The organism is Fluoribacter dumoffii NY 23, assembly GCF_000236165.1.
GTDB lineage: Bacteria > Pseudomonadota > Gammaproteobacteria > Legionellales > Legionellaceae > Legionella > Legionella dumoffii.
This window is the reverse complement of sequence record NZ_CM001373.1, coordinates 367,886-425,556: the sequence shown is the minus strand read 5'-3', so window position 1 is coordinate 425,556 and position 57,671 is coordinate 367,886. Positions and strand designations below refer to the sequence as shown.

The window sequence follows — 57,671 nt, the reverse complement described above, 5'->3', positions numbered from 1 at the left end:
ACAGACAATGCTTCCTTGAGGCCCGAAGCCAATACCACAATGAACCGCACGATAAAACCAAAGTCAATGACATTTTAAAAAAATACGGTGGTGAGGAAGATTTAAAATGGGTGGGTTCCAAAGTCTATCAAACACTATACTATGATAAAATTTACGCAAGACAACCCGTACCTGGCTTTACCTTTAACGAAGCCCCGAACAAAAATCTCGAAAAAGCAGCAGAACGTGGTGATATTGATGCCAAACATCTGCCAGAGCAAGGTTATCCCACCTGCAATCAATGGTGGAAAAAGCTCAAAACAGATTTGGTGCAAGTAGCCAATAACGCCAGTGTCTTTGACAGTCACCTGAATTACTACGCGGTTTTAGACCGGGTACGCACGTTCAAAAATAACCATCCTAAAGCTTGGGGTTCGCAGTTAAGCTCAGAAGACTACATTGCCAAGATGTTGCTTAATGACAGTCGTGACATGCAGGCTAACAGTATGAAAAACCTAATGGGAAATACCAATGGGGCTTTTGGTGGTGCCATTTCACATGGGTTAGTAAATATTGGGCAACTAACAAAATCATGGACATCAACGCCGTTAAAGCGTGAGGCCATTATGCAAACACTACCTGTCATGCAGGCCTTTTTGTATTTCTTCCTGATTATCTTGACTCCTGTGATTTTGGCTTTAAGTGGTTATAACCCTAAGGCGTTAGGCAGTATTTGCGGTCTGTTTATAATGGCGATTTTCCTGCAATACCTGTGGCAACTGGTGGGTTTTGTCGAGCGCAGTGTGCTTGATCCTTTAGGACAAAACGATGCCATTGCAGCCATGCGCAATATGGCGGTTTTATTCTATTTTATTGCACCCATGTTGCTATTAAAACTGTCTAGTCATTTTGGTGGGGAAGCAGGGGCAGCACTTGGTGCATTGGTTAATGACGCAGCGCAGCACAGTAACAAAGTTGCCAACTCAGGTGTGGATACCATCAAGCAAGGGGCAAAAATAGCCAGCATGGGGAAAGTAAAATGAAGCTAGTCTCCATGAATATGTCTGGCGTATTCAGAGCCACTGATTGCACCATCTTCATAAAGTTCGGTTGCCTTCCCCGCAACATAGTGTGGTTTATCTTTTTCATCGGAAGCAAAGACAACAATCGCTTGCAAAGCAAGAAGACTTATCTTGCCAAATATTTTCAATCCCTTCAAAACCACCGACTTTTTGTGGTTGTTCTTCCTAATCATAAGGAGTTTTTTCCGTGTTAAATAAACGATTCTATAAGTCCATTATAGGCATAAGCAAATTCATTCTGCCAGTAGTATTGCTTTTGTTATTAGCACCTCAATTGATGCGATTCAGTACTGAATTTAGCAGCATGAATGACTTTTTCAAAACCCATCAAATAGGTTTTTTACTCTGTCATGTGCTGTTTTATCTAGCTCTGTATTGGGCTTGGCCAAAACTGATTGCAAGCATGGTAAACCGACGCCCACATGAACTTGATGAGGTTCAAATTAAATTGGCTTTGCAAGCAAAATACTACCTGCTTGCGGCGCTAATCTTTTTTGAATTACTGGTTTGGTGGAGATAAATCATGAGCCAATATCCCGTTGAAAACCTTTTGCGTGAACCCACTGAATTCTATACCTTTCTGACCTGCACTTCACTGGCATGGCTGACTGTCGCCAAACCACACCTGTTTTTACTCACTCAAGACATGGGAGTCTATGCAGCACTTAGCCTTATGACATTGGGTCTAGTTAGAGGATACCAGGCCTTCCGCATCAAGCATTATCACCGCAGACTTATTGCTATGCCTTATTATGCTTTGTCCACCACGGAAGTGCCATTATCCAAGAAATGGTTGTTTCTTGGGAAAGGGTTTCGTTGGTTGCCTCATCATACGCAGCGATTACATCAAATTAAACAAATTAGAAATGAATTATTTATGCAACGAAATACGTGCTATCGCAAAGTACGTGATTATTGCAAAAACCACGAAAGTTCATTATTGACCCAACTGTTTAATACCCCATCAAGATTCAATCCATTCAAACCTGATCCACCTGTAGGTGGCAGCTCATACCTACATGGGTTAGGTGAAAAAGATAGTTCTGTCTATATCCCGCAAGAAGTTCGAGTTGGTCATACTTTTGTAGTGGGCACAACCCGAGTTGGCAAAACACGTCTAGCAAGCATCCTAATCAATCAGGATATTAGAAATGGTGATGCAGTGATTGTCGTTGACCCCAAAGGAGATTTAGATTTAGTTCGTGATATGTACTCAGCCTGCAAGGCTAGTGGCAAATTACATGATTTTAGAGTGGTGCATTTAGGTTTTCCCGAATTGTCTGCTCACTACAATCCGCTCAAAAACTATGATCAAGTCAGTGAGGTTGCTACACGTGTTACCGATGCCATTCAAGCTGAGGGCGAAGGAAAACAGTTTGCAGCCTTTGCCTGGAAATACGTGAACATTGTAGCGATCTGCCTTGAAGAAATGAAACAACTTATTTCTTATACTTCTATAGGATTTTACATCAATCGATTGGATCAACTACTAATGACCTACTCTGATGCCATACTCCCCACACATGATTCAAATTATCATGAAAAAATAGAAGAAATCATCGCTAATAATGATTGCCGTGTAGATAAATACGGCAATACACCACCGCCTATGAGCCGCTCAAAAGCGGTGGTGAAATATTTACAAGAGCATATCAGTAAAACCATCACTTCAGGCAACGTTGAAAGCCTTCATGATCAAGTACTCATTGATCTGTTTGATGCAGCCATCATGGATAAAAATTATTACGATAAAATCACGGCCAGTGTTGGCCCTGTATTATCAGAGATTAATAAGAGTAATGCCTCAAGGATCTTTTCATTTCATAAAAGCAATTGTGAAATCGAGTTGATGAGTGCAATAAAAAACAAACAAGTCATCTATATCGGGCTGGATAGCTTAACAAACCCTAATATCGCCCAAGCAGTCGGTAAAGCCTTTTTGTCAGATTTAGTATCCACTGCTGGAAAAATATATAAGGAAAGTAACGCAAATTACCGTCTCAATCTCCATTGCGATGAACTTTCAGAAATTATCCAAGACTCGTTTGTCAAAATTTTAAATAAAGCAGGTGGGGCTGGTTTTCAGGTCACCGCTTATGCTCAGACCAAACAAGATATGGAGGTGGCACTAGGCTCAAAAGCGAAAGCAGAAGTGACTGAAGGAAATCTAAACACCCTCATCATGTTACGTGTAAAAAATGAAGAAACAGCCAATTTATTAGTTAAAGTGTTACCAAAAATTGGAGTGGTCGAGCACACTCAAGTCTCCATGGTCAACGACACACCTCATGGCGAAGATGGCGTTTATTTTAACACCACCAATGAAGATCGAGTACAAACTACCGCAGTACCTATGATTGATGTGAATGACATTATCTCATTGCCCAAAGGACAGGCCTTTGTTTTAGTGAATGGCGGAGAGCTGTACAAAGTAAGAATACCCTTACCTGTAAACGATGGATTAGCCCCCAAGGATATCAAAAGCGCTATTCGTGCAATTAACCAATTGGATGATAACCTTGGAGATTAATATGAAAGCAAAAATTACTTTAAACCTTCGTACCCGTGAAGTGTATAAATTATTTGAGAGGAAAATTAGTGGGGATAGGCTTTTTATTGAGGCTATTTTGCATAAGATTAATATTGTTATTGGTAGATGTAGAAAAAAAGATCCGGTAGCTCTTAAAGTGTTTTACGAAATGGAAAAACAACTGAATGCATTGACTAAGACGTTTTCCTCTGAAATTAAAAGCTTTGAAGATCTTCTTACTAAGAAAAAAGAGTTCAAAGACAAACAAATTAATTTTGTCGTGCAGTTTTATCCAAAGATCATCGTATGCAATCCCATGAGTATAAAATTAGCTGAGTTGATTGAAGTTTATGACCAGCTAATCGCGACTTTGAAATTACTGCGACTTGCAGGTTGCTTTGATTCAGATGATATTTATTTCAGTAATATCAAGCAACATCAACAATCCACTAATCAAGCACTAAGCAAAATTTTGCTATATAATTTTAAGCAACCAATTGCATCCTTTTGTGCAAAAGATAAAAACGAGTTACCTACCCCACCATTAATCAGTTTTTAATCCCCTGAAATTTGGGGACAGCCTATGAATTGTGCTATTATTTGCTTCTATTAATTGAATAAAATTATAAATTGGTAGGTGGGGTAATTTTCCATGGCGCAACAGATATTGTATTTAGAATCATTGCCAGTTCATGCCTACCAAGATTTAAATTTCGCAATTTTCGTAAAAAATTTGAACGGATGTTATCTCTGGGGAAATGGTTTTTTTATTAGCAAATCAGCAGGATTTCAATCGCTTAGCGAAATTTATCATAAGCAAGACCATCATTTTGTATGGCACCATTATGCAGATCAACTTAGAAAGAATGATCAAATGTTATTTGAAAATGGGGAGGATTTAAGTGCTTATGAACAAATATTACGTCATGATGGAACTATTGTTAATATAATCAGTAAGAAGAGTCCTCTATTTGATAAAGGACTCAATATAATTGGCCTTGTTGGCTTTAGTATTGAATTACCTCAATCGAACATTATAAAGGCCTTAACTCCCAGGGAGTACGAAATATTATCGGTACTATCTGATGGTTATACTGATAAACAAATAGCAAAGAAATTAAGTATTTCTCCAAGAACTGTTGAAGCCCATATTAATAATTCGAAACAAAAATTAAGTGTTAAAACGCGTGCGGAATTAATAGCTCAATTTTCACGTGTGTATCCGTGATTTCACGAAGTTAAAATTATTTCACCACTCCTTAAAATAACTCTGCCTACAACACTAGGTTATAAATTTATTAATAAACAAATGGGAGTTAAAGAATATGAAATTAAACATTAGAACTTGTGTAGTCATGATGAGTTTATCATTAGCAAGTCATATAGCATTTGCAGAAAACACTATAACTTATCAAAATACGCGTGGTTCAACGCTAGAACTGAATTTTAATAAACAAAATTCTCTAACAGGGACCTTTACAACTTCTGTTGCCTCCAAGGAATGTCAGGATGTAATTGGCTTAGCAAGACCAATCATTGGTTATATTGATGGGACTGCCATAACTTTCAGTGTTAACTACCCAACATGTGGTTCCGTGGTTACACTGACAGGGCATATTAATTCAAATAAAGAGAAAATTGATACAATTGCAATTATTGCACATCAAATGTCTAGCTTTACTGAAGGCCCAGGATCTCAATTCATATCTCACGATACATTTATCAAAAGCAAAGGCTAAATATCAATATTTGCTGTACTTCCCTGTGTCACTGAGAATTAGTTTCAGTGACGCAAACAATTTATCTCCGTACAACTGTATATATAAATGATAAGGATAATAGATTTTATCGCCCAATTTCTCTCCTCTATACTAATTACCAACATTGGTGGTGCTTCAATTCAGATAGAAGTTGAGAAGGTATGGCAACAGATCATCTTAAATAAGGCTATGACCACTTTGAGCATCCCATAGGTTTTTATAAAAACCATTCAGAATAATTAACTCACTGTGGCTACCTAGCTCAATGATTTTACCTTGATCCATAACCACAATTTTGTCCATTGACAGGAGGGTTGAAAGCCTATGAGCAATGACTATAACTGTTCTATTTTTCATTGCGGAATTCAGAGACTGTTTGATTAGTTCTTCTGTAATGGAGTCTAGCGAACTGGTAGCCTCATCTAAGATTAAAATGGGCGCATTTTTTAAAATGGCTCTTGCAATCGCTATTCTCTGCCTTTGCCCGCCAGATAATTTAACACCTTTTTCTCCAACCAAGGTTTCATATCCGTGTGGCAGTTGGCTTATAAACTCATGAGCATGGGCTTGCTTGGCAGCTCTAATGATTTGGTCAAGATTGGCTTCTGTGCAACCATATTGAATATTTTCAAAGATAGAACGATGAAATAGAGAGGGATCTTGGGGTATGAAAGCAATATGTTCTCGCAGGCTTTGTCTATGAGTATCTTTAATACTTTGACCATCAATTAAGATATCACCTTTATCGATATCATATAATTTAGTCATAAGCTGTACGATGGTACTTTTTCCTGCGCCACTAAAGCCAACTAACCCAATTTTATTGCCGCCTTTTATCGTTAGACTAAAATCGGTAATAGTTTTTTTATCTTCAATATAGTTAAAATTTACATCCTTGAATTCAATTTTCCCCTCTTGAATTCTTAGTTTACTATCTATCGAGCTTAAAGGTTGTAAATGAGGAGTGAAAATGGTGTCGAGAGCGTTCTGACAAATACCTGCTTGTTCTCCAACTACCAATAAACTTTCAGTTAAATACCAAATTTGATCAATAACCGTTATGGATAAGATAAATACAAAAGCAAAATCACCAGCTGTAATTTGGCCTTTTGCACCAAGATAAACCAATAATAATATAGATGTGCTTTGTAAAACCCAGGCAAAAAAACCAAGCAATGAAGCATTAAGCATATTTTTAACCTGCATTTTAGTTTCTTTTTCTAAAGCCAGATTTGTATTGTGGGCTAAATATTTTGCTTCGTGATTTTCCCTTGCAAATAGCAGCACATTTAAAATATTGCTAAAACAATCAACGATGGCGCCAGAATATTTAGTTTTTGCCTCTGCATAATCTTTTGCATAGGGTCTAATGCTGGATGCACAATAATACGATAAATAGATAAAAACAGCTGATACAACAAGAAAAGTAGCGCTAAAGTACCAACTAACCGTTCCTACTATAAAAATTGATAATAAGATAGTTAAAGCTTGTCTTGAGATATTGAACCATGAATTGACAACATTTTGGATGTTATTGGTTAAATCTGAAATTTTAGCGCTGATCTCGCCACTCATTCTATCTTGAAAAAATGCATAGGATTGGTTTCTTAAGTGCTCCGTGGCAATAGTTACAATATCAGCTTTTATCCTTGGTAATGATTTGAGTACCAAATAGTTGTAAAATCTCCATAAAAGAGTGATTAAAAAACCGAGAATAATTAGTAATAAAGCGGGTGGTAGGCACTTCGAAACAAAGGAGTTTGCTCCAGATGTAGTTACCCGGTCTAGGATAACCTTAAGTACATAAGGTTGAATAACACTGTGTATAGCTGAATAGATACCTACCATACTCATTGCTAGAAACCACCACCGATATGGTGTGGAGACTTTCAGAAAAAAACTGAAAAATTTGTTGTTGTTTGCAATAGTAGGCAAAATGATTTCCTTAAATTTATAAATTTCTAAACTTTGAATGTATCTTACTGTAATTATTCAACATACCTCAATCTTGCAATGTCAATCTAGGGTATACTCTATTCTGTGAAGCAACGGGTAACAGCATATGTTTCTCTAACAAAGGTAATAAATGAAAAAACTTATATTTTTTAAGGGCTATCAACAAGACGATAAAAAACGCACTGCATTTAATGCGCTTGCAGTCAAAACCTTTGATTTATCTTTTGAAGAGTGGTACCAATCAGGCTATTGGCGCGACAAATACATTCCTTATACCTTATTTGATGGGGAACAAGCCGTTGCCAATGTTTCAGTAAATATAATAGATTTTAGCATCTTTGGCCATAAACAAAGAACCATCCAGCTTGGCACTGTAATGACAGATGACGCCTACAGAAATCAAGGCTTAAGTAGAATGCTCATGGAAAAAGTCTTTGAAGATTGGAAAGCAGATAATCATCTGATTTATCTTTTTGCTAATTCAACGGTATGGGGCTTCTATCCTAAACTCGGATTTAAATCAGTTAAAGAGTATCAATACCAGCGAACAACAACACCCTCAACGCAAGCTAGCTTTGTCAAATTGAATATGAATAAAAAAGAAAATAGGGAACAACTTTATGATTATGCCCAAAACACCGATCCATATGGCAAGATCTCCATGCAAGAAAACGCCGATCTGGTAATGTTTTATTGTATCACTGTATATAAAGACAATGTGTTCTACTTGCCTGAATTGGATGCCATTGCGATTGCTGAAATAAAAGGACGACAACTGCACCTATTGGACGTATATAGCAAAAAAGAGCACAATTTAGACGATATTATCCATGCATTGAGTGATGAAACCACAGATACTGTAAGACTTGGTTTTGTTCCAAAAGATTGTTCATCCTATGAGATAATACCTGTCGATGAACAAGCAAAGGATGAAATGCTTTTTGTTGAGGAAGACAAGACATCTTTATTCGATGAAAATCAGTTGATGTTTCCGCTGTTATCCCACGCATAAGTTAAAAAGGTTTGTTAATAAAACACACCTGACTAAGCACGAGTAACAAGGACCTTGAAGTTAAGCAATGATTCATTTTTTTATAGTGAGCTTTGAATTGGAATAATAGAATGAAACAAACCATTTTTGATGACATTGAACATCTAGAGAAAGAAGCCATTCTTTTGGGCCTGCGATGGGAAACCAATGCCCAAATTATGGCGCAAATTCGCAGTGAATGTTTGGAAATTGAAGAGCATCTGGAGGCGAAAGACAACAGAGAAGCCTTGCAGGATGAAATAGGTGATCTACTGCATGCGGTATTTTCGCTATGTACCTATTGTAACTTTGATACCGAGCTTACCTTGCGCAAAAGCCTTGATAAATTTGAACATCGTTTAAATGCAGTAAGGGCTATTGCTAAAGAACAGGGGTTGGAAAATCTACAGGGCAAATCATTTGATGAGTTAATGCGCTACTGGGAAATGGCAAAACAAAGAACCATGATCCCGGAAAGCGCAGGTGTTCGTGGCACAAAAAAAGCGCTCCAACTATGGGAAAAAGTAACGCAGAAAGAATTAATTTTAAATAATGTCTGGTGTGGTCAATGCAGTGGCGTATGCAGAATGATATCCCCCGTTGCTATAGAAAATAGTAGGACAATTACTCTTGAAGGCGAATGTGCAACATGTGGTGTCAAGGTTGCACGATACCTGGATGAAGCATGAAAAATAATGATGCAGCTATTCAATGGGCAGTGGATTATCTGGAATCTAATGATTGTAGGCTGGTTTCCGTTCAAAAAATAGTCGAACCAGCCCATTCAATAGTTGTACCGCGAGCTTATTCAAGAAACGGAGCTATTAGTTGCTGATGGCTTATCTCAAAAAGAAATAACTACGCTAAATGAAGCTTATGATTTCTGTGTAGAATTATGTGAACGACTGTCACAGTACAAGATCCCTGAAACCATCAATCATTGCGATTTTCAGGATAACAATATCCTAGTTTCCAAAAAAACAGGGGAGCTAAGCATTATTGACTGGGGAGAAACAGTGATTGGCCATCCATTTTTCTCTCTAAATACTTGTTTATGGAACCTGACTTATTTCTATAATATGAAGCCAGATGACTTTCAGTATCAAACATTACAGCGGCTCTGTGTTTCCTCTTGGTTAGATAGTTATGAAGAAAGCGATTTAATAACGGCCTTCAACATTACCAACGAACTTTTGGGTATTTTCGCAGCCATGAATTACAAATGCATGTATGATGCAACTACAAACCAATCAAATACCGTCCAAGAAGAGCATCCAGGTTCGATTGCGGGTTGTTTAAGAAGCTTCATCTGTGTCTCAAAGATGCAGCACAACCACTGAGGATCCATGCTGTTATAAAGTCAAAAATGTCGCGTTATTATACCCGCTATCCGGCTAGTAGTATGAAGGACATTCACCTTGTTCAAACCTCCGTAAAAAATTACGTGCGAAAAAGAAATGCAGATAGGTGTCATCACGTATATGGTCCGAGCAGTAGAAACAGACGATCTAGATCAGTAGCTCGGCATCAACAAATAAATTGGCAAATTAAGGTATATCGTATGACGAAGATTCAAAATTTGATTGGTGATTATCAGGCTTGGAGATGCTAGAACTAAACCTTCAAAGTTAATTGCAAAAATACGGCTGGACTTCTTCCGAAACTTCAATATTGCATTTTCTTTTCCATAATTTTAACATGTTTTTCTGCCTGCATTGGAAACTCAGTAATGTATTGAAAAAATGGTGTGCTCTTAATAATCATCAACCTTTCTGTAACTTTTGATAATATAATTTGTTAAATATACGTAAAAAAACAAAAATATTGTTATATAACGCAACCCATTGGGTTAAAATTTAAACAAAAATTTACGATATTTTGGAGTGAAAAATGCCAGCTGAACCGAAAAGTAAAAAAGAAAATAAAAGGGATGAACGATCAAAGGCTCTTGATAGTAATCCCTGCGGTATGTGCCGTGCGGCTGGTTTGCCTATTTGCAGAGGTCATGGCAGAGGAGCTGGTGGTGGTAATGAAGTCAAAGGTGAAAACTCCCCACAAGATAATGCCCCTGCTCCAAAATATGTACCTACAAATATAGAAGTTAAAGCATTATCCTCTTATTTAGAAGATAGTGCGGTTTGGAGCTCTGATGAAGATTTCCTTTATAATTTTAATAATGACTTAGCTGTATTTTCGATTAAATTGGATTCAGCTATGGGATTAATCTATTTTCAAGGTAATGAATCTCTCAGTGCTAACGATAAAAAGGATCTAAATGAGCTTTATGATAAGATTGAAGATGAGCTCAAAATGTTTACTGATGAAGTCAATGCACAAAATATAAGCATCTCAAGAAAAGGAAATGATCTGAAAATTAGTATTCCTGATCCAAATTTATATGATCAATTTGTTACTAGACTTCTTAATAAGAACCTAATTCCCAATAACAACTATAAGGCAGATCTTGACTTTAAGACTAATCCTGATGCTAAACAAAAGGTTGTTGCTGAGAACGAAGCTGTTGCTTCTTATAAATCACCAAATCCATTTGATATATCAAAAGGACCCAGGCCTACAAGCGAATTTAAAGAGTAACTAAACTAGACCAAATATCATTGGTAATTTTTACAATAACTATTTGTCACTTCTAATTTTATGGAAGTAAGTAAGATATACTTTATCTCTAAGGTTGGTTTGCACTTGTAAGAGGTAAAAACTAAAACGATCCTGTACAGAGATTTGTTTCATAATAAATATATCACGAGGTTCTTTTAAGTACACTATGACTAAACCTTCTATTCATGCTTTACAAAAAATATCAGAGCCTGCCCATATTCCGGCTACAGGGTATGCTTATGTTGAACCCAAAGAAGAAAGCGAACATGAATTTGTAAGAACCTCACTCTCTGTTGGCAAAAAGGACACACAATCTACCGATTCAGTAAATAATGATACCCAGTTTCCAGCATCCTCTCTGAGCAAAATTGTATTTACTTATTTAGTGTTACAATTGGTCAAGGAAAAACATATCGATTTGGATGAACCATTACATGATATTCTGCAATATGAACGATTTATGGAAAGGGGTACGTATCCTGAGAAGGTTAAACAATTAACAGCCAGACATGTATTGTCCCACACCACAGGCTTACCCAATTTTGGATCAGGATCAGATTTATCTTCTTCACTATCCTTTGATGATAAATCAGACCTAGGCAAGGGATACTCCTATTCAGGTGAAGCTATCCTTTACTTACAAAAAGTTATTGAGACCAGAATGAGTAAAGTTTTAGGTGAAAAAGTAGATTTAGAAGAGTTAGCTAAAAGGTATGTGTTTAAGCCTTTAGAATTGGATCACTCTACATTTTTACCGCAACCAGATAGTAGGGCCAATATTGTAGCCGTTCATACTGAGCTGGGAAAACCGACATCAATCTATGAGAGCATCCCAAACCTTAAGTATGATCTGGCATTGATGTCATCGTTGTCAAATCTCAACCAATCTGAAAACGGTACAATTTATTTATCTGAAAATCCCCGTGAGTACTATGTAAAAGGAATGAGTGAACCAGCACCCATTCCTCCAGAGATTGATCTAACAAACTTAGCAACGAAACTTAATAATCTATCATTCAAAAGCGATGTCTTGGCAATGACATCAAAAGCAGGTCATACCCCTCATCTTAATGCCGCAGGTACACTACTTACGACAGCCGATGATTTTTCAAAATTCATGGCCGCCTGGTTAAAGAATATGGACGATCCTACCTTCCAAGAAGCATTTGAGTTTGAAACGAGTTTCGCACTTTCAGATTTGACACCAGAAGAGTTCAAACTTCTAAGCAAAGCGGGTAACACCGCCAAATACCTAAAAAATGCAACAGATGATAATTATAAGCGTGTAAGTTTCAGCAAAGTGGAATTTGATGATTTAAAAGGCGCATTAGATGAGTCTACACAACCAGAAATCAAGGCCCTAAGTGAGAAACTTGTGCCAACAAGAACTTACAGCATCACGAATACTTGTGGGTTAGGTTGGCATATATATATAGATTCAGGTAAGGTAATCGCATATCAATATGGTGAAAACCTTAATACGAGATCTTTTATTGCGATCAATGTAACAGATAAAAAAGGTGCAGCATTTTTTACAAATTCTGAACATGGGATGAGTATTGCTACCCAAATATTGAGTTCTCCTGATTTAGCGCCAATTGGCGATATGCAAGAGCTTTTTGAACACATGCCTCAATATCCTCAAAGTGATGAAGGATACCAAAAAACAATTGAGGGGATGATTGCCGAAGATCAGGGCGAGATTGAAGAAGCCAGAAGGTGTTTCGTCGCAGCAACTAAGTCATCACCCAATGACAAATCCAAAAAACTGCGTTTAGAATGGTTTGATGAAGCACAGAAATACAAGAAAGAAAAGAAAGAATTCACCCCATCATTGGAAACATTTGAGGGAATATATAAGAACCCATTCAGCGAGAAACGAGAAATTTACATCAAAGAAGGCGGTTTAATATGCAAAGAATTCGATCGTGAAATAAAATTGGTGCGAGTCTCAGAGACTGACTTTTTACCTGAAAAGAATCAAGATTTCAAAATAAGCATTAAGGGAGATCAAGTGACCATTCATTTTCTTCATGGCCCTCCGAAATACTTATTTGAACAGTCTTTGCCAGAGTGCCATGAACACGCTTCATTTTTTGATGCTCTTTCAAAATTGCCAGGCCATCAGCCCACTCATGAAGTACAGACACAACATGCGTATGGAGTTGATGTGCCTGTTCATGAAACACAGGAAGGGGCTAAGTTAGAGTCTGCTCGGGATGTAACTCAACGATATCGAAGTGCTATAACCGAAGTTCGATCTGATAAGGTACAACCCTCTGAAACGGTTGAAGAAACAGTCAACAAAGATAGCTCACCTTCCCCCTTTCAATAAGTAGTATGATTATGTTATTTGCTTAACCATTATGTTAATTTCCAAACAATAATTGACCTTTGTGATAATAAACAATCCAATGCCGACTGTTTATTGAGCTTTTAAAAGTTGATGATGGGATTGACTCAGCAATGTATAGGTAAAGCCTTACTTCTCGCTCGTGAAAATAGAGCCAAATATAAATCATACAATCTAAATAGCTGCGTCACTGAGGATTTATCCGCAGTGACGCAGCCTAAGGGCTGCGAAATTTTTCAATAAATTCAACCCACTATTCATCATTGAGCAAGCGCGTGCAACGCGATTGCTCAAAATAATCATTCAAAAGCCCTTGTCCAACACAAATCGTTTTGCTAATGTAATATTAAGCATAACTGACGAGACCGGTGCGATTCCGGCGAAACCTTACAGGTCTTATGCAATAGCCACTCTCATTCTCTAATCTTGTGGTAGAACGATAAGTCGAGAACAAAACACCATCTGCACTTCGCAGAATCTATTGTAATGAAAAGCAATACAATTCTTTAAGAATTGAACCTCACAATACCCTCTCTGTATTGCCCGTGCGCAACAATAGTTCGTAGAGACTTTGTTGTATTTAAAACCATTAAACCTAAGGAGATCACCACCATAAAAAAGTAGTACCTATGTAATCAGGTCAATAGAAGTTTGTAGTTTAAAACTGATTTGCCCCTGAACTGAGCCTTGAGGCACTACGCCTGGTACTGCAATCTTGCAGGCCGCTCTACCAACACTAAACAAAATACCCGGGCAAAAAGTTCTAGAGGGTTACAGATGAGAAAAAGTCAGCTTAGACAACAAGTAGATCAGTATTGTAAACACAATCACACAGGGTCATTCCGCACGAAAAAACACCGTCATTTTGTATTATACAAAATGATTCGTGATTTATATCATATTGGCCATGTTCCCCCCAAATGGCATGCAGTTACTCATGATCATATGGTGCAACTTGTTGCTCATTGGCAAAAAGAGGGGATCAAACCCAAAACCATCATGAAATACATGACCCTCATTCGTAGATTTTTTCAAAGTATTGACCATACAATTGATAATATTAGTAACCAGCATTTGGGAATTAAAAGCGTTCAAATTCGCTCCAAGACAACTGTATTTCCAAATAATTATTCGGAAATACTAACAAATCCTATTGCAAAAATAGTGCTCGAATTTCAAATTTATTTTGGATTAACGCTTAGTGAAGCAATGCGTCTAAATCCTGCTATCCATATTCAGGAAAATTCACTTTGGATTACAAGAGATATTGCCACAAACAGCCATGACAGAAGGATTCCTGTTAGAAATGATAGGCAAGCTCAAGCCAATACCGTACTTCAAACACTATGCAAAGAAGAAAGTTTGATTTTAACTTTTGGATATCATTCTGTACGCGACGCGTACAGCCATGCAATAAAAAAAATAGGCCTGTCATCATCAAAGAGCTACCGCTGTTTTTATGCCAAGAGTATGTATCCAGAACTGTGTCAAATCTTGTCCCCTTACCTGGCGAAACAAACAATCATGCGTGAAATGGGGCTGCAATCCAGACGCACGCTTTGGAGTTATCTGCATGAGTAATACAAAATTGCGTTCGGCAAAATTTTCAATCAATGAATTGGTTAAAAAAGCATATGGCCATTCCTATGCCAGCCAATCAGACATGCGTCATATGCTCTTTCGATGTGTGAAAGATTTACATGAGCTTGGCTATAAAATTGGCCATATAAAAGGATTAAAAGCAAAACATATCTATGTACTCGTAGATCACTGGAAATCTGAAGGAAAAAACCCAGGAACAATTAAAAACTACATGGCCAAACTACGCAAAGCAGCCTGTCTGTTGGATAATCCCAAACTTATTAAGCCAGAAAATAGTGCATACAACATCAGCCAACGCTCTTATGTATCCTCAATCAACAAGGCGATTCATCATATTGATTTAAATAAGTGCACCGATCCTTACATTAGATTATCCCTTGAAGGCCAAATGCTCTTTGGCTTAAGGCGTGAAGAATCCATGAAATTCACACTAAGCGAAGCACACCATGGAGATAGCTTGATCATTAAACCCAGTTGGACAAAAGGAGGTATAGGCCGAACATTAAACATCACAAATGAAGCACAACGTCAATGGTTAACGAAGGTTTCTCAGTTAGTTCGTACAGGAGAATCTCTCATCCCATCAAATAGGACCTATAAGCAGCACTTAAGTCAGTATGAAGAGCAAGCTAAATCTATGGGAGTTAGTAAATTGCATGGATTAAGACATGCCTACGCCCAGAAACGATATAGAGAACTCACTAAATTATTTGATCCACAAAGCCAAGGAATGCCATGTCCATTTGAAGGTGGAATAAAATTCAACGCCATGAATCCAATAGAAAAAGCCATAGATAGAAAAGCACGTCAAATGATTAGCCTCGAATTAGGGCACTCTCGCCTGTCGATCACAAGAATTTATTGCGGCTGAAAATCAATCAAAACGTTTTTTAAATTTAAAAATAAAACACGTTTTGATTGATTTGCTTGTTATAATAGTTTAGAGTACTAAGTATAACACAACTGAAGAGCCAGTGAGAGTCTGGCGAAACCCAATTGGTCTTGTGAAAAGCCACTATCATTCCCTAATCTTGTGGCAGAACGTTAAGTCGGGAACCTCAGTTTCGATCACTGATCACCCACCAGGGTGAAACCACATTAAAATCTCTTGTTTTAAACCTTTTTATCCATTCGCAATTATTCTTTGCGAACGGCTGCTCTTTAAAAATTAGGCGAATCAACCAGACTTGTTGTAATCAAATATGGATAACTCATTTTTTAATCATCTGGGAAATACTTCCCTGATGGGATGGTTTTCCCAATTTTTGGAGGAAACCATGAAAAATGTGAATTTTACCATCTCAAGAAAGGAATACGTATTTTTTGATTTAGCTTGTTGCATCAATGAACTTAATACCTTGCGTCATGAGTTTTCGGCACAAGATATAGAGGAAATGAAACAGCTAAGCAAGAAATTGCATTCTCTTTTAGAGGATAAACATCCTCACCTTAATTTAGTTTAACCCTAAGTAGGAGTGCTTATTTCTGCTTAGGGAGTAGCACTCCTTTTGCAAGGAGTCTTAAAAATGGATACACCTCAAATTTATGTTGCATGTCTTGCAGCTTATAACAATGGCATACTACACGGAGAATGGATTGATGCAACTCAGGATGTAAACACCATTTATGATGAAATTCATAAAATGTTGGCTAACAGCCCCATTGAGGATGCAGAGGAATTTGCAATCCATGATTTTGAAGGATTTGGTGGTGCTCAAATTGGCGAGTATGACAGCATCAATGATGTTGCTGAGCTTGCCTCCTTCATTATGAAGCAAGGGGAATTAGGTGCTGAACTCTTTAGCTACTACTCAATTGAGGATGCTGAGAGGATGTTAGAGGAGAATTACCACGGTGCTTATGATAGTGAAGTTGATTTTGCCCGTGCGCTTTTTGATGACTGCTACAGCAGTGCAATACCGGAAGATTTGCTGTTTTATTTTGATTATGAGGCTTTTGCACGTGATCTATTTATAAACGATTATTTTTCGGTAGAAGCAGATAGTCAAACGCATATTTTTTCTAGCTACTAAGCCCCTTCTTTGGGGCTTAAATTTTACAATCATCTACCTGTTGTATACACATACATTACGGCCTAGTGGACTACAAGAATCTTATTTCATTGATAATCCAGAATTCTTTAATGCGGAAGGGGACATTTTCATTTTGGTTTGATAGGGGCTTTTTTTATAACTTGCGCTTAAATCATGGTTTAATTAAAATGCTTCATGCCCATTTATGGCTCAACAGGATAGCTAATGCTGACTAAACTAGAAAAGAAAATAGTATTTATCTTATTAAGTAACCTTGATAAGGATGACTTGTTCAAACTTTCTTTAGTAAGTAAAGATTATGAAAAGCTAGTACTAGATTATATTAATTATCAATGGCTTATTGGTTTAATAAAACAATATATTGAAATTGACCCCAAAGAACTTGTTAATATGTTAGTAGAACATCTACATGACCCGAAACTCATAGATAGTCTTATCGTTCGTTTAATGGATACTTATCCCACGACTAAGTCCCCTGGATTAACCTATCATGGTCTAACTTTAGTCGACAACTTAACTCCGATCGCACTAACAGGTCAGCATCGCTCCTCTGTCATGGTTTATCCATTCCCTGCTCCAAAAGTTGCTGCATTAATGCTTTATTTTGCCAAGGTTAAAGAGGAAGAATATATTGTTTTGGTTGAGAGTAAGCGTCGCACAGATAGTGTAACAAAAGGCCTATCAATACCAGGTGGAAACCTTAACGTTATTGCGCCACAAGGAGCGGAACACGGTGTTACCCGCCTGGACGATAAGATTCGTGATGAGGCCGAAGAACGAGTTATGAAAGGTAATGTGAGAGGCTATCAAGTTCTTCAAAAACAACAAAAACTTCTCCCACTAAAAAAAGAAAAATATCATCAAAGCCTAAAAGACTGCGCGCAAACTGAAGGTATCGAGGAAACTGGCATACAACTGCCAGAATCATTAAAAGATAAGGCTATGTTCGTCTGCCAGAAGGAATACCTTAGCCGCAGCCGCCGCATGCATCTTATCCTTCACTACTACGTTACCAACTGTGGGGAATATAGCTGCGAGAATGAATTACCCGCTTTACACCCTATGGATGACTTCGAAATCGAATCAGCACAGTGGATCAAAGTCAGCGATATTAATAGGTCTGCCCACGACGAAGATTTCGCCGGAATCTCATACCAATTACACTATCACGAAAAGCCCATAGCGAGGCCGCATCTTGATGGGCTAAATCAAATCCTGCGTTTTATGAGAGATAAAGACATACAACAATCATCGGATGGCCGCTTTTGCAATCTGGAGGCACTACGTCAAGCTGAAAAATCAGGAGAGTTCGATTATTTAAGTCAATTTCTAAAAACTCCGGATTGTGAGTTTACACCAGAAAATACCGCCAATCATCATGAACTATGCCTGGCTCTAAAAAAATCTGTAATCAGTAAACAAAATACTTCTGACAGTATAATCAAACAAGGGTTAACAGGATTTGGCCTTTTTGCCTTAGGTGCTGGAGCCGTCTTGTTGACACAATATCTGGCACCCCGAACAACACAAATAAATGGGCCATCATGACTACCATAAATCAAGACTATCTATCTATTATCAAACAAAGTCTGAGGGGATTGTTAGATACAAAATGTGATCCTGATTGGCAATTTTTCTTTCAATCAAATGCTGACTTCAAACGACTTATGACCAATGGCAATATCAGAACCTTATTAAGTTCCAAGAGACTGGATAATATTGAGTTTGCCATTCAACATATTTGCAAACATCAGGTTAAAGGCGACGTATTTGAAGCAGGATGTTGGCGGGGTGGCGCCCTTCTCTATGCTAAAGCATGCTTAAACATCTATGACAAGGAACGCGAGCGTACAGTTTATGGCGCGGATTTGTTTCCCCAATCCAAATCCTATGTCAGTAACCGTTTTCAATTACTGACTTTAAAACTATTGATGCGCTGCCTACCCATTTTCCCCCAATCCTTACAAAAGAAGCTGGTTAACTATATTCTTGAAGCATTCCCAAATGAAGAGTACAGTGAAACAACAAAATCCAAAATTCGTTATTTTTGTAAACAGTTAAGTTACATTCCACAAAAAGAAATAAATCCCACCAGTTATGACGATGTCATAGAGGCCTTCAAACGATACCATCTCTATGATCAAAGGGTAAAGCTGGTTCAAGGCTGGTTTGACCAGACATTTCCTGACCTGGAAAAACAAATTAAGGAATTATCATTGTTAAGAGTAGATGCAGACTTCTATCAATCTACCTTACATGCGCTAACTACCTTTTATCCAAAATTGGGTGAAGGCGGTATTTGTATCATCGATGACTATGGTGGTTTTGATGACTGTAAACGTGCCGTAGATGAATATCGCTCACAACACAACATCACCTCTACTATGCATTCGGTGGATGGCATCTGTTACTATTGGTTTCAATCAAACGACGGGAAAGAGTATGTTCTTAATCAACCCCGATAGCCGCTTTCCTGGCTCCACTTCAATAAAATCTATAAAACCCAATGATAGACAGTATTGAATGCTTTGGTTCCAATAAACCGGATTAACTAATTGCGAACTCAATACTGTTGTCCAGGGATTTGGACAATCAACGTGGCAACGGGCAGTAGCATTAAGAATGATAGGTAGTTTTGCGGGTGCAAAGGTATAGGCATCTAATACGGATTTAAACTTTTGGCTCACATCACTCATCAATGGGGAGTGAAAAGCACCAGAAACAGCAAGGGGTATCCATTTAGCCTCTTTGAAAAATTGTGAACAACCTGAAATTGCATCCTGAGTTCCCGCGACGACTGTTTGGTCTGGACTATTATAGTTAGCAACATACAGTGGCAATTGATTATTTTTAATTATATCTGCAACATCAGCAGCCTTTATTCCAATCACTGCAGCCATCGCGCCACCCTTCACGGATTGCATCAGCTCGCCTCTTTTTTTGACAATTTCCAAACCCGTTTCAAAGTCAAAGACTTGAGCTGCATACAATGCTGCGTACTCACCGAGACTATGTCCTAGAACCATCTCAGGCTGATAGTGCTCACGTAATATCAGCCAGGATAAGCAAGAAACACAATAAATCAATGGTTGCGTGACCTCTGTTTGATGAATATCATCACTGTCTACTCGCTTACGAATATCATATCCAAGTATGTCATTAGCAAGTTCCACTTTTTCTGGGAACTGTGCAAATAAGGACTTTCCCATCCCTTTGAATTGGGCACCTTGTCCAGGAAAAATAAATACACTCATAATCACCTAAACTTCAAAACACCAGATTTTTTCTGCATGCGAAATGCAATAAAATCTTGTTTGTTATCTATATTCAAATAAATATTACGCTGCTTCACTTGAGCAAATGTCAATCCAAGTTCACTATGATATTGATGACCTGGATACACTTTAATGGAGTCGTCAATGACCCGTTTTAAATGGGACAATGATTCATACATCATGCCAGGGCATCCACCACGAGTGTGACAAAAACCGCAACCTTCATTAAACAAAGTGTCCCCGGTAAATAGGTTATCTTCAATTTGATAACAAACACCACCCATGGTATGGCCAGGAGTATGGTGCACTAAAACCGTCATATGAGTACCTAAAGTAATGATTTGTTGCTGAGGTAAAATGCCTTGTAATCGATAGCAGTCAAAATCATAGTAATCAATTTCGCGCTGACTCATGTAAACTGGCACATCATATTCTTTTGCCAAAGTATTGGCTAAATGACTATGATCAAGGTGGTGATGGGTCAACAATATAGCAGACAATTGAACCCCCAACTCATCGAGTCGTTGTTTAAAGGATGTTTGTTCCCACGCTGGATCGATAAGTATTGCGCTATTACTATTTTGATCAACTATCAGCGGGCAATAGTTGATAAAACTAAAGCGTTTTGTTTTTAACAACTCAACCTGCAAAGCTCTCTCCTATCCATTGTAGCCCTGGAAAATAGTGAATCTGATAAAGATATTTATCAAAATGAATACTTTGCCCTTTTTTGATAGCAATGGTCTTAGGCTCTACATTGGCCATTTCAGCCAATGAAGCAGACAATTCCAGTTCTGGATGCTGCTTGGCGTATAGAAAGGGAGGCAGACTTAACTCACCTGTCATAGGATGGCGACTAAAGGCATCATAATATGCATACAGTTGGATATACTTTTTCGATATCTTATGGATGAGAAAATTATCAAAACACCACTGGTTAAATTGCATCTCATTGTCAAAATAGTGTGATAAGAGTTCACTCTTTTTAAATAATGAACTCACTACAAAGGACTTGGGTTCTTTCAGTTGTTTGATGATCTCACTATTTTTATAAAGCAACAAAGTACCATCTTGTTCAGCTAAAAAATCAAAAGTAAGTTTCTGCCAATTAAAATAAGATAAGCAATCCATTCTACTTTTAACAGAATGACTGTCACATAGGACTATCTTTTGCTTAAAGTGAAGATCGTTCACAAACTCGGGATAGGAATAGTGATTCACTTGAGTCACATCAGCTATCACTGTTATGCACTCCAATGGCGATTTCCATATTTTGGCTGCGCATTTGCACATTCCATTTTCCACCAGTCACCATATTATAATGATTGCCTAGCTTGTTTTTCAGCAGGTCATGTGCCTTTTCGAGTTCGTGCCACGGCAGTGCTGGAAACAGATGGTGTTCGATATGGTAACCAAAATTCAAAAAAAGATAACGCTGTAATAAGGTGGGAAACCAGGTACTGCGCGTGGTATTTATATGATCTTTCAGTTGTGGCCTATGGCTGGTTGGTTCCAGGCCAAGGTGTTGTGGTGTGGAGAGAGTCTCCCACATCAGTGCATAAAGAACTAGCGCGGGCAACAAGGAATAGAAATGAATATTGGCTGGCATTAACCAATAAACTAGTGCATAAGCGACAACTAATACACCCATGGAAAACAAGCAATGTTTCAGGATAAATAGGTTTAGTTTATTTTCACGCTTTAAAGTCAAAGGATATCGCCAATAAACAACATAGAGAAAAAACACATTCAATGGGATAAACGTCCGCCAACCAAAATGAAATATCCAGGGAAGCTTTTTCTTTTTCTTAGCATCCTTAAGCAAGGCAAACACCGGATCTTTATCAATATGACCAGTCCATTTATGGTGTTCTTCATGTATGAATTTCCAGGTATAAAACGGCATAAAACAAAAAATACTGTAAAAATGGCCAACCAGTGCGTTAATCATTTTACTTTTCGATAAGGTATTATGCCCACACTCATGTACCCATAAAAAGGCATGCAGCATTACTATAGCTAGTGCGAGTTGAGACACTACATACAAGGTCACTGAAGCACTTTGAATCCAATGCAAAGCAAGAAACAACAGTATGCCATCGACTATTAAAAATCCAAAGGCACTACCCAACCCTCTTGTAAAATTCAGCTGTTGACGAATTTCCTTGTACTCTTGGTTACCCATCATAATGAACACTCCAAATCAAATTCCTTAAGAAATAACGCTATGGGTTCATCCTGTAATAAACGCGTAGGCGGTATATCCAGGCCATAGATTTGTTTTATGGTTTGGGTTAAATGAATAGCGGATATTGAATCCAGACCATAACTTTGCAGCGAACGATTCTTTTGTAAAGACTCCGGTGAAATGTTTAAAGCTTCAGCAAGGATGTCAGTCAAAGAAGATGAAAAATGCTTTGATTCCCTTATCAGTGGTTTGGGACTTTCAGTTAATTTTACTCTTCTAACTGGTGCTTCTTTCAGGTAAGCTTTTTTCTGGGTTACGCATGCGATGATGACCACTTGTTCAACCCATTCAGGAGTGTCGCAAAACGAAACGCTAAATCCTGCTTTTTCCAAACAAGCCACCCATTGTTCTTTACCTAGCAGCGGACTGCCATTAATTCTACCATCTTGCTTTTGTTTGTTCCACTGCGGTAATAATCCAAAAGTTGCATCTAAAAATAAACTCGATGCAACGGCTTCATTAATGATCAAATGACCGCCAAGAGATAAGCTCTGATTAAGTCGAATAAGTGTCTGTGGCAAATCCTCACAAGTATGAAGAACATTGCTGGCAATGATAAGTTCATAAGCATTTTGTGCCTGGTCCGTATTGATATCAAATTGTTGCAAATGCAGATTGGCTGCTTCAGCAAATCGTTGTTTTGCCTGTTCGAGAAAATCAAGGTTAATATCGGTGAAGGTATAATCTAAATCCAGATAACCTTCTACTAGAATTTCTGCTGTAGTAGCACCTGTTCCAGCGCCAACTTCTAAAATAGGTAATCTGTGATTATTATCACAGATCTCATGCACAACCTTCGCAACCACTCGATTATAATATTGTGCCAAGGGATTAAATTGATAGACCCCTCTAACTAAATCCTCGCAACCATTTGGAAAAAGAACTTGTTGAGGACTTATTTGTCCAGAAAGGACTTTTGGTAATAACGATACACAACGCTCAAGTAAATTTAGGAAAGGCTGCAAATCAGGAGTATCTTTAAACTGTCGCCAGCGCCTGGTTAAGAGCTGATTATCATTCAATGCGGTTAAATCATAATTATGATTGTTTGCCACTTTCAGCAGATGCTCGACTAAATTCTGCAAATACTGGTGATATGATTGCACCACATGATGATGATTAAGACATGGTTGTCTATCTTGCGTAAAAATAACACCACAGCTTATCAAAGTTGACCAGATTAAATCTGCCGCATAGATTTCAAGTTGTTGTAATAGTTGATGAAAATAAATCACTTGCAGTAAAGGCTGCTGCGACTGTTCAGTGATAGGCATAAATGCTTTCATGCCTGCATCAACTAAAAAACAACTTACATTTGCTCTAGCGCCTGTCATTACTGATAGCAATGCCTCACATCCTTGTTGGCCATTAATGGGATGAATGCCAACTGAGCACATCGATTGATTCATCGCTTCATCTTTTTGCTGCCAAAATCCCCAATGGAGCAAGTTGACTTTGTCGGAGTCAAATTGCTGCACCAAGGCATCACTATAATAACAAGCAGCGCTGTAAGCTCCACGCTTTTCATTTTGACTATAGACTTGCGCCGATGAACTAATCAAAATCGATTGTACTTGTGGTAGCTTAGCAGCCTCTAAACAGTATTGTGTCCCCCAGACCTTGGCTCGTATTTGATCCAGGTAGTCCTCATACTTTAAGGCGGCGATGTCAGTTTCAAGATACGTTGATCCCAAATGAATAAGGTAATCTATTCGATGGTAGCGTTCGATAATTTTCTCAATCGTTTCTAGAAAAACAAACCTATCGGTGCAATCAGCAGCATAATGTATTACTCCCTCTCCTAAATCAGTAAAGGTTCTGCTGATACATATACATTGGGCAGGTTTTTGGGCTAACAAGTGTGGCAGTAACTGCTGCCCCACTTGTCCGCTACCCCCTACTAAAACAACAATTCTATTTTCAAGATTTACTTTCTGAGGTGAGAGGTTAACCGGAACCAATCGCCGTGTATATAATAGATAACCATCAAAATAATAGAGGCTAGCATCCTGACAATTTATCTTCATCGCATCTGCCAGTAAATCAAGATCAGCAACCGCTATACAGTGGCATCGACAGTTATTTATTTCTTTACTGAATGACTGTACTAAACCATACATGGCTGCCGCTGGAGCATTATCAATAGGTTTAGATCTTATTTGCATAACCCTGCTGGCAATGACATGTAAATCAATCGCCATATCCTTTAAATGAGTTTGAATGGATTGCAACAAATGCAGCAATGGTTTTTGTAATTGATTGTCTTGAGACTCTAATAAATTATCGCTCATTCGACTTAAACTACCAAAATAATAGATTCTCTGTGGTTTTTCTTGCAATGCATGGACTAAACGTATTGGATAGTCTTCATCTATCAGAATGAGGCTGACTTGGCTTAATGGAAGTTGATTTACTAACGCCGTCATTAATGCATGATGCGTCTCATATCCTATGATTAATATCGTTTCATGATCAGTGAACCTAAATGTCTGTAAGGTGCAAGTCTGCCATTCTTCCTTATAACATTCCAAAGGTTGATTGAATTCCGATTTAGAATAGGAGGCCATCTCATTGCCAATCCAATGGCGGTATTTCGCAAAAGGATATTCGGATAATATGAGCGGAAAGCATTCAATACCCTGATATAATGTAGACCATGGAATATCCTTGCCATTCATATAAGAAGAAGCAATCTTCCCTAAATAATTTCCAAGCTCGTTGGTTTCTACATTGAGAAAAGGCTGATAACTCACATTATCGGAGTCCGTTGTCGACAAACAGGTCTGAGTTTGCAGTTGCTGTAGGAGAGCCTTATTTGGATCCAGGATCCAGCAGGCTCGGTAGGGTAAATGATCACGTCCTAGAGACATCGTTTTACAAAGTGCTGTTCGATCAATGTCTGGATGTTTTATGACAAAGGTTAACCAGCGTTGATGTAACTCGTCCAATGCCTGTTGATTGTGTGCAGACAATACAAATAAGTAATATGGCAAAAAGTAAGTTGGCTGTTGTTGCTGAACATGGCTCAAAACACAATGGCCATTACTGCCACCAAATCCAAAACAATTCACCCCAATGTGCCGTAGTTCTTTGGATACCGTGTTGGATTCAATATAAAAAGGAGCTTGTAATTCAATATAAGGATTAATCTCAGTAAAATTAATTTGTTGCGGGATACATTGATGAGCAAACATTTGTAGGGCTTTGATAATGCCGGCGAGGCCAGAAACCGGTTCTGTATGACCAATATTGGCTTTAACTGATCCCAACCCAATCCTGTTTCCTTGCCCAAATACTGCAGTAATCGCTTGATATTCGACGGGATCCCCCAATTTTGTCGCTGTTGCATGCGCTTCCAAATAATCAATCTCGGAAGGAGAAACTGAGGACTTCACATAGGCTCGACGCATCACCTCTTGCTCTGCTTTACCATTTGGCGCAGTGATTGACTGAGCACGGCCTCCATGATTGACCGCGATGCCTGAAACGATTGCTTCAGTACGTAATGTTCTTTTCTCAGCAATAGACCTTTTGGTTAATAAAATGCCAGCAACCCCCTCCCCTTTGACATAACCATCGGCATCTTTATCAAAAGGCCGACACTGTCCTTTTGGCGAAATAATGTGAAGTTGTTCTGTTAACTCAACCGTTTTGAAATCACATAATAGGCTTACCCCCATAACCAGGGCATAGTCACATTCCTCATTTCTTAAAGCCTGAACTGCTCTGGCAATTGCCGACATACTACTAGAACAAGCCGTGTCGATGGTTTCACTGGGGCCATGGAAATCGTAGTAGTAAGACAGTCGATTGGCAGCAAACGTTTTCGCACAGCCAGTGATTTGATAAATATCCAAGCTTTGTTCTCTATCAGAGAGACGGGCATAATCATCAAACTGAATGGCAACAAACACCCCTACCGCTTCGCCTTTCAATGAAGAAGGCGCGATACCTGCATTCTCAAACAAATGCCAACTTAACTGTAAGAGTAATCGCTGTTGCGGATCTAGCCATTTGGCTTCTTGGGGTGAGATTGCAAAAAATGGATGATCAAAGAGGTCAATACCTTCCAAGAGCCCTATTCTTGTCTCAGGAACACCAGGGCCAAAGCGCTGTTGTAATGTAGATTGAGTGCACTCCTTCCCTGACACTAGATTCTGCCAGAATATAGTGGCGTTTTCGCTATCGGCAAATTGACAGGCATGTCCACATACAACGATGGGATCGTCATCACTTTTAGAAAAATCCTTAGAGGAAGTTATTTCTGCAACTGGTGAAACATTCAGTAAGTCTCTTAGATCATTTAGATTTTGAATTTCAAAAAATCGGCTGGGATTAAAGTTCTTATTGAAACATGTGGATATTTTTTCAGCAAAACTAGCAAGAGTCAGAGAATTAAAACCCAGTTCCTGAAAGGATTTTGTTGCATCAATTTTATCTGATGGAATCCCTAAAATAGCCTCAATCATTGCCAACAAAGGATCGGTCTGTGTTTGTTTATCTGATTGAAAATTTATTTCCTTTGGCAACTGTAAGCGACCTTGCAGGTAACTTTTCAGGGTTTGTTCATTGCCAACAAAGGGTAAATATTCGCCCCCACTTAATGATAATATATGAGAACAAGCACCTTTAAATGAGTCCAGTGAAAACAAAGCCAATCCTTGATTTTGCTGGCTCCAGTTGAACCATTCTCGACTTGTTTTTGCTTCCAAAGCGGCGGTGAGTATTAATGGACAATAGACTATAACATGTTCACAATTGGAGTTAGAAAATTCTAACACCGACGCGTTATCTACGGCATAAGCAGGCTCATCGCCAAAGCCAACCCAGGCAGATAAAGAAGAAATGGTGATGATTTTTTTGGGTTGCGCCAACTCCACAAATCGCTTGTAATTCTCTTTTAATTTTATTCGTGCTGCAGTGTTATCCGCTTGCCCTGGCATTAAGCCAATACAATTAATAATGACATCATAGCCCCCGGTTTGATAAGTCGATGATAAAAAGTCGTGCTCGACGTAGCGTACATGCGGATAAAGACTGGCAAGTTGTGATTGCTTTTGCGATGCGGGACTGCGGCCATAGACATCATATTGAGAAATACCTAATGCATTTAGGGTCAAGCAAAATTGCATTCCTAATTCACCCAATCCTCCCAAAACAGCAATTTTTTGTTGCGCTAAATGACTTGGCGTTCCACTTAGTAGTAAAGAATCAAACACTGGAGTCAGACGTTGCATGTGTTGATCATAATACACCAAGCGATAGTCAAAATTTTCAAATTCCAACTCCATCAATGTCTTCATGTAGTGTGAAGGCAAGGATAAGGCTTGGGGTAGATAAATACATTTTATCTGCGATTGCGTTAACCTGACATTAGACACAATTGAAGCATGAGCCATCATCCAGGTATGCTGTTCTTGGGTCAACAAGATAATTCGCAAAGAAGGATGACGAGAGAGTAGTTCTGTTAAGATTGATTCAATCTGATTATTTCGGCATTGCATTGCAGTAACCGTCAATAAACAGGCTGTTGGGTTTTCGGATGCTTCACTGAAATATTGTGGTAGTACAGAACTTATGGGCTGAAGAACGGTAAATGCTTGCTTAGGCTCGTGTAATGCCGGTATAGGTTTTAGTGTTTTATGGAGCCATTGCACGGACGAAAATTGATGCTCCTCTTCCAGCCAATAGGATTGCAAATCATAGTTTGTTTTCTCGAGCTGATTTAAATTATGTTGGACATTTCCTACAATACAATGAGTATTACTACCACCTGCCCCAAAACAGCTGATCCCAGCATGGTTAAACGTAACATTTTCCTGATACCGCGAAGCCACACTCAAAACACCAAGAGATGGCATGAGCTTAGGATTCAATGGCTCTGCATGAATAGAGGGATAAATGACCCGATAATGAAATTGGGCGATCACCTTCATCAAACTGGCAAAGCCTGCAACGGGCTCTAAATGCCCCATATTACTTTTAACACTACCAACAGGAAGATTCCGCTGACGCCCAGAAAAGACTTGATGCAAACCTTCCATTTCAATGGGGTCACCTAAGGCAGTGCTGGTACCATGTGCCTCGACATAATCAATATCTTCTTCAGTTAGCTTGGCAAGAGTAAGCGCTTGGCGAATGGTACTGGCTTGGGCATTAGCACTAGGTACCGTAAAACCTTGGCCATGCCCTCCATGAGTACTTGCAATGGATTTTATCACTGCATAAATAGAATCCCCATCAGACAATGCTTGCTTCGCTTTCTTCACCATTAAAACGACAACCCCTTCTCCTGGTACATACCCATTGGCATGCATAGAGAAAGGCTTGCTTTCACCAGTTGGGGATAAAAATTTATTTTCTACTAAAGCAGACAACTTAAAGGGATGAGAACAAATATTCACTGCACCAACAAGCATGGCATCAATAGGTTTAGTTTTGAGGGTTTGGCAAGCCAAATCCAACGCATTTAAAGCAGAGGAACACATCGAATCGATGGTAAAGCTTGGTCCAGTGAGATTACAAACATAGGATACCCGGTTCGCAATAGCGGCCAAAATGGATTGTGGTTTAGGTGATTGTAATTCTTTGTTAATAGCAATATTTTGGTAACTGTTAAACATCGCGCTAGCAATGACACCGATAGCTTGACCTTGTTTATTGGCATATCCCGCATCTTCCAGACAATGCCAGGCATGACTTAAAAAAAGTCGTTCCTGTGGATCCATCAGCTTTGCTTCATTAGGAGAGATATTAAAAAATAGTGGGTCAAATTGGTCTATGCCCTCCAAATATCCGCCCCAAGAATAGGGTTGTTCAGACCATGGTCGTTTTACTTTCTTGATTGACGATTTTCCTGCTGCCAGATTGTGATGTAATTGGAGAAGTGTATTAGCGTCTGGAAGTTGAAAAGAGAGGCCAATAATAGCCATATCATCGTCACTTAACTCAGAAAGCCTCGTTTCTTCTCTTTTTCCCTTCTCCGTAGACATGGGGAGAAGGTGCCCCTTGGGCGGATGAGGGGATTCAAGATGTACATCTGAACTGATAGCAACTGGATTAGTCTTCACGCCTAACAACATCTCATTGGCAACAGTCACACAAGCATGATTCTGCTGGATGATTTGCGCCAATAACTCCATACCCTGCTTGGTTTCCAATGGTGAAGTGCTATATTGTTGACTAAAATAAGCCACCAAATCCGGAGCTAACTGCATTCCCCCCTCTTGCCAGTAAGGCCAGCTGACGCTAAAAACACGTGAACCTTTAGCGGTACTTAATCGTCGCCGTTCTGCCTGCTGGGCAATATGATTTAATAAACTATTTGCAGCTGCATAGAGAGTTTGCCCAGGCTGACCAATTTCAGCGGATAAAGAAGAAAAGGCGCAAACAAATTGGACTTGCTCATCAGAGATAGCTTTGAGCAAACGTTCAAAGGCCAGTGGTTTAACCGAAAATACTTTTTGGATATCTTCCTTTTTTGCCTTAATTAATAAACCGTCATTTTTATAAGCCGCTAGAAAAAAGATACCATCAAAGGATTTTCCTTGTAGATAATGTTGTAATGCTTGTTCATCACACACATCCACTTGTTGGTATGGAATGTTTTGTACCTGGCAAGATTGACAAGACGAGCGATGACCTATTACCCAGATTTTTGCCTGATAGGTATTTTTTAAATAAGCTCGCAGATGTTTACTCAAACCATCACCACCACCTACGATTAAATAACTCCCTCCTGTTCGTAAGCCAGGACTATTAACTGATGACTCTATAACTTGCTGAGTTGGGATGTAACTTTGTCCATTATGATATTGAAAGACACTTTCTTTGCTTAAAACATGGCGAGCTGCAATAGATTGATCAAAGTCATCACACATCAACAATTTAAGTTTGAGCGCCTTAGACTCTTTGTTAAAACTTAAAATTAAAGCTTTTAATGCAGCAAATAAAGCTTGCTGTGCGCTAGAAATCTGGATTATTACACAAAATGGTTCATTTTTTATCAGGTTTAGCCATTGAGACAAATCAGCAATCACCTCCTCAATGGAAGCTGTGGTATTAAAATAACTGGTATCCAGAATAGATCCAGATATTTTTATGTTTTGTTCCCTGTTCGTTCGTTTTAACAACGGGATTGGTTGGTCTATTGATTCTTCACTGGAAAAAAGTACCAGGCTCGGGTGATATAGTGCATACTGTTTTTCTTGTAGTAAGGTAGACGAAGACGTTGAATGATTCTGAGCTGAATGAGCCAGATAATCTAACAACTTGTCAACGGTGTTGTATTCAAACAATAATGTTGGGTATACAGAAATCGCCAGTATTTTCTCTAATTTCGCCGAACAGGCCATCAACTGACCAGAATCAAAACCTAAATCAAAGAAAGAAACTTTTCGGGATAATGCCAGAACAGGCTGCTCAATGAACTCTGATAGTACCGATAATACTTTTTGTTCAAGAGACTGATTGTTATTGGACACCATTATCTCTGATTGGTAAACATGGTTATCAAATAACTGTCGAATATGAAAACATTTATTAGACAGCCCACTAACTCGTAAATAAGGCTTTCCATTGGCATCACACAACAGTAAATCACAGCTTATCAACCCCGCTGGAGCTGGTTTTTTTTCAGCAATCACCCAAAGTTCCGCTTGATCAATACGCCGAAAGACCTCAACACGTTCTATGGCGAGGGGCAAATAGAGGTGATCTTTTTCCAATTGGGATACTTGGCTAAAATGCAATGCTGCAATGCTAAATGTTGCACCATCCAAGAGTGCTGGATGCAAATAGAAACGATTTAGATAGGAAGATCCTTGTTGGCCGAGGCGTATCTGCATCATTATCTTTGAATTATCCACTGAAGTATTGCCGGTCACCTGCATAAATGGACCATGTTGGATACCCGCCTTAGATGCTGATAGATAAATCGTTTGCATTGATACTGATTGACTGTCTGAATCTGGGTCAATAAAAACGGGGGCAGCCCTTAATGGCGTTGAGTGATAATGGGCGCTAAAATGGATAATTTTTTCCTGATCCTGCCAATGGTAGATACTAATGGTTGACTGCGACTCGTCATAGTCAAGATAGACTTCGACGAGAGCATCAACCGGAACTATTAACGCATTGGGATAACGAATATGGCTAAGCGAAAAGGTCTCTTGCCCTAAACAACGGGCACACATATCCAAATAGGTCACACCAGGGAGCACATAACAACCATCGATACGATGGTCACGGACCAGGGGATTATCACTATTTATCTTATGTTTGAATTGTTTCATAAAGCCTCTACCGCAAAAAAGACCTGCATTGCATCGTTACCTTTATCAACTTCAGAAGTTACTTTCTCAATACTGGTATTGTAAGCATCCGTTATAATGACGTGAGCATTAGTTCCACCAAATCCAAAGGCACTGATACCGAAGTGATGAACTCCTGTTGCTAAGTCCTGGTTATGGCTTAGTGGTGATAGTGGAGAATCATGGAAACGATACCGTTTGGCAAGCTGAAGGTCCCCTGGTTGTGCTACCAAGTATTGGTGATAACTACATAAAACCGTTTTGATCATTCCGGCCATGCCTGCAGCACTTAAACAGTGGCCAATGTTGGCTTTGACACTACCAACATAACAGATCTGCTGCCCATACCGATTAGCAAAGACATCATTTAATGACTGCAGTTCAATCGGATCGCCCAATTCAGTTCCAGTCGCATGCATTTCGACATAAGTTAAATCGCTGGCCTGCAAACTTGCTTTTTGCAAAGCCTTGGCAATCACTTGACTCTGCATGACAGGATTGGGGGTAGTATATCCCATGGTAAAACCATCATTATTGATAGCGACAGCTTCAATGGTTGAGTATATTTTGTTTTTATCCGACAATGCCTGTGTGAGCGGTTTCAGTAAGAGAATCCCACCCCCTTCACCTAGAACAATACCATTTGCACGAGCATCAAATGGCTTACATTGAAAATCGGGCGACAAAGCACCTGCTTCATTCATGTAGGCAAATGGTTTGGTATTTTCAATGAAATCACAGCCAAGCACAAAGGCCATATCAATATCACCGTCTTGCAGTGCAGAAACAGCATGTTGAATAGCAACCAAGGATGAGGAGCAAGCCGTATCCACTAACTCGGATGGTCCCTTCAAGTCATAAAAATGGTTAATATGTGCCGCCACAAAGTTTTGCCCTCTGCCTATCAGGCTAAATGCATCCATGGATGCATTGGCATTATTATCAGGAACACGGCTACCCACATAAACGCCAATATGTTTACCCTTGATATCCGTTTGACTTAATCCAGCATCCTTAAGAGCCTTTTCAGTTAAGCTCAAAGCTAATTTGACCAAAGGATGTAACTTAACCCATTGAACCTCGTTGAAATGGAAACGATGATCAGCACTAATATGATCATCAATAAATCCGCCACGGAAATGGGCAAAATTTGGATTATCCAAACGTGATTCTGGTATACGGTTTATCGCTCGTCTCCCGTTTGCCAGGAGTTGCCAGTAGGCTTGTAAATCAGGGCTACCAGGGAATTGGCAAGCCATACCAACAATTGCTATCTGCTCGCTCTTTTTTTCAGTTAACTGAATTGGAGCTTGTTTTGACACTAGAGTAGGTAAGGAAATATCTGACAATGCAGCATCCAATTTTTCCAAGGAGTTATGTTTCAATAAGATTTCCGGCGCTAAATCTTTTTGTAATAAAGCTTCTATTCTTTTTAGAATGCTCACCACAAGCACTGAATCAATCCCGTAACTCTCGAAAGGAAGCGATGGGTCAAGATCTTCTTCAGTCAAACCAACTACTTCAATAAAAATTTGTTTCAGTGCTGGCATGAGTGCCGAATGATTCACTAACAATGGTTCTGGTAGTGATTTATAAACTAGTTTTTCCTTACTTGGTAATACCAAAGCAGGAACATTTGGATTAGCCAAAACGGTTGTCAGAACTGAAAACCACTGTTCATTACTTAATATCCCAAGACCTAAACGCTGATAGTGTTTGTTTTGGTTAATGTTTGCTGCACTTTTTTCCCATGCTGGCCAAATAACCGAGATGACTTTTCCATCCTGGTATTGTTCAGCCAGTGCATTTAATGCCCTATTTCCCAAGCTGTATTCTAATACCCCACTAGCTAAAGTTGGATAAACACTTGATACTGAAGAAAACAGCACGCACTTATCATAATCAAGTTTACTCAGGGTAGAGAGCAAGCGTTTACCCGCATGCAACTTAGTCATGAGCATATCCGAAAGAGATGAGATATCTAGACAGTCATTATCCGACAAGCCCTTTGGTGTTATTCCCGCACAATGTAAAACGTAGCCAATGGAATGCCCATTTTGCAGTACTACATCCAACCAGTGTTCAAACTGATCAGAATTGTCCAGTGGGCTTAGGTAATAATAGACGGTACAACCTTTTGATCTTAATCTGGTAATTAATTTTATGATATCAGCCGTTTTATCAGTACTATGATTCGCCAAATAATGAGACCACAAATGTTCCTGTGGTACGTTGGTGCGACCACAAAGTACCAGAAATTTAGCCCCCTGAGTAACTAACCATTCTGCACATGCGGCTCCTAGACCACTGGTTCCACCAGTAACAACATGTAATTTTTCAGAAGCTATGGGTAGAGATTGGAAATCCCGATGCTCTAAGTCCTGAAGCATCCATACCATACGCTCCCCATTTTGATAACGTATGCGTTGATAATCTATTAACGCAGAGATTTCATTATTTAAGTGCCTGCGTGCCTGGTCTCCATGTAGATCCATTGAGACACTAACCGCTTTAAATCCATGCCGTAAATTACTTTGACATTGTAAATAATAAGCTATCATTTGGGCATCAATGCCCTCTTCAAAGACAGTTAACTGCACCAGTTTTTTAACTTTCTTAGTCACAATCAAATATTGCAGCAAGCTTAAATGATCCTGCAAAGAGCATAAATCGGTTAAGCAATCGACAACACACTCAACCTCATTTACCTTTAAATCATCGGTGTTTACAAACTCACCTTGATAATTTTGCCAACTATTATTGCCTTTCCAGAGATAGATAGATTGAGGTGATATTCCCCATGACAAACAGTTTTTTTGAGTATTGCTATCTGTAAACACCAAAAGAGAAGGTTGTTTAGAAGTACTATGGAGTAAAGGTTCTGGTTCAAAGTTAAAACTGCTATACGCTAAATCTTGAACTAATTTCGTTTTACCCTTTGATAATTGGAATGATCTGGCGGCAAATTGATAGCCAGGCAAATCAGCAATCATCGGAACTTTTGTGCTAAAAATAGGGTTAAAATCACCATGTTTTCCCTCTAGAAACGCTCGAGATAAGCCAATCATTTCAGGGGTTGCTGCTGGATGTGAAGAGGCACTAAGCTGCCCATTTTCCAATGCCTGTATTAGTTGTTGGGTATTGGAAGCAAACACCGCTACTCTTTCTTTAAGATGCGTACGCCCTAGTGCAAGAGTATAAGCAAGCTGATAAAGGTTAAAGTGATTTTCATTACTTAACCACTGGGTGATAACCGCAATATTCCTCTGAAGTGCCTCTTTACTTTTGGCACTAAAAAGAAATAAATAGGGGCCTTGGGGAACCTCTACAATGGGTTGAGACGGATAGTTGGTGAGAATCACATGGGCATTACTTCCCCCTGCCCCAAAACTGGATATTCCAGCATAGGCATTTCCGGTTTCAGCCTCTTTCCATGATTGCAAACAATCGCTCACTTGCATGCCAACTGGCAATTTAATTTCCGGATTCAATGGCTGCGCATGTAGTGAAGGAAATAGTTGTCTCCTCTGCATTTGCAAAACAACTTTTGCTATACCCGCCAAACCAGCGGCTGCTTCGAGATGGCCATAATTTGACTTCAATGAACCGATGAACACAGAGGTGTTGGTATCGAATAGTTGGCCAAGACCATTAATTTCAACAGGGTCACCTAATCGAGTACCCGTCCCATGACATTCCACATAGCTTATTTGATGTGCCTGGATTGAAGCATCCTTAAGAGCATCCTCAATCACTTTTGCTTGCATAGAGGCATGAGGGACTGTGTAACCTGAGGTTCGACCATTATGGTTAATAGCCGATCCTTTAATGACGGCAAATATAGTATTACTGTCCCGCTTGGCCGCAGATAATGGTTTCAATAAAATACAGACAACTCCTTCACTAGGAACATAGCCATCAGCCTTGTCACCAAATGCAGCACAATACCCCGCTTGTGACAGCATATTCCGATGCAACAATTCCTGATATTTATAGTCATGCGTAATAAGGTTTACCCCACCAACTAAAGCCAAATCTACTTGCCCTTGCCGTAGAGATTGGCAGGCCAAATAAACAGCAGTCAGTGATGAAGAACACATGGTGTCCAGACATAAACTCGGTCCTGTCAAATTAAAAACACTGGATATACGATTCGCAATACTGGCATTGGTTGAGTTGGCAAGAACTGGCTTAGATTGTTCCAGACTTAGCTCAAGGCCATTTAACTGATATTCATTATTCATTGCACCGATGTAAACGGATACCGCTTTGGGCTTACCATCAACAGCAATACCTGCACTCTCAAAACAATGCCAGGCATTTTGCAGCATCAGGCGTTCTTGGGGGCTCATAATAAATGCGTCGTTAGGAGCAATATTAAAAAATAAGGCATCAAACTGATTCGCATCCTTTAGTCTTGCAGCGTAGGGATATACCCAATTGTCATCATAAGTTACACAATCTTTACCGGAACTTAGAGTGTCAGCCAGCATCCGAAGGTTGCTAGCTTCGGGTAAGTGAACTGCCATACCTATGATGGCGATGTCTTCGTGCATTTCCTTATGATCAGGGAGGGTTTCTCCGGTTTTTTCAATAGGGATGTCTTTGGGAACATCAATACCGGAGAGATAAACCGCTAAATCTTGAAAATTGGTATAGTCTATTAACAGGGTCTTTGCCAGATTACCGAAGTGGACTTCTAAATCCATGATAAGGTCCAGCCCCATCAATGAGTCAATGCCCAACTCACCAAAAGTCTCAATTGATTTTAATCGCTCAATAGTCGTTTCCAGGCGATGAGCGAATACCGAGTAAATGAGTGCCAAGTTATCATTTTCAAACTCTTGCTTAGGGGTTGATTGCACTTCCTTAGCCATTGAAGACTCAATAATCGTAGCATGCAAACCTTCAATGACTATGCAAAGTTGCTGGTAGTCATTCCATACCGCAATATCAAAAAGCAGCTCTCCGCGTTGATGACTAACTACAAAAAACTTCCCAGTTGTAATTGGCTGATAAAAAGAAATGGCATCCGCATGACTTGGTACCGATAAGTCATCACTGCGCATCAATGTAAAACAGGCTATGGTTTGTAAAGCACAATCTAATACATAGGGATTGATATCCCAGGATTCAACATGTTCAGTGGTATGAATTTCTGCCACTGCGAATTGCTCATTACAACTTAAATGCACCATATTTTGCAAAGAACGCTCATAGCAAATGCCGCATTCCTTGAAACGTTGATATAACTTAGCGGTTGATATTTCGTTTTCAAGAGGATGACGTGGGAAATGACTTAATTCAGGAAATCCCTCTGATATCTGTTCAATCCTGGCGCGGAAAAAAATGTCCTGATTATCAGATTCCAGGAATATCATTCCCTCTGAGATACGGATGTGAACTGTTTGTTTAGCATCCGTCGTTTTAATCAGCGGCTTAGACCATTTAATCTGGCTTAGATAGCACGGTACCGAAGAGACTGCTTGCTGGGCTACCGCTAAACTGGCTACTGCCGGAAGAATAGCTTGTCCATTCACTTGATGTCCTGCAAAATAACCGGCGTTATTATCCAGGTTAATCGTATGGGACTGTTTCCAGTAGCAATAATGTTTTTGTTGTGAGTTTGGCTGCTTCGCCAATAGTTGCGGTTCGTTATGGATTTTTTTAATCACCACATGCGCATTGGTGCCAGAAAAACCAAAGGAGCTGATGCCGGCATAAGGTTTATTCTCAGGCCAATACATTAGTTCATCTACTGGCTTAAATGGTATCTGATGAAAGTCAATATGAGTATTGGACTGTTTACAATTCAAGGTAGGTGGAATTTTATGAGTATACGCCGCCAGAACCATTTTAATAAAACCTGCCATACCTGCTGCATGAATAGCATGCCCGATATTTGATTTCACACTGCCAATGGCTATCGCGCCTACTGGCAAGTTTGCATCGCGGAATGACTCCGTTAAGGCATACACCTCTATGGGATCACCTAAGTGTGTTCCAGTACCATGTGCCTCAATGGCTGCGACTTTGGATAAATCGATGTGCTCTGATCTATAAAGCTGTTTAATTAATTGTGTTTGTGCATCACCATTTGGTGCAGTAATTCCATTTGACAATCCATCTTGATTCAGGGCACTGGCCGAAATACAGGCATAAATCCTATCTCCATCCGCTTGAGCTTGCGAATAGGATTTTAACAAGACACAAGCCACCCCTTCTCCAGGAACAAAACCATTCGCTTGATCAGAAAAAGCATTGCAAGCATGGTCTGGAGATAACATGGAAGCATTGTCGGCACCCTCGATAAAACTCTCATCCAGCATCAAAAAGACCCCACCAGCAATCGCCAGCGAACACGATCCATTCCGAATACTTTCTGCAGTATGATGCAAAGCAACCAATGAGGATGAACAAGCGGTATCAAATACAATGGCGGGACCATGTAAATCATAGTGATAAGCTACTCGACCAGCAATCACCGACGGCGCATTGCCCCAAAAACTTTGTGGGGGTATTTTATCTTTTGCATGTTGGCGATAGCTACTTTGGCATGCACCGACATACACACCACATTGTTCCTGACTTAATCGCTCCCGATCATAATTAGCATCTAGTAAACAATCATCCACTACTGTCAAAAACAATCGCTGCTGTGGATCCATAGCATTGGCTTCGGTTTGAGAGAGATGGAAATAAGCGGGATCAAACTCAAATATATCGTTTAACCAACCAGCCCACCGCTCTTTTTTAAAAGACAAGTTCCCTCTATGGTTTCTTGCCTCTATCGCATTGACACCATCGCATAAATTTTGCCAAAACTGCGCAACATTTTCAGCTTTAGGAAACATTCCTGCCATACCAATGATTGCGATGTCTTGAGGATGACTTTTTGCTTTTTCTTGATTGGCATTAAATCCTGTTAAATGCGCCAAACATCTCCCTTTTTCATCCCATAGACTTGCACTTGTAGCATCCGCGCAAAGCATATGAGCACTATCAAGATTCAACACGTTCAAACCAATGCGTTCAATGTATTGAGGTAAAGCAGGTTGGTTATTGTTGCCTATGCCAGCATCCTGACAATGCATGGGACCATGTAGTAACCCTGCTATTTTGGCAGTCATATTGGAAGCTGGAGATAAGGCGGCAGTCAATTTACCCTTATCCAGCTGATAGCTATCTGATAAATAATAAATTCTACCTAAATAATGTTTGTCCGAATCCGTAAAATTCCCCTGCTGCATTAGAAGAGAAGGGTCAGGTGAGAATGACGATGCTTTCAATTCCTCTTGCGAAAAATGCAATACACAACTCAGTAATAATTCCTGGCTACTATCGGCATGAATTAAATGAATAGAGCACCGACCTTGCTCATCACAATCCAGTTGTAAACGAACTTCATAATCCTCCCTATCCGCAATCAAAGGACGATGGATACTTAGTTGCTCAAGATGAAGATAGGCCGCTGGATAAGTAGGAAAGGCTTTCAATATCATCATTAAATAGTTATCTAAGGGGAGTATCATACGCCCACTCACCCGATGCTCTCGCCAGAAGATATTCTTTTGTGGAGAAAGTTGATATTGGCGTTTTATCTTATTCATAAACCGACTCTCCAAGGAAGACATCCTCAACCAACTCTAATTCGGATGGCTTATCCTCTTTAATCTTTCCAGAAATCAATTGATGTAAAGCTTGTAAGGTCGGATACGAAAAGATGGTAGACGCTTTTAAAGAAAGGCCATATTGGGCATTCAGTTTTGCGATAAAGCTAACCCCGGTAATCGAGTCTAAACCCAGTTCTGCCAAAGGCCTCGATTCATCAATCGGTTGTGTGGGCAGCATTTGCAAACTGGTACGTAATAACTCTTTTAATGTTTCCATAAAGGCATTGTGGCTTACCTTAGATGAATTAGCTGTTGATGAACGCGCAGCTTGCTTTACTTTTTGAGCAAGCAATACCACCTGATTGCCATGATGATCATACAAGGGATTCGCACTTTCAAATCCCGCCAGTTTGAGGTTACGAAGCCAACTATTTTTCTCCAATAAGGGGCAGTGAGAAAATGATGCATGGGTTTTTCTCTCACGCCATAGTTCAAACATCCCAAAGATGAAGTTTAACGCCAACTGCTGCTTTGTTCCTTCATTAATTATCAACCTGCCGCCGGGTGTTAAAATGCGGTTTATATGATGCAAGCTATCGTTTAAATTATTAGCCAAGTGCAGAACATTCGAAGCTATCACCACATCATAACTATGCGAAGACAAGGCACTCAACTCATTGATGTTTATAAACTGAGTTTGTAATGGGAACGGCAGCTGAGAAGCTAAGGTCTCCCCCTTTGCCAGAAAGTATGGTGACACATCGGAATAACAGTACTGAATGGACAGATCCGCTAAATAGTTGCTAATAGCCTTAGTAGTTGCCCCTAAGCCAGCCCCTAGTTCCAATATTCGTATTGGTCGCTCAATATCCATTAAATTTTCTTGCAGATAAGAACCAATGGCCTCATTACATGCAGTGGATTCCGGTAAGTTGCTGTAAACCTTTTCCAATAAAAGACTGCCTTCCGGACTAAATAGTATCTCATTGGCACTCATACTTCCTTCCATCAATCCAGGGTAATGCTGAAAGCAATAATGACAAAGTTCATATAAAGCCTGATAGGCAGGATCCTCTTGACTATTTTGTTGGTATTGCAGATTTAAATCATGTTTAACGAGTACCTCAGAAGACAACTGCTCCTTTAAATAATCAAAGAGTTTCAGATTGTTATAGGGTTGTTGTTTAAACGAGTGTATATAGCTACTCACTAATGCATTCGCCCTATCATAACCGGTCAATGGTGCAGGAAAGCTTTGGCTTTGAGCAGGTTCACATCGAGGTTGAATAATCACTTGTGTTGCCTTGCCCTCTAATGCCAGCTCCATCCATTTTAACCCCATATCGGTCGGGATAGGTTCATAGCCCAGTGCTCTCGCCTGATTCAGATGATAGGGGTTGCTCACCGCCCCCACGTCCTGCCAAATACTCCAATTTAACAAGCGAAGGTCATACTCTGGAGCCTGAAAATTCAAGTGGGCATAGGCATCAAAAAACTTACTGGCTGCAGCATAATTCGCTTGTCCAGCAAGACAAGCGAAACTCTGCACTGATGAAAACAACACGACCTTTCGACATTGCAATTTTTCACAACATTGTTTAACTGTTGAGATAGAGGCTTGTTTTGTAACAAATACCCGTTTAAAAGATGATAAAGACATATTAGCAACCGATGCATCCTCTAGTTGCATAACACAGTTGAAGATAGCATCTAAACGATTATATTTTTCTTCGATGTAACGTATCGCCAAAGTTACTTCATTGGGACTCGTCACATCCACAGGCAAATAATCGATGGCATCAGGATATTTTTTTAAGAGTGGATGATCATTCTCTGCAAATGACTTTCTACCAATGACTATTAATTTCGCGGCATATCGCTGTACTAAATAATCACACAAGCAGCTACCAATCCCGCCAAAGCCTCCCATTACCATTATCGTGGAAGCTGGCTGTATAAAAGGTCCATTGGACTGATATGTACTTTTCGCTAAGACATATTGATAACATTGGCCATCCTGAACATATAGGGTTTGATAGGAACGATGGAAATTAACTATTAAGGATGGAATGTCACTATTGTCGTGACAATAAATTTGGCATTTCCAAGTTGGATGTTCTTTACTTAAGGATTCAAATAAACCGACTACGGCAGATCCCATGGGTGTTATATTACCTATCTCTTTACAAGCAATAAAAACCTGGATAGTCAAAGGCTTGGTTTGAAAATTGATTGCCAGCTTCTGTGCCAACAAAAATATTTCATCAATTGCTTCACAAGCAACCTCATTCAATATGAGAATGACACGGTCTAGAGTACTATTCATAAAGGATGGATTAAGTTCTTCACCCAACCTAACTACCGACATGGTATTAGCTATGTCTAATTCTCTCATTGGCATAACAGAATCAGCCTGTATGACTAATAGCTGTTCGCCCTCAATTCGATGATAAACGATTGACGTATCGCAAGATTGTCGTTGTTGTTGATAAAAGACTTCGATTTGTTGCTCTGCAAACCAATAGCAAGTCTTAGCAAATGGATAAAATGGTCGCTTGACAGCTCCGCTAGTATTTAAGCTAGTCTGAGGAGCTTGCAAGATTGCATGCACGTTCACTCCACCAAAACCAAAGGAGTTAATACCCGCAGTCAATGGAGCATCAGGATGATGACGCCATTCCTGATTTTCAGTGTTTATTTTAAGACATGAATTGTCTAATGAAATTTGTGGGTTTAACTTGTTAAAGCCCGCCTGACCTGGAATCAATTGCTTCTGCATCATAAGTAAAACTTTGATTACCGAAGCTAATCCAGACGCGGGTTCTAAATGACCAATATTAGCCTTTAATGATCCAAAATGAATAACCTGCTCTGCCCCTTTAAAGAAGGATTGCATCCCATTGATTTCGATGGGATCACCAATTGGTGTACCTGTACCATGGGTTTCAATATAGGATATTTGACTTTTATCAATATTCGCGTAGACCCTCTCATAGAGCTGCCTATGTGCTTTTGAACTGGGAGAGGTCAAGGTATTGGCTTTTCCTCCATGATTCACTGCACTCTGCAACATCAAGGCGTGAATGGTATTATTCTCAGCTAATGCAGTGGCTGCTGCTTGCAGAATAACAACAACCACTCCCTCACCTCGTACATAACCATCCGCTTGCTCATCAAAAGGAGTGCACCGCTTTTTCTCAGATAACATGCCTGAATCAGTAAATGATTCAAAAAAAGTATCGGCAAGGAGTAAGTTCACTCCACAAACAATGGCCGTCTCACATTCCCCGTTTAATATAGATTGCGATGCTTTATGAAGCGCATATAATCCGCTGGAACAAGCCGTATCAATGGATTCGCTTGGCCCGTGCAGATCAAAAAAATAGGAAATTCGATTGGCAAACAAACAATGTACTGACCCCAATGGAATATAAGGATTATCACAGTGATGCTTTACTAACTGGCTGTAATAATCAAATGTCGAAGCACCGACAAACACGCCTGTATTGCTTCCTTTTAGTGTGGAGGGTTCAATCCCACTATGTTCAAGCGCATGCCATACGGTTTGTAATAGCAAACGTTGCTGGGGATCCATCACCTTTGCCTCTATTGGAGAAAGGTTAAAAAATGCTGCATCAAAACATTCTACACTATCAATAAAAGCTGCATCATGTGTTTTCATCCATGCTTTTCTAAACGCAGGTGTCTTTGTTACTATCTGTTTCTTATCGATCAGAATTTGCCAAAAATCGTTTAAATCCTCACAACCTGGCAACAAGGCATGGTAACCAACAATGGCTATCTGCGACCGGGATTGAGGTTCATTTTGTGAAATGGGTAATTTTTCTAATGGATGAATTTGAAAAGTATCCAAAAACTCACCAACCGTCTGGTAATCATAGAATGAAGCCGCAGTAAGTGATTCATTGACTACCCCATTCAAACGCACAGCCAGTTCCGATAAGGTAATGGAGTTGTAGCCTAAATCACCAAAACTTTTACTGCGGTCAATAGGAAGGGTTTGCTCAATAATCTCAGCTATTATTTGTTCAATCATATTACTATCAGCTATCCTGGAATTGAAAGGAGACACCGTGTCAGCTGGCAGCGCCAAATCGGTGCTTGATGGAGTTTCTGGTTTGTTTACTAATGATGCTATTAAACGATCCTTGCTTCCTTTAACACCAACAACTTGAGAGGCGTCACAAGAAAGTGTCTGCGATAATAGGTTTATTCCTTCTTGTGCACTCAATCCTTCCATACCCCATTCCTGCATCATACGGACTTGTATGTTCTTCGGAATACTCATACCTGCCGTTGTCCAGAACGGACTATTCAAGGCAATGGTTTTACCATAACGTTTTCCTGAAAGACGTGCATATTCCCGTTGATGAGCGAAGGAATCAAGGTAAGCATTTGCTGCTGCATAATGAGCTTGTCCCGGGTTAGACAGAATAGAAGCATAAGAAGACAATAAGAGAAAGAAATCCAGCTTTTCCGAGGACAATAAATTATCAAGGTGAATCAGTCCCTCGATTTTTACTCGCATCACTGCATCAATATCTGAAGCATCTAAATTGCAAAGCAGCTTGTCCTGCTGCCATCCTGCAGCATGAATGATCCCATGAATAGCACCATATTGTTGTTTAAACCAACTAATCGCCTTCGCCAGCTGTTCTTGATCACAGACATCCACTTGTTGATAATCGATAGCATGGGCAGCAAGCCATGAGGATTGATCCTTAGCCTCCCTACGTCCCAGTAGTAATATTTTTGCCTGGTAGTGTTCTGCAAGATAGGCAGCAATGTGCTTCGCTATTCCCCCTACTCCGCCAGTTATGATGTAATGTCCCTCGGTTTTAAAGAGGCAGGATGATTTATCTGGCTTTATGGTCTGATAGTGACGAGACAATAGCTGGTCTGATGAATTAACCATGACCATGCCCGATAAATGAGGAGAATATGGTAAGTTCCCAATATCATTCCCATTATCAAGATCCAGTACATAAAGCAAATAATTAAACCAGCTATATTCAGCAGTTAAGGTCTGTAAAAATCCATTCCAGGCATGAGCGAAGGCTTGATTACTCTTATTTATCATAAAGACAGCAATGTATTTATGACGCCTATAGATATCAATATCGCGTTTCATCTGTAGCATGCAATGCTTCAGCTGCTTATAATCCAGGATCTCCATTTGGGAATAAGGAACGCTGCTTTGGGAGAGCGTACTCGCATTGGGAATGACTAACCCTTGCCATGTTGGTTGTAAATAACTTAATTGACTTCTTGAAACAACCTGTTGAAGATGAATAGGTACCATGCGAAAGGCATGAATTGCCGTGATGACTCTCTGATTTTCATCAAACAAAGTGATATGGTATTGCACTTGGTTAACACTTTTTTCAATGGTTTCACAAAATACTTGAAACGATTTAGGCCACGGTCGATACAACCTGAGTTGCTGAATAGACTGAGGGATATACACTTGATTGGCGGGCAGTTCTCTTTGCAGTACTGAAACACACTGTAAAACCGAGTCAAACAATCTTGGGTCAAGGGTATAATTTTCATCCACTTCATCACTATTAAGCTGGATGCTTGCTAGACAACATTGCTTGTTTTGATCGAGCAATAGGCTTTTAATACCTTGGAATGCCGGTCCATGAAACCATCCCTTTTCACGAAAGGTTTGATAAATTGACGCAACCGGGTAAGCGTGAACACAGTCCTTCATTTTATCATTGAGAGTTAATTCCATTAGCTCTATTCGCTGAGCAATAAGCCTGGAATGAGGTTTTATATTATCTAAACTGATTTTAAGCTGATTACCTCTGGTTTCATGATTCAGCTTGATTTCAACTGTATCCTCTTCCTGTTCGCAGAAAATAGGCGATAACCACTGTATATCATCCAACTGCAAAACCTGGCTGTTCAATTTACTAAAGGCAAACTGTGCCATATGATAGACATGAGCTACCCCAGGAAGTATGGGGGTTCCAAATAATTGGTGCTGACTAAAATAATACTCTTGCCTATTAAGGAAAATTGATTGCGTCTTTGGCTCAGCATACCAATAACGGGTTTTGGCGAAGGGATAAAGAGTAGTTACCCCTTTTGGTTGATTGACATAATCGCTAAGGATTACATGGCCATTACTTCCACCAGCACCAAAAGAATTCAAACCACATAAACGAGAGCCAGGTGCAACTGACCACTGTTCTTTGCTCTGTAAGACGCGTAATTTATTTTGATCAAAGTTACAATAAGGATTCAACGGTAAAGAATGCGCATTGCCATAAAGGCAATTATTTCGATATTGCAAAATAACTTTAACAAGCCCCGCAAATCCAGCGCATGCCTCACTATGTCCCATATTACTTTTGACAGATGAAATACTAAGTGAATGAGTAAACACTGAGGACAAGGCTTTCGTTTCAATCGGATCGCCTAATTTTGTTGCGGTGCCATGGGTTTCAACAAAACACACTTGTTCATGCTTGATATTGGCTTTCGTTAAAGCCTTTTGAATAACCTCTTCTTGCAAATGAACATTGGGTACTGTATATCCATGCGTTTTACCACCAGAATTAAGCGCCGTCGCTTTAATCACCGCATGAATATAATCACCCTCTTCTATCGCCTGTGACAGCCTTTTTAGACAAAGCACCACTATCCCTTCAGCATAAACAAAACCATCTCCATTCTCAGCAAAACTATTGTTTTGATCAGTGGGTGAAAGCATTCTAAGATCACTTAACTCCACCATTTGACGAGGATGTACAATGAGATTAGCGGCACCCGCCAAAGCAATATCCGTTTCACCAGATAATAATGATTGGCAAGCCAGGTGTAGCGCCGTTAAAGAAGATGAACATGCAGTGTCTACTGTCAGGCTGGGTCCATGTAAATTTAATGCATAAGAAATTCTATTTGCAGCAGACCAATAACTGCAGGCTGAATTGGCATGAGATTGATTTTGCCACTCGTAACACCAGCTATAATAGTTGCCGCTTAAGCCAACAAAAACACCAATTTGATTCTTATCATAGATAGGTAAGCATCCTCCCTCCTCTAAAGCATGATAAGCATTTTGTAGTAGCAATCGCTCTTGGGGATCAATTAACCGAGCCTCACGTGGAGAAATAGTAAAGAAAGCTGCATCAAAACAATCAATGTTTTCCAGAAAGCTTCCCTTGCTTGCATAGTTATGCCCTGGCATAGGCTCTTTATGGAAATAGTCCTTTTGCGCCCAACGACTAACAGGCACTTCGGAAAAAGCAGTCCCTCCTGCTTCCAGCATGGCTTCAAAAGTCTCATAACCACTATGAGGTAACTGATAGCTTAAGCCAATAATCGCGATATCCTGTTCCGCAACTGGCGCCCCAACCTTTTCACCAGTTCTTTCCACTTGTTGATGCTGTGACAGACCCAAGTAACTAGCAAGCGTGGCTACACTGTGATCAGCAAATAAATCGGCAATACTCAGACTATTAAAATGAGGACGTAACTTTTGGTATAAATCGCTTAAACTTAAAGAATCAAATCCCAGTTCAGACAGTTTTGCTGATGCAGAAATCCCATTTGAATCAATATGCAGGGTGGCAGCAATCCTGCTCTTTAGATCCTCCATGGTGAATCCATTAGGTGATGAGCAAGAAGGATCGAGTTCTTTCCTGCCGTTTTCCTGAAGCATTGTAGCCACAAAAACTTGTTGTTGGGGATTAATACTATGAAGAGAGCTAGCTATAGTTTTTATTTGGGTGAGTCCAACCTCTTTAAGAAGTTCCAACCAGGAAAATGAGCATAATAAAGGCGAACCTTGGATACGATATTGACTGTCTTGCGTTTTCCACCACCCTTCAAAAAGACCAAAAATGGCCGTGGTATAAGGTGTCTTTTCAATTAATTCATTAACTAACAAAGTCCCTTGATCGTTTAGACAGCGCTTTAATTTTTGTAATGTTTCGACGATAGATGGCGTGGCATGAATAACATTAGTAGCGATAATTACATCGAATTGTTTTTCAAAGGGATGCCCACTTTTTATATCATCAATATTTAGCGCACAAAAGTTCATATTGGCGTAGGGAGAAGATAATCTGCTTCGTGCTTTATTAACCAGTGCCTGTGAAATATCGGTAAAAGTATATTCAATCTGATCCTGGGGCTTTAGCCGAGACAATAGCTCTACAGTAGTCGCCCCACTTCCTGCCCCAACCTCTAAAATACGTAACTTTCTATTCTGATCAATAAGGATTCTTAACTCTCTTGCCAAAGCAACATTGGCAAAATCTGCACTGCTATGTCCTTTATAAAACGATTCTACCAACTCGGTCTGGCCAGATGGAAAAATAACTTGATGGGCAGGAATACTTCGATTCATTATCTGCCTATATTGGTTGATTACCGTATCAAATAAACTGAGTCTTCCGCGATAGTCACTTGCCAATAACAGTTGCCTCAACCTCAATATTTCCTTTTGGTAATACTCAACATCATGTAATGACAACTCTCTTTCTTGCCATAATTTCTTTAACTCAACGTACAATAATTGGAAATGGCCCTGAAAGGATTCCGTAGCATGGCATAATTGGCAAAACACACTTAAGATGACGTAATCTGCGAGATGATTATCGAGATTATCACTAATCTTACTCACCAATAGGTCATCACGGTCAATTTTTGCGATAATGGATTCAGGGACATGATGAGCTATCTGACATGCAAGTTGACTCATTAGGTCATCAAAGCCAATCGGCCGCATATGATATTGGCTTAAGTATTGGCTGTAATCATTTCTAGCGGCCAAGCCAATTCCATCAATAACTCCCAAATAACTAAGCGTTTTTCTGGGATGGGGGCTTTGACGTAATAAGGTCGACTTGATTAATGACTCGTAACAATAGATGCTCCCTCCCAGATTAGGAAAGTACGCTTGAATCGAAGCAAAAACATGTATCGCTTTAACAGAATTTGTTAATTGATCAGAGGCAAGCCAGGCATTAGCATCCCAACGTTCTTTCAGTACACGTTGTAACTCATCAGCAGTCATTTGCACAAATAGTTGGTCATTGGTGGAAATCGCAAGATGAAATAAAGCATCAATCGAGTGTTTTTCAGATAAAGAGTGCAATTGGCGGAGCCATTGATGAGTATTGCTGATATCACATTGAACATAATTTATTTGTGGCGACTCAATACGCTCTTTTACCGTAGTTGATAATTCCGACCATGCTTTTCTGCCAACCAAGGTAACAGTTGCCTCGTAATTCTCACAAAGAAAATGACATAGCTCCAAACCCAAGCCACCAGTGCCACCAGTAATGACATAGTGGCCTTTTGTCTCGAAGGCTTCTGACTTAGTATTTGGCTTAAGTTCTACTAAAGAATGATGATACTGATGCCCATAAGTATCAAAACAGCAGATTGCTGAATCACCATACTCTAAAGAAATTGCCTTACCCAGTAACTCGGCATGTTGTAAAAAGAGTTTATCGGAATGAGCGATGGATAAAACTGGTTTGTTATTTTCATTTATCAGCTGGTGTAAATTTGATAACAACTGTTGATAATGGGTTAATCCTACCTTCTCCTCGAATTGAATTTGCTTAATATTCTTGGCCAAGGAATTGGTTTTATAATGATGACAGACGGTATAGAGCGATGCTTCGGATTGTTTCATAGGAATAATTCCCTTACGATAGAAAGGAATGTCTTGATAATCTCTATCCCAACGTGCATCAATACCGCGCAGCCAGCAAAATTGCAACAAACGGGTATGGTCAATTGTTGGGGAACTGTTCTGATTAGTCGACACTAATTTGATGGTACAGGATTCATTAAGGTGGATAAGACAATGACCATTCTCATCATTACCATCCTGATTATTCATATGCTGAACTTTTAGTTCAGCCAGTCTGGACAACTGGTTATAGTCTATGGATTTAATCCGACTTACCAATCGACTCGATAAAAATGCCTGAATCCCTTCATCACCATTTAAAATAGAAAGTGCATCCGTCAAAGAACAAATATCTTGTTTAAACAAGGCTATCCACTCTCGGTATTGCCATGGGAATGCTTGTAAACTCTCCTCTTCCGCAGCTTGTAAGGACCATTTCTGCGTTAACTGGACTCGCAACCACAGCAACTGCAATACCAAGCTTTTTGTTTGCACTGGCATAATGGAGTGCTGAAGGCAATCTAGCATTGAAGGGTTATTCGATGCATGAGCAAATGCTTTAAACGTATGCTGGTATTCATAAATAGACTGACATTGTTTAATAAATTGTGAAAACTGATCGTCAGGTAATTGTGGCAGATCAGACAATTCCTTAATGTATTTATCCAATGCTCGGAAAGACCAATGATCCTGATTATTCAAACGAATCACTGTTCCTTCATTTTGGGAAAATATTAAAGCGAACTGGCAAGCTGTACCATAGGCCTCGATTAAAATAGGTTCGGGTAAATAGTTTAGGCAAATAGTATATAATTCTAAACAGATAGCTTCGTTAGCAAAATCTAATTCAATACAGTACTCTTTTTCATGTGTGTCTTGCCATTCGCTTAAATCACCATTTGGCATTAGCCAAAGCATCGTCCTCTCTTCTGGTAAATGTCGTTGTTGTAATTGGGAAAGAGCAAAATGCGTTATGAAATTTTCATGATGCTGATAGTGTTGCTTCAACTGGGTTTTAAGAAGCAGCAACTGATCTTTATCTTTTGCAGCAAGTAACAGTGGTAATTTTCTATCAAGAGGTATATTAATGTCTGGTGAAGTAACACTCTCCAGAATAGCATGACCATTACTGCCTCCAAAACCAAAAGAACTCACTGCGACATGTCGATGCGGATAGTCCAACATCGTCTCATTAATCTGCAGATTGGCAGGCATAAGGAGGTTAGCTTGACCGGTCATATGATGTGGAGGAATTTGTTGATGCTGTAAAACAAGAATGCCCTTAAGCATCCCTAACAAACCTGCCCCGGCCTCCAAATGACCTAAATTGGCCTTGATACTACCGATGAAAACATTTGGATAGTGTCGTTGAATCGCCTCTAATTCGATAGGATCACCCAAACTTGTACCCGTACCGTGCGTTTCAACATAGTTCAGATCAAGTGACGCAACCATTTCCTTTGTTCTAGCTAGTAAATCAGATTGGAGCTCAACACTGGGAGCAGTCATACTGGGTGTTGTACCATTATGGTTACTACAAATACCAATAATTTTTGCCATTGGTGTAAGATGCAGTTGATTGGCCAGACTTTGTCGTGTCAGTAAAAGACATACCGCACCTTCCAAAGGAATGTAACCATCTGCGTTCATCGCAAAAGTATGGCAGCTGCCAGAACGTGATATCATTCCGGCTTGCTTAAAACTGTGATAACGATGCTTGCTGCCAATATGATTTACACCTACCACAAACACCCAGTCACATACTCCCGCTTCGAGGCTAAGGCAGGCATCCTGGACAGCAATTAAGGAAGAAGCACAAGCCGCATTAACCGTTTTACTCGATCCTGTAAAATTGAAAAAATGGGAGGCTTTATTAGCAATGGAGGCTTCGCAATGATTTAAAAAAAAACGACTATCCACCTGGACACCATCTTCGATCATACGATGTAAGTGATCAACAGACATTACCCCGGCAAATACTCCCGTGTTAAAAGATTGTAAGATTTCTGCTGAAAGATTGACAGACTTTATTGCTTTATCAATCACATGAATCGCAAGATATTGCTGTGGATCAACTTGCGATAGTTCTGATGAAGAAATTCCATATTGATTGACAAATCCCCAATCATTTAACAAATTAGCATTGGTTAACGATAATTCTTCACAGCGTTGGCGATGCTGGTTGGGGGTTAAATGCATTCCTCGTTTTTGACACAATGCTTCCCAAAGAGCGTCCAGTGTATGAATCGAAGGCAATTCAACACTGGCTGCAACTACAACACAAGGGTCTGTAACATCAACTACTTCAGAATGGGGTGCTGTTTTGTCCATTACTACTTACATCCTCAAGGAGGGGCACTTGAGGGATATCCAATATTTCCTGAGTACCGGTGCCACGAAAAATTCTTAATTGTTCGACAAAGTTAACTTCCTTGAGCAATGTGTCAGCAGATTTTAAAAACATCTTAGCGATATAGTAACGCCCTTCCGCCGTGTTTTTATCAATCTTAAGCAATTTAGGATTAAATTCACTAAACCGCGGTAAACTTTCTACAATACTTGGATCTATGGTGTACGATGTATCCCCATTAATAGCCACTGAACAAATAGCATAGCGAAGATACGCATAGAGTTTAGCCAATTGATAGGTTGCCTCATCACGTAGACTGACACCTTGATTGATATACGCCATTAAGAAAAATGCTTCTTCAATGGGATTCAGGCGAAGAAAATTGGCTATAGTGGCCACATCAATCAGCGGCTGACCTACTCGAGTAAACTCCCAATCAATCAATTTAAACTGATGACGCTTAGCACTATAAAGGATATTCCACGGATTAATATCAAAATGACAAATAACCTGTTTAATATCTTTTCTCAACACTGGATCAATCTGACGAATGAGGGAGATAGCCCATTTAAACTCCGCTAAGAAAGGCATAGTTTCAGACTGTCTCAGGACAGTATCAACCATTTCATCGAATTTATCTTTTTTGAAGAAACGGGTGATTCTAGGTTGTGCGCTATGAAATGTTCTTAATACTGCCGCCAGTTCAGCTAAATGAGACGGTTTACGCTGGATTAACCAGCTCATGTCATTCTCAACAAACTCGCTAATTTGAACTCTATTGGCAAAATCAATGCGCTCTACAAGGGGTCCCACACCTTGTTGGCTGGCAAGACTGTTAACTACACACTCTGGAATGAATGAAACATCACCATTTGCCACCACTTTAATCACAAACTTGTGTAAGCCTGTATCAAGGAAAAAATTCTGACAAAATGGAGATAATCCGCCTGATAGTAACCCCAACGTCCCTCTTGGCTTAGGCATAAAGCATACTAAAGCATTCCATAATCTTCGACCTATATCCTCGGATTTAGCTAAAGCCATGACACTGCTTTGAGTAAATGTTTGCTCCTGACTTTGGAGGGAACGAACCATCGCTGCCCAATCTCGACTCACTAATTTTAGTTTAGCGAGTTCAATAGGAGATAGCTGGTTGAAAATCTTATTCCAAACAATATGAGGTAAAGGTAAATAATGCAGCTGTGCTCGAGGTGCATGTTCCAACAAAACGATCTGTCTGAAATGGTATTCATTTATCGTAAGCATGGCTTGCTTGATTAACATAATGCTAATGAAATAACGACCAGCGTCACTTCCTCTGTCAACAACACCATGCTGGTCAGGACGATACTGATTAAATGCTGGAATGGATTTGATTTCCATCATTCGTACTTGTTCAGGATTCTTGATATTTGCTGCAAAACTAATCGCAAAACGTAGAAGAGCAAGCTGTTTCATTAGATGAAAATGCTTCATTTGTTCTTCAGATGGTTTTTGTCCAATATATTTCTCTAGCAAAAAGTCACTTTGGCTAGAACTCAAACGCAAAGTCGATACAATGGTGGCCAAATCTAATAAAGCGTCATTAACACCGGCACATTCCCAATCGATAAAGAAAATATTATCCTGTTGCACTAACAAATTATTAGGATTGATATCATTATGGCAGAGGTCATCCTCTCTAGTCAGAGTAGCAAAATAATCAAGCTGCTCAAGGGCATAAGCTAACAAATAAAACTCTGAATACTTCTGAATCATGGCTTCAAGCTGACTACGCCTTAAAAATATCAGAGTGGAGCTTTCAACCTCGGTGGGTCGTTTTAATTTTGGCCCGTTATGAATCTTTCTGAGTTTGGCGGCTAAATCCTCTAACTGGTTTGTATTGAGACTTCTCAATAAATTTGGATCATTGTCAACAAACCGCATGATAAAGATGCCAGAAGCAAAATCAAAATATTCTATTTTTGGAGCAACACCTGCTTCAGAAAAAAATAATGAAGCAAGAATCTCATGATGCCTTTCACTGCCATGATTAATTTGACGAATAACAAAACATTCTTTCCCAGTGTTTACCTTATAACTTGCCGCCCATGGAGAGCATCCTGCAGTTAGACGAACAATCGATACTGAATCTGTTTTTTTTGATAACACCTTCAACAAATGTGGCATCAGCTGGTCAACAGGAACCTCATCGTCACAATTTACTCTAAGATTTTGAGACTCAAAGGGAAAATTGTTCCATGCTCGATTAACTTTACTAAGTTGTGCCTTGCTGTCTTTATCGAGAAATCTAGTAATATTATTGACAACGCTTAAGGGGAGTTGATAAGAAAAGAACATCTTGGACCTTTTTTAAAATTCTTTTTAGTATACATTGCCCATTATTTTGATTCAATGATTTTATCTTGATCGATATTTGTTTTTATTTTATCCAATAAGGATGTCTCATACATATACGTAAAATCTAATACTATTTTCAGCCCGATTCTCGCTATTTTTTCTCCGATCAGGTGATTTTTGATTAGAATTTTATTAAATTACAAACTGATCCTAAGGCTATGCATTATTGGAGATAGAACAAGAACCTCTCTATCTCAGAATAGAATAAACTATTTTCAGTGGGATATATTTCCTCTTTGATAATAACAATTTTATATATTGAATATTTACTACTATATTTGACTGTGGGGATTTTGTGGGGATCAGTACAGCGCTGTTATGCACTGTACTGCAATTGTAGTGGGTGGCGACATTTAATTATATAATAAATTCAATAAGTTAATTTACAATTACCGGGCTTCGAACCAAGGTGTCGGGGGTTCGAGTCCCTCCGAGCGCGCCATTTAAAATCAAGCACTTAGCTCTAGTTTGTGACCAAAAAACCAAGTTACTGTGACCAAAACGTGTCTAAACACGTTCAGCCGCAGCTCTTAGATGTGCACTTGAAAGGTGTGCGTAACGCAATACCATTTCATAATTGGACCACCCACCGAGTTGTTGTAGCTCATGTAAAGGTGTACCATTTTGCACATGCCAACTTGCCCAAGTATGGCGTAGGTCATGCCAACGAAAGTCATTAATACCTGCACGTACTAATGCTTTTTGCCAAGCATGGTTATTACAACGAGTTACAGGATTTCCATTATATGTAAACACATACGTTGGATTCCTTCCCTGCTGTACTTTTAAAATTGAGATTGCTTGTTTGTTTAACGGTACTGGTATGGGGCGCTTGGATTTAGATTCATCAGCGTGTATCAGTGCATGTTTTTTATCTAAATTTATTTCGCTCCATTTCAATCGCGTTACATTAGACTCTCTAAGACCCGTTGCTAAAGTAAATGAAGCCATTGCCTCTAAATGAGAAGGTAATTCTTTCAAAAGCAAATTAGCCTCTTCCTTCGTTAACCAACGGATCCGCTTATTCTCAATTTTCCGCATCCTAATAATTGGAGTCTTATCAAGCCAGCCCCACTCTTTATGAGCACGATTTAAAATTGCACGAATTAGTTCCAAAACTCTATTAACAGTGGTTAAGGAAACATGCTCTGCTTCCTTCTTCTTAGCAATAAACTCAATTAAATCTCTGTCAATATCGATAAGTTTTTTTGATCTTAAAAAGGAATCTAACCATGCCAGATGGTATTTATCTGTTTCAAGGCTGCGTTTATGAGACGATTCATCTACCCACCTCAACACCGCATCCATCCAGGTTCTATTCGGCAATGACTTGATTTTAACGGTTTGCCACAATTCATGTTTCAGCTGATCATGCAATCGCAGCGCATCTTCTCTTATTTCAGTCCCAGTACTTTTGCGTACTCTTTTTCCTTGGTGCCGGATATCAAGCCACCAAACTCCATCTCTTTTGTAGAGTGCCATTCTTTATTACTCCTATCATAAGCACCCTGCGAAGCGTCGCAGGTAGAGTACTTGTTTCTGATGTGCATCACAAGATCTTGTTCTATAAATATCCATCTGCGTCCAATCTTGACGCCTGGTAACTGGCCACTGGCCGCCATACGCCTAACACTTTCTTTATGCGCACCCAAAAATTGGGAGGCCTGAAAAATATTCATTGTTTTCATAAAGCAATCCTTACGCTTGATTAAAAATGGTCTGTGAAGAGCCTTTAGGCAAAGGTAGATACTGGATATGTGGACATTTTTCTTTAGATTGATTTCTAAAATCATGCGATAAAACTTGGGCACCTTGAGTATCGGAAAAGAGGCTGTTTGTTTTAAGCATCCCTTGACTGAGGATCATCCGGTTACAATAGGGAATTTTCACAACGTCCTTTATAATCAACAATTGCTGTTCAATGAAATATCTGATCATTCTCAACTCCTGTAATGCACACACCAAAATACTCGATTCGAGCACTTATTACATCATAATGAGCAGATCACTGCAAATATTTTTTTAGGCTATACCTATAATAATTTTATTTGTACAATGGCTATAAAAGTTTAATATTAAGGTGACATCAAAATGAGTTTAATGGACAAACTTGAACACGCTGTAGGAAATGAGTATTTGATCAGCCATAAGGATTTATTGTTAGACACAAATCGAAACAAACAGAAGCAGGCTCATTCTAATAAAATAGTTTCAATACAAAGACTGAACCAGCCTGATAGCAATAAGATAGTGAATATAAAACAACTAAATGCATAAACTTATAGTAGTAGGATCGGGAATAAAATCCATTTCCCATCTGACTGAAGAAACTAAACGGGTTATTCAAAGTGCTGATAAGGTACTCTACCTCATCAATGAAGATAACCTAAAACAATGGATTCAACGAGAAGCGAAAAATTCTGAATCGTTGGATTCTATCTACTTTAGCAGCGAAAAGCGGATTGAAGCTTATCAGGCATTAACAAATCATATCATTGAAGAATATAAGAAGGTTTCAATTTTATGTGTTGTTTTTTACGGCCACCCTACCGTTTTTGCAGACTCAGCACTTAATGCCGTGAGACAAATTAAAAGAGATGATGGTGAAGCCATTATTTTACCTGCAGTATCTGCCCAAGACTGCTTGTTTAGTGATCTTGAAATTGATCCAGGTGATCAGGGGTGTTTTTCAATTGAAGCTACAGAGCTGGTATTATTTGAACGGTGCATTGATGCTCATGCGCATTTAATACTTTGGCAAGTAGCAAACTTTGGTAGAACTGATGGGCAAAAAGCTAACAACCTATCAATTCTAAAAGATTATCTAAGTGATTATTATCCAGCAGATTATTCCATCTGTCTTTATGAGGCGCCCTCGCTGCCCACTTGCTCCCCTAGAATAGAGTGGATTCAGCTCTGTCATATGGATCAATCAGTTATTTCTTCAATAACAACAGTATATATTCCACCAATCGAAAATAAGGCTATTAGCAATAAGTACTTGAGACTGCTCAACCTGACTGTTGATGATTTAATACTGAAGTGATAAATACTCCGAACGTTTTAATCTATACAATACATGCCCAATAAGCGGACTACCTGACGGCACTTTGGGGTTGTCAAAGTCATCTTCTGAGTTAGTATGTAAACCAATTTTTTGCATAACTCGAATAGACGGTTTGTTTAATGCTGATGTGAACGAGACTACTTCATCCAAATCTAATGTCTTAAAAGCATAATCAAGTACTGCTTTGGCAGCCTCAGTTGCATAGCCTTGGTTCCAGTGTTTTGAAGATAAACGCCAACCAATTTCAATCGCAGGGGTAAAATGTGCTTCAAATATTGCAGTAAACAAACCTACAAAACCTAGGCTCTTTCCCATTTAAGGGGGCAGCTTTAATCACCCGCAGAGCACCTTAACACGCACTCTATAATTTTCAAAATTTCTAAAACCATAAGCTCTTCGCTGAATGAGTTTCATTTTGCGATGAAAGCCTTCTGTTATTCCGTTGGATTTACTAAACCGCCACATTCTGGCAACCTCATCTTTCCAAGCTCCCAGTGTCTTACCCAATGAAGCCAAGGCTTTAAAAGCACTTTGCTTTAATTCAGTAAGCATGTCTAAGAACGTAGGTATTACTTTACGACATGCCTTTTGGGTTAAAGCTCTTTTCATTAAAAGAGAATGAAGTTGTTGTTGGAATTGATAGATTGCATCGATAGTCGGATTTTGAGTTAAAAAGGCGTCTCTTTTAGCCTTCTTTTCTTCACTCAGGTTATCAGACCTTGATGTGGTTCAATTGATTTAGACACTCCAGTTAAGAGAT

The 57,671-nt window shown here is 39.4% G+C and carries 31 protein-coding genes and 2 pseudogenes (1 of these 33 cut by a window edge); 18 read left to right on the top strand and 15 right to left on the bottom strand.

Annotated elements, in window-relative coordinates; all coding sequences use genetic code 11:
* Positions 1–1,022 carry the 3' portion of a conjugal transfer protein TraG N-terminal domain-containing protein gene (locus KYQ_RS01825; protein WP_019349530.1) on the top strand. Its footprint begins 547 nt before the window's first position, so the window shows 1,022 of its 1,569 coding nt (coding positions 548–1,569); its start codon lies beyond the left edge, outside the window; the stop codon is at positions 1,020–1,022.
* A gap of 2 nt (positions 1,023–1,024) precedes the next feature.
* Here KYQ_RS01825 and KYQ_RS01820 read toward each other — a convergent pair whose 3' ends face one another.
* Positions 1,025–1,234 (bottom strand): hypothetical protein, encoded by a 210-nt coding sequence (locus tag KYQ_RS01820; RefSeq protein WP_019349529.1) that lies wholly within the window; start codon positions 1,232–1,234, stop codon positions 1,025–1,027.
* 14 nt (positions 1,235–1,248) lie between these two features.
* On the opposite strand from KYQ_RS01820, the gene KYQ_RS01815 reads away from it, so the two are divergent.
* The 5 genes from KYQ_RS01815 (at position 1,249) to KYQ_RS18790 (ending at position 5,330) form a co-directional block, all read left to right on the top strand.
* Positions 1,249–1,581 carry a hypothetical protein gene (locus tag KYQ_RS01815; RefSeq protein ID WP_019349528.1) on the top strand — a complete coding sequence of 111 codons (333 nt, stop codon included), beginning with the start codon at positions 1,249–1,251 and terminating at the stop codon, positions 1,579–1,581.
* A 3-nt stretch (positions 1,582–1,584) separates the two neighbouring features.
* Positions 1,585–3,591 (top strand): type IV conjugative transfer system coupling protein TraD, encoded by a 2,007-nt coding sequence (gene traD, locus KYQ_RS01810; protein WP_019349527.1) that lies wholly within the window; start codon positions 1,585–1,587, stop codon positions 3,589–3,591.
* A 1-nt stretch (position 3,592) separates the two neighbouring features.
* Positions 3,593–4,150: an AcaB family transcriptional regulator gene (locus tag KYQ_RS18145; RefSeq protein ID WP_080445555.1), complete on the top strand. Its 558-nt coding sequence runs from the start codon at positions 3,593–3,595 to the stop codon at positions 4,148–4,150.
* 93 nt (positions 4,151–4,243) lie between these two features.
* Positions 4,244–4,819: a helix-turn-helix domain-containing protein gene (locus tag KYQ_RS01800; RefSeq protein WP_019349525.1), complete on the top strand. Its 576-nt coding sequence runs from the start codon at positions 4,244–4,246 to the stop codon at positions 4,817–4,819.
* Between the two features lie 97 nt (positions 4,820–4,916).
* Entirely contained in the window at positions 4,917–5,330 is a 414-nt protein-coding gene (locus KYQ_RS18790; protein ID WP_019349524.1) for an avidin/streptavidin family protein, read from the top strand.
* Between the two features lie 198 nt (positions 5,331–5,528).
* Here KYQ_RS18790 and KYQ_RS01790 read toward each other — a convergent pair whose 3' ends face one another.
* The gene (locus KYQ_RS01790) at positions 5,529–7,286 is read right to left on the bottom strand and encodes an ABC transporter ATP-binding protein (protein ID WP_019349523.1); all 1,758 of its coding nucleotides are present in this window, start codon (positions 7,284–7,286) and stop codon (positions 5,529–5,531) included.
* Positions 7,287–7,437: 151 nt separating this feature from the next.
* Here KYQ_RS01790 and KYQ_RS01785 point away from each other — a divergent pair, with 151 nt between their 5' ends.
* The 11 genes from KYQ_RS01785 (at position 7,438) to KYQ_RS18625 (ending at position 19,427) form a co-directional block, all read left to right on the top strand.
* Entirely contained in the window at positions 7,438–8,319 is an 882-nt protein-coding gene (locus KYQ_RS01785) for a GNAT family N-acetyltransferase (RefSeq protein WP_019349522.1), read from the top strand.
* A 110-nt stretch (positions 8,320–8,429) separates the two neighbouring features.
* Complete coding sequence (locus tag KYQ_RS01780) at positions 8,430–9,026, top strand: MazG nucleotide pyrophosphohydrolase domain-containing protein (protein ID WP_019349521.1); 597 nt, start codon at positions 8,430–8,432, stop codon at positions 9,024–9,026.
* Positions 9,027–9,128: 102 nt separating this feature from the next.
* Positions 9,129–9,677, top strand: a complete 549-nt coding sequence (locus KYQ_RS18630; RefSeq protein WP_019349520.1) for a phosphotransferase — start codon at positions 9,129–9,131, stop codon at positions 9,675–9,677.
* Between the two features lie 550 nt (positions 9,678–10,227).
* On the top strand, positions 10,228–10,932 hold the full coding sequence (locus KYQ_RS01770) for a hypothetical protein (protein WP_019349519.1): 705 nt from the start codon (positions 10,228–10,230) through the stop codon (positions 10,930–10,932).
* 187 nt (positions 10,933–11,119) lie between these two features.
* Positions 11,120–13,288, top strand: coding sequence for a serine hydrolase domain-containing protein (locus KYQ_RS01765; RefSeq protein ID WP_019349518.1), 2,169 nt, complete (start codon positions 11,120–11,122; stop codon positions 13,286–13,288).
* A 795-nt stretch (positions 13,289–14,083) separates the two neighbouring features.
* Positions 14,084–14,887 (top strand): phage integrase N-terminal domain-containing protein, encoded by an 804-nt coding sequence (locus KYQ_RS01760; protein ID WP_019349517.1) that lies wholly within the window; start codon positions 14,084–14,086, stop codon positions 14,885–14,887.
* Positions 14,880–15,779 (top strand): phage integrase N-terminal domain-containing protein, encoded by a 900-nt coding sequence (locus KYQ_RS01755; protein ID WP_019349516.1) that lies wholly within the window; start codon positions 14,880–14,882, stop codon positions 15,777–15,779. The genes KYQ_RS01760 and KYQ_RS01755 overlap by 8 nt, the downstream gene beginning before the upstream one ends.
* 406 nt (positions 15,780–16,185) lie before the next feature.
* Positions 16,186–16,371 carry a hypothetical protein gene (locus tag KYQ_RS01750; RefSeq protein WP_230305679.1) on the top strand — a complete coding sequence of 62 codons (186 nt, stop codon included), beginning with the start codon at positions 16,186–16,188 and terminating at the stop codon, positions 16,369–16,371.
* Between the two features lie 63 nt (positions 16,372–16,434).
* Positions 16,435–16,941 (top strand): antirestriction protein ArdA, encoded by a 507-nt coding sequence (locus KYQ_RS01745; protein WP_019349514.1) that lies wholly within the window; start codon positions 16,435–16,437, stop codon positions 16,939–16,941.
* Positions 16,942–17,166: 225 nt separating this feature from the next.
* Complete coding sequence (locus KYQ_RS01740) at positions 17,167–18,510, top strand: NUDIX hydrolase (protein ID WP_019349513.1); 1,344 nt, start codon at positions 17,167–17,169, stop codon at positions 18,508–18,510.
* Positions 18,507–19,427: a TylF/MycF/NovP-related O-methyltransferase gene (locus KYQ_RS18625; protein WP_019349512.1), complete on the top strand. Its 921-nt coding sequence runs from the start codon at positions 18,507–18,509 to the stop codon at positions 19,425–19,427. The genes KYQ_RS01740 and KYQ_RS18625 overlap by 4 nt, the downstream gene beginning before the upstream one ends.
* Here the strand turns inward: KYQ_RS18625 and fabD are convergent.
* The 11 genes from fabD to KYQ_RS18130 all read right to left on the bottom strand — a co-directional run bounded on the left by fabD (position 19,386) and on the right by KYQ_RS18130 (position 55,782).
* Positions 19,386–20,216: an ACP S-malonyltransferase gene (gene fabD / locus KYQ_RS01730; RefSeq protein WP_019349511.1), complete on the bottom strand. Its 831-nt coding sequence runs from the start codon at positions 20,214–20,216 to the stop codon at positions 19,386–19,388. The two genes, KYQ_RS18625 and fabD, sit on opposite strands and share 42 nt — an antisense overlap.
* 2 nt (positions 20,217–20,218) lie before the next feature.
* Positions 20,219–20,887: an MBL fold metallo-hydrolase gene (locus tag KYQ_RS01725; protein ID WP_019349510.1), complete on the bottom strand. Its 669-nt coding sequence runs from the start codon at positions 20,885–20,887 to the stop codon at positions 20,219–20,221.
* Positions 20,877–21,494 carry a hypothetical protein gene (locus KYQ_RS01720; RefSeq protein WP_147285894.1) on the bottom strand — a complete coding sequence of 206 codons (618 nt, stop codon included), beginning with the start codon at positions 21,492–21,494 and terminating at the stop codon, positions 20,877–20,879. Before KYQ_RS01720 ends, KYQ_RS01725 begins: the two co-directional genes overlap by 11 nt.
* Positions 21,469–22,425 (bottom strand): fatty acid desaturase family protein, encoded by a 957-nt coding sequence (locus KYQ_RS01715; protein WP_019349508.1) that lies wholly within the window; start codon positions 22,423–22,425, stop codon positions 21,469–21,471. The genes KYQ_RS01720 and KYQ_RS01715 overlap by 26 nt, the downstream gene beginning before the upstream one ends.
* Positions 22,422–31,778 carry a beta-ketoacyl synthase N-terminal-like domain-containing protein gene (locus KYQ_RS01710; RefSeq protein ID WP_019349507.1) on the bottom strand — a complete coding sequence of 3,119 codons (9,357 nt, stop codon included), beginning with the start codon at positions 31,776–31,778 and terminating at the stop codon, positions 22,422–22,424. Before KYQ_RS01710 ends, KYQ_RS01715 begins: the two co-directional genes overlap by 4 nt.
* Positions 31,775–39,406 (bottom strand): beta-ketoacyl synthase N-terminal-like domain-containing protein, encoded by a 7,632-nt coding sequence (locus KYQ_RS01705; RefSeq protein WP_019349506.1) that lies wholly within the window; start codon positions 39,404–39,406, stop codon positions 31,775–31,777. The genes KYQ_RS01710 and KYQ_RS01705 overlap by 4 nt, the downstream gene beginning before the upstream one ends.
* Positions 39,399–51,425, bottom strand: a complete 12,027-nt coding sequence (locus tag KYQ_RS19055; protein WP_019349505.1) for an SDR family NAD(P)-dependent oxidoreductase — start codon at positions 51,423–51,425, stop codon at positions 39,399–39,401. The genes KYQ_RS01705 and KYQ_RS19055 overlap by 8 nt, the downstream gene beginning before the upstream one ends.
* Positions 51,400–53,784, bottom strand: coding sequence for a phosphotransferase (locus tag KYQ_RS01695; RefSeq protein ID WP_019349504.1), 2,385 nt, complete (start codon positions 53,782–53,784; stop codon positions 51,400–51,402). Before KYQ_RS01695 ends, KYQ_RS19055 begins: the two co-directional genes overlap by 26 nt.
* A 567-nt stretch (positions 53,785–54,351) precedes the next feature.
* The gene (locus KYQ_RS01690) at positions 54,352–55,326 is read right to left on the bottom strand and encodes a tyrosine-type recombinase/integrase (RefSeq protein WP_019349503.1); all 975 of its coding nucleotides are present in this window, start codon (positions 55,324–55,326) and stop codon (positions 54,352–54,354) included.
* Entirely contained in the window at positions 55,239–55,532 is a 294-nt protein-coding gene (locus tag KYQ_RS01685) for a helix-turn-helix domain-containing protein (protein WP_032832206.1), read from the bottom strand. The genes KYQ_RS01690 and KYQ_RS01685 overlap by 88 nt, the downstream gene beginning before the upstream one ends.
* A 10-nt stretch (positions 55,533–55,542) precedes the next feature.
* On the bottom strand, positions 55,543–55,782 hold the full coding sequence (locus tag KYQ_RS18130; RefSeq protein ID WP_019349502.1) for a hypothetical protein: 240 nt from the start codon (positions 55,780–55,782) through the stop codon (positions 55,543–55,545).
* A gap of 331 nt (positions 55,783–56,113) precedes the next feature.
* On the opposite strand from KYQ_RS18130, the gene KYQ_RS01675 reads away from it, so the two are divergent.
* Positions 56,114–56,890 carry an SAM-dependent methyltransferase gene (locus tag KYQ_RS01675; RefSeq protein WP_019349500.1) on the top strand — a complete coding sequence of 259 codons (777 nt, stop codon included), beginning with the start codon at positions 56,114–56,116 and terminating at the stop codon, positions 56,888–56,890.
* Here KYQ_RS01675 and KYQ_RS18125 read toward each other — a convergent pair.
* A pseudogene (locus KYQ_RS18125) lies at positions 56,876–57,223 on the bottom strand (GNAT family N-acetyltransferase); the annotation flags it as partial. The gene KYQ_RS01675 and the pseudogene KYQ_RS18125 sit on opposite strands and share 15 nt — an antisense overlap.
* Before the next feature lie 21 nt (positions 57,224–57,244).
* Positions 57,245–57,625: pseudogene (locus tag KYQ_RS01665) on the bottom strand (transposase); the annotation flags it as partial.
* Positions 57,626–57,671 lie beyond the last annotated feature (46 nt).

What these genes read in the sequence shown, in the direction of transcription:
- KYQ_RS01820 (WP_019349529.1), bottom strand. Translation starts at nt 1,234, where the DNA reads ATGATTAGGAAGAACAACCACAAAAAGTCGGTGGTTTTGAAGGGATTG.
- traD (WP_019349527.1), top strand. Translation starts at nt 1,585, where the DNA reads ATGAGCCAATATCCCGTTGAAAACCTTTTGCGTGAACCCACTGAATTC.
- KYQ_RS18145 (WP_080445555.1), top strand. Translation starts at nt 3,593, where the DNA reads ATGAAAGCAAAAATTACTTTAAACCTTCGTACCCGTGAAGTGTATAAA.
- KYQ_RS01800 (WP_019349525.1), top strand. Translation starts at nt 4,244, where the DNA reads ATGGCGCAACAGATATTGTATTTAGAATCATTGCCAGTTCATGCCTAC.
- KYQ_RS18790 (WP_019349524.1), top strand. Translation starts at nt 4,917, where the DNA reads ATGAAATTAAACATTAGAACTTGTGTAGTCATGATGAGTTTATCATTA.
- KYQ_RS01785 (WP_019349522.1), top strand. Translation starts at nt 7,438, where the DNA reads ATGAAAAAACTTATATTTTTTAAGGGCTATCAACAAGACGATAAAAAA.
- KYQ_RS01780 (WP_019349521.1), top strand. Translation starts at nt 8,430, where the DNA reads ATGAAACAAACCATTTTTGATGACATTGAACATCTAGAGAAAGAAGCC.
- KYQ_RS01770 (WP_019349519.1), top strand. Translation starts at nt 10,228, where the DNA reads ATGCCAGCTGAACCGAAAAGTAAAAAAGAAAATAAAAGGGATGAACGA.
- KYQ_RS01765 (WP_019349518.1), top strand. Translation starts at nt 11,120, where the DNA reads ATGACTAAACCTTCTATTCATGCTTTACAAAAAATATCAGAGCCTGCC.
- KYQ_RS01760 (WP_019349517.1), top strand. Translation starts at nt 14,084, where the DNA reads ATGAGAAAAAGTCAGCTTAGACAACAAGTAGATCAGTATTGTAAACAC.
- KYQ_RS01755 (WP_019349516.1), top strand. Translation starts at nt 14,880, where the DNA reads ATGAGTAATACAAAATTGCGTTCGGCAAAATTTTCAATCAATGAATTG.
- KYQ_RS01750 (WP_230305679.1), top strand. Translation starts at nt 16,186, where the DNA reads ATGAAAAATGTGAATTTTACCATCTCAAGAAAGGAATACGTATTTTTT.
- KYQ_RS01745 (WP_019349514.1), top strand. Translation starts at nt 16,435, where the DNA reads ATGGATACACCTCAAATTTATGTTGCATGTCTTGCAGCTTATAACAAT.
- KYQ_RS01740 (WP_019349513.1), top strand. Translation starts at nt 17,167, where the DNA reads ATGCTGACTAAACTAGAAAAGAAAATAGTATTTATCTTATTAAGTAAC.
- KYQ_RS18625 (WP_019349512.1), top strand. Translation starts at nt 18,507, where the DNA reads ATGACTACCATAAATCAAGACTATCTATCTATTATCAAACAAAGTCTG.
- fabD (WP_019349511.1), bottom strand. Translation starts at nt 20,216, where the DNA reads ATGAGTGTATTTATTTTTCCTGGACAAGGTGCCCAATTCAAAGGGATG.
- KYQ_RS01715 (WP_019349508.1), bottom strand. Translation starts at nt 22,425, where the DNA reads ATGATGGGTAACCAAGAGTACAAGGAAATTCGTCAACAGCTGAATTTT.
- KYQ_RS01710 (WP_019349507.1), bottom strand. Translation starts at nt 31,778, where the DNA reads ATGAAACAATTCAAACATAAGATAAATAGTGATAATCCCCTGGTCCGT.
- KYQ_RS01705 (WP_019349506.1), bottom strand. Translation starts at nt 39,406, where the DNA reads ATGAATAAGATAAAACGCCAATATCAACTTTCTCCACAAAAGAATATC.
- KYQ_RS19055 (WP_019349505.1), bottom strand. Translation starts at nt 51,425, where the DNA reads ATGGACAAAACAGCACCCCATTCTGAAGTAGTTGATGTTACAGACCCT.
- KYQ_RS01695 (WP_019349504.1), bottom strand. Translation starts at nt 53,784, where the DNA reads ATGTTCTTTTCTTATCAACTCCCCTTAAGCGTTGTCAATAATATTACT.
- KYQ_RS01690 (WP_019349503.1), bottom strand. Translation starts at nt 55,326, where the DNA reads ATGGCACTCTACAAAAGAGATGGAGTTTGGTGGCTTGATATCCGGCAC.
- KYQ_RS01685 (WP_032832206.1), bottom strand. Translation starts at nt 55,532, where the DNA reads ATGAAAACAATGAATATTTTTCAGGCCTCCCAATTTTTGGGTGCGCAT.
- KYQ_RS18130 (WP_019349502.1), bottom strand. Translation starts at nt 55,782, where the DNA reads ATGATCAGATATTTCATTGAACAGCAATTGTTGATTATAAAGGACGTT.
- KYQ_RS01675 (WP_019349500.1), top strand. Translation starts at nt 56,114, where the DNA reads ATGCATAAACTTATAGTAGTAGGATCGGGAATAAAATCCATTTCCCAT.